The following is a 56,806-nucleotide window of genomic DNA, read 5'->3' as shown; positions in this document are numbered from 1 at the left end:
GCGGGGAGAATCCCGGATTACGCTGCGCTCCATCCGGGCTACGGGCGCGACCGATCAATCCGGCCGCACCATTTCGAACATGTTTTCCGGCTTGATCTCGAAATAGTCGCCGCGGCGGCCGGCGCGGACGATCGGGCGGGCGGCGGCGGTCTGGTAGACGCCGTCCTTGATCATGGCCCTGTCGATGTGGACAGCGACGACCTCGCCCAGCGTCAGCCAGGCGTCGGCCTCCTTGCCGTCGGCGCCCTTGAGGCGGACGATGTCGGACACCTTGCATTCGAAGGCGACCGGGCTTTCGCCGACGCGTGGCACGTTGACGAGCTTGCCGGGCACGGCGGTGAGGCCGGCGATCTCGAATTCGTCGACCTCAGGGGCAACATGCGCGGCGGTCGCGTTCATGTGTTTGGCGAGGTCCATGGTGGCGAGATTCCAGACGAACTCGCCGGTCTGCTGGATGTTCTCGACCGAGTCCTTCCAGTTGGTGGAGGAGAAGCCGATGATCGGCGGCACGTAGCAGAACGCATTGAAGAAGCTGTAGGGCGCGAGATTGACGTGGCCCTTGGTGTCGCGCGAGGAGATCCAGCCGATCGGCCGCGGCGCGATGATGGCGTTGAAGGGATCATGCTTGAGGCCGTGGCCCTTGGAGGGCTCGTAGAAGTACAGGTCTTTGTCGGTCACGCGCTGTATCTCCGTTGTCCGTCATTCCGGGGCGGTCCCCCGCGCAAGCGCGGCCCGGAGGACCGAATCCGGAATCTCGAGATTCTCAGGTGCGCAATTGCGCACCATAGTTCGCCCCTTCGAGGCGCCCCGGAATGACAGAGAAGCAGCTTATAGGAAGAAATCCGCCCGTCCGTCAGTGGCGCGGCGACAGACCCGCGATGACGAAATCGATCATCTGGTCGATGGTCGGGCCCGGCTTGGTGGCGCACTGGGCGATCATCTGGGGGTGGAAGAAGCGTATCATCGCGGTGCAGGCGCACAGCGAGGCCAGCTGAAGGTCCGGCGCCTCGAACTCGCCGGAGGCAACGCCTTGCGCGATCATCTGGCCGATCACCCCGGCAATGCACTCCATATGGGCGACGCAGACGTCCCAGTCCTCCTCCATCGCGATCGCGACCATCTCGTGCAGCTTGTTGTCGCCGACATAGCGCTCGGTGTTCATGCGATGGATGGTGGTGAGCAGCTCCCGGAAACGCTCCTTGACCGGGCCGGGCCTGGCTACGATCCGCTGCGCCTCGAGCTCGACCTCGCCCATCAGGCCCTGCGCCACCGCCTGATGGATCGCCTTCTTCGATTCGAAGAAGCGATAGACGTTGGCGGGGCTCATCCTGAGCTCCTTGGCGATGTCCCCGACCGTGGTCTTCTGGTAGCCGATCAGGCGGAACAGCCGCTCGGCCACCTCGAGAATACGATCCCGGGTGTCGCCTTCGATATGTTCCGCAATCAGTGTCATTTGTCAGGACTCGTCAATCAGCACTTCATCTCACTTATTCAGCCGCTTCAGCAAGCGGAATTGCGTGCGGGTCATTGCTCCCATGCTGCGGCGCGGCAGGCTGCTCGGGGGTACCCGCCTCGTCCAGGCTCTTCCTGAACCACAGCGCGTAGAGGCCCGGCAGGTACAGCAGCGTCAGGAAGGTCGCGACGAACAGACCGCCCATGATCGTGATCGCCATCGGGCCCCAGAAGGCCGAGCGCGACAGCGGGATCATGGCGAGGATGGCGGCGAGCGCCGTCAGCACCACCGGACGGGCGCGGCGGACGGTTGCCTCCACGATCGCCTCGCGCCGGGTCAGGCCATGGGAGACGTCGGTCTCGATCTGGTCGACCAGGATGACCGTGTTGCGCATGATCATGCCGGCGAGCGCGATCAGGCCGAGCAGCGCCACGAAGCCGAACGGCGCATTGGCGACGTTGAGCCCGAAGGAGGCGCCGACGATACCGAGCGGCGCGGTCAGGAACACCAGGATCAGGCGTGAGAAGCTCTGCAGCTGGATCATCAGCAGCGTCAGCATCACCATGACCATCAGCGGGAAGAGGACGAAGATCGAGGCATTACCCTTGGCGGATTCCTCGAACGCGCCGCCCGCCTCGATCCGGTAGGCCGGCTCGAGGTGGTCCTTGATCGCCTTCAGCTTCGGCGTGATCTGGCCCGTGACGTCGGGCGCCTGCACGCCGTCGACGACGTCGGAACGTACGGTGATCGCCATGTCGCGGTTGCGCCGCCACATGATCGGCTCCTCATGGGCATATTCGATCTTGGCGATCTGCTGCAGCGGCACGGCAACGCCATTGCGGGAGGTGATGGTGAGATCACCGACGCCGCCGAGGTCGAGGCGCTCGGACGGGATCGCACGGGCGACCACGCCGACCTTCTCGATGCCGTCGCGCACGGTCGTGACCTGCGAGCCCGAGATCAGCATCGCGAGCGCCTGGGACACGTCCTGCGGGGTCAGGCCCATGGCGCGGGCGCGGTCCTGATCGACGACGAGCTTGAGGTAGGGCGACTGCTCGTTCCAGTCGAGCTGGACATCCTTGACGCTCTTGTTCTGCCGCATGACGTCGCGAACCTGGTAGGCGATTTCGCGCACCTTGTTGGCGTCGGGGCCGATCACGCGGAACTGCACCGGGAAACCGACGGGCGGGCCGAAGTTGAAGCGGTCGACGCGGACACGCGCCTCGGACAGCATGCCGTCCGCAACCGCGTTCTCGATCTTGGCCTTGACGCGCTCGCGCCCCTCGACGCCCTTGGCGACGATGACGATCTCGGCAAAGGCCTCGTTCGGCAGCTGCGGATTGAGGCCGAGCCAGAAGCGGGGCGAGCCCTGGCCGACATAGGACGTATAGGTCTCGATATCCTTGTCGTCCTTGAGCAGCGTCTCGGCCTTCTTCACCGCCTTTTCGGTGACGTTGAACGCGGTGCCCTCAGGCAGGCGCAGCTGGAAGAACAGCTCGGGCCGCTCCGACAGCGGGAAGAACTGCTGCTGGACATGGCCGAACCCGACGACCGACGCGATGAAGACGCCGACGGTCGCGACCACCACGGTGATGCGGTGATTGACGCACCATTGCACGATGGCGCGCAGACCCCGATACATGCGGGTCTCATAAACCGCGTGCGGATCGTGGTTGTGATGCGCCTTCATCTCCGGCAGCAGCTTGACGCCGATATAGGGCGTGAAGATCACCGCCACGAACCAGGAGGCGACCAGCGCGATCGCCACGATCCAGAAGATGCTGCCGGCATATTCGCCGACGGCGGAATTGGCAAAGCCGATGGGGAGGAAGCCAGCGGCCGTGACCAGCGTTCCCGTGAGCATCGGAAACGCGGTAGATTCCCAGGCAAAAGACGCCGCGCGCATGCGGTCCCAGCCCTGCTCCATCTTCACCACCATCATCTCGACCGCGATGATGGCGTCGTCGACGAGCAGGCCGAGCGCGATGATCAGCGCACCCAGCGTGATGCGGTGGAGGTCGAGCGACATCATGTTCATGACGACGAAGACGATGCCGAGCACCAACGGCACCGACAGCGCGACCACGATGCCGGTGCGCCAGCCGAGCGCCAGGAATGACACGAACAGCACGATGACGAGGGCTTCCATGAAGGAGTGCACGAACTCGCCGACGGCGTGCTCGACCACCTTGGGCTGGTCGGCAATCAGCTTGACGTCGACGCCCTGCGGCACCGCCTTCATGAACTCGGCCGTCGCCTTCTCGACCTCCTTGCCGAGCTCGAGGATGTTGGCACCCTTGGCGGTGACGACACCGATGCCGATCGCAGCCTTGCCTTCCTGGCGGACGACGAAGCTGGGCGGATCGACATAACCATGGGTGACGGTGGCGATGTCACCGAGGCGGAACACGCGGCCGTTGCTCTCGACCGGCGTCTCGGCGACGGCCTTGGCGCCGTCGAGCGCACCGGTGACGCGCAGCGGCACGCGTTGCGAGGAGGTTTCGACCGTGCCGGCCGGCGTCACGTTGTTCTGCTTGGCGAGCGAATCGAACAGCGCCTGCGGGGTGATGCCGAGGGTGGCGAGCTTGGCGTGGGAGAACTCGACGAAGATGCGCTCATCCTGGTTGCCGTAGACGTCGACCTTGGTCACGCCGGGCACCTTCAGGAGGCGCTGGCGGAATCCTTCCGAGACCTTCTTGAGCTGGGCATAGTCGGCGCCGTCGCCGGTCATCATGTAGAGGATGGAATCGACGTCGGAGAACTCGTCATTGACGACGGGACCGAGGATCCCGGAGGGCAGCTGGCCCTGCACGTCGACCAGCTTCTTGCGCAGAAGATAGAACAGGTAAGGCACGTCCTTCGGCGGCGTGGAGTCGCGGAAGGTGACCTGGAGCGCGGTGAAACCGGGCTTGGAGTAGGTCTGCACCTTCTCGAAATAGGGCAGTTCCTGGATCTTCTTCTCGATGGGATCGGCGACCTGGGCCTGCATCTCCTGCGCGGTCGCGCCCGGCCAGAGCACGGAGACGTTGACCACCTTCACCGTGAAGAACGGATCCTCGGCGCGGCCGAGCTTCTCATAGGAGAAGAAGCCGGCGACACCGAGCACGAGCATCAGGAAGAGAACCAGCGTCGGATGGCTGACGGCCCAGGCCGAAAGGTTGAAGCGCTTCATCGCTCTCTCCGAAAAGACGATCCAATTGCCAAAAAAAGACAGCCACTCTGTTCAGGCCGTCGTCGCGAGGCAGCGAAGCAATCCAGGGGGCTGGGCAGATTCTGGATCGCTTCGCCGCTTCAGCCTCTGCTTAGGGACAAAGGCCGAAACTCACCTCACACGACGTAACTCGACTTCTCTTTGTCATTCCGGGGCGCCTCAGGGCGAACCCGGAATGACGGATCAAAACGACAATGACGAGACGACCCGCACCCTCTGGCCCGGATCGAGCTTCTGCACGCCGAGAGCGACGATCTTGGCGCCCTCTTCCACACCGCTGGTGATGACGACGTCGTTGCTCTCGTAGGACTTCACCGCCACCGGCTTCAGCGTGAGCGCACCGTTGTCGTCGACGACGTAGAAGGAGGGCTTGCCGCCTTCGTTGAACAAGGCCGACAGCGGCAGCCGCGCGACGCGCTCGGTGGCGGCGTCCGACAGCGTCAGCGTCGCGGTCATGCCGAGCGCGACCTTGTCGTCGGCCTCCGGCAGCGAGAACTTTGCAAGATAAGTGCGCGTGGCCGGATCGGCCGTCGGCGCGATCTCGCGCAGCTTGGCCGTATACTTCTTGTCCGGCTCCGACCAAAGAGTGACGCTGGCGACGCCCGACTTGGCGCGTCCGACCAGCGTCTCAGGGATCGCGACGACCGCTTCCTTTTCGGCAAAGCGGGCGACACGGATCGAAGCCTGGCCCGCGGAGACCACCTGGCCGGGCTCGATCAGCGTTGCGGTGACGACGCCTCGGGCGTCGGCAACGAGCGTCGCGTAGGAAAGGGAATTCTTGGTCAGCTCAACCGAGCGGACCGCACGATCGAGGCGCGCGCGGGCCTCATCGGCGGATGCCCGGCTCGAATCCAGCTGCGCGTCGGTGGTCCAGCCCTTGGCCTTCAGATCCTTGGCGCGCTGCTCGGCAGCGGCGGCCTGGGCCAGCACGCCGGTCGCGGCGGTCTGCTCGGCGACGGATTGCTCGGCCTGGAGCTTCAGGTCGATCTCATCGAGCGTGGCAAGGGGCTGGCCGATTTCGACGGTCTGGCCGACTTCCACGAGCCGCTTGGCGACCTTGCCGGCAACGCGGAAGCCCAGATCGCTCTCGATCCGGGGCCTGATGGTGCCGACGAAGCTGCGCTCGGGGGTTTCGGCATCATAATGTGCGGTTGCGACCAGAACCGGCCGCGGCGGCTCGGCTTTCTCGGCGACGGTGTCATTGCACCCGGCAAGGCTAGCCGCCATCAGGGCCAACGACACACCTGCCAACAGCCTGGAATAGCTCGACAAAACCGACCGGACGAACATCGAAGGATACTCCCTGCATCTCGAATGAGAGGAATGTCGACTAATCACTGATAAAAGTCAATAATCGTCAGTCATCAGGAATGCGTGATCGTTAAGGGATGGTGAGGGTCGAGAGGGGTTGTCAGGAAGGTGAAATTTTAGGGCGGGCTGAGGCTCACAGCCCGGGTCCGGCGCCTCAGGCTGAACACCGTAGGGTGGCGCTAGCGCCGTGCCCACGACCTGTTTGGGCCGGAGAGAGGTGGTGGGCACGCTTCCGCTTTGCCCACCCCACGGAACCGTTTGCTCGGCTCTATTCTTTGTGCTCGGCAAACTCGTGCTTGCTGTCATGGCCCCCGACGAACACCAGGATGCCGGCGATCAGGGGCAGCACAGCGAGCACCAGCAGGCCGGTCGAGGTCTGGCCCGTGGCTTCCTTGACCCAGCCGATCAAATAGGGCCCGCCGAAGCCGGCGAGGTTGCCGATCGAGTTGATCAGGGCGATGGCGCCGGCGACCGCGGTGCCGGAGAGCCAGGCGGTTGGCAGGGTCCAGAACACACCGAAGCAGCAGAACACGCCAATCGCGGCGACCGTCAGCACCACCATCGTCATGGTGGGATCGGTGAGGTAGCTGGAGACGGCGAGCGCGACGGCAGTGAGCAGCAACGGCGCGCCGACATGCTTCACGCGTTCGCGCGTCGCATCGGAGTGCCGCGCCCACAGGATCATGGCGATGGTGCCGAACAGATACGGGATCGCGGTGACGAAGCCGGTCTGCGCGTTGGTCAGCCCGAACGCCTTGACGATCTGCGGCAGCCAGAACTGCATGCCGTAGAGCGCGCCGACGAAGCCGAAATAGATCAGGCTGAGCGCGATCACCTTCGGCGATGACAGCGCCTCTCCGAGCGAGAAGTGCTTCACCGCCTGCTTGGCCGCGATTTCCGAATCGAGCTTCGCCTTCAGCCACGCCTTCTGCTCGGCCGACAGCCAATCCGCCTTCTCCGGCTTGTCGGTGAGATAGAACCAGGTGACGATGCCGAGTAGCACGGAAGGGATACCCTCGATGATGAAGAGCCACTGCCAGCCCTTCAGGCCCATCGCACCGTCGAGCCCGAGCAACAGGCCAGAGATCGGCGCACCGATCACGGTCGAGACCGGCACGGCAATGGCAAAGGCCGCCAGGAAGCGGGCGCGATACTCGGCCGGATACCAGTAGGTGAGATAGAGGATGATGCCGGGGAAGAAGCCGGCCTCGGCGACGCCGAGCAGGAAGCGCAGGACGTAGAAGCTCGTGACGCCGCTGACGAGCGCCATCAGGGCCGAGATGATGCCCCAGGTCACCATGATGCGGGCGATCCAGCGGCTGGCGCCGAACTTCTCCAGCGCCAGATTGCTCGGCACCTCGAAGATGAAGTAGCCGAAAAAGAAGATGCCGGCGCCCCAGGAGAAGATCAGCGGCGTGAACTTCAGCTCGGCGTTCATGGTCAGCGCGGCGAAGCCGAGATTGACGCGGTCGAGATAGGAGAAGAAGTAGGCCAGCACCAGGAACGGGATCAGGCGCCAGGAGATGGCGCGGATCGTCGAGGTCTCGATTTCCGACTTGTTAAAGTTCTTGGCGCCACCGGCGGAACCGGCATAGGTCGTGGTCTGGCTCATGGCTTCCCCCAGGGTTGTTGCTTTTATGGGCTGGTTGCGGTTTTCAGCATCGCGGCCAAAGAGTCAATGGAGCGAGCAATGCACGGGACGCAGCCGGATAAACCTGTTGCGCTGTTACGGACATCGCTGATCCGCGCCGCCCTCGCGCTCGCGGTGATCATCTGCGGGCTGTCGCTGCGCTGGTACGGCTTTCCGCTCGGCCTGCCCGCCTTCGTCGTGAAATACAGCGGCTCGCTGTTGTGGGCGACGATGGTGTTTCTGCTGGTCGGGGTTCTGCTGCCGCGGCTCACCCGGACGCAGATTGCGGCCATCGCGGCGATGATCGCGGTCGTCGTGGAATTTTCCCGACTGGTGCATACGCCATGGCTCGATGCGTTCCGGCTGACGACGGCCGGCGCACTGCTGCTCGGGCGCATCTTCTCGCTGTGGAATCTGGTGGCGTATGCGGTTGGGATTGCGTTCGGCGTCTGGATCGATCGGCCGGTTCAGCTGCGTAGGGTGGGTTAGCCGAAGGCGTAACCCACCACTGTTTGTATCCGCGGAAACCGAAGTGGTGGATTGCGCTTCGCTAATCCACCCTACGAGACCGACAACATGGTGGCCAGCTTCACTCCGCCAATTGAAACCGCTCGAAGCGATCGAGCTCCTCTTCGATCTTTTGCTTGAGCTCCTTGCGCCCCGCCGTCTTCTTGCCCTGCCCGACCCAGGTCCATTTCTGCATCAGCAGCTTCTTCGCCTGCCGGTCGGTCTTCAGATCGAGCGCGGCGACGATCTCGTCGCCGACCAGCACCGGCAGCGCAAAATAGCCGAGCTTGCGTTTGGCCTTCGGCACATAGGCCTCGAACAGGTGGTTGTAGCCGAAGATGAGACTGGTGCGCTTGCGCTGGATGACCAGAGGATCGAACGGCGAGAGGATGTGGACGAGATCAGGCGAGACCGCCTCGCCGTTCACCTCGAGCGCGGCCGGCGCGGCCCAATGCTCCTGCTTGCCGGCGCCGTCGATCGCAACAGGCACGAGCTCGCCGCGGCGGACACGCGAGGCGATAAGGACGGCCACCGCCTTCTTGCGCGGCGCGTCGAGGTGGCAGATCGAATCCAGACTCACTACGCCCTGCGACCGCAGCGCGCGATCGAGCAGATAGGTCGTTATGTCTTTCGACGACGCCGGCCTCGGCAGTGTGTCCCAGCCGAAGTGCCGCGTCATCAGCTCATAGGTCTTGAGCATGCCCTGCCGCTCGCTGATGGTCACGGCGCCGGTATAGAAGGCGAGCTGCAACGCCCGCTTCGAAGGCTTGCGGCTCTGCCACAGATGCTCCTTCTCGGTGAGCACGTCATCCTCGATGTCGCGGATCGTCAGCGGCCCGGCGCGCACCAGCCGCATCACCTTGCGCGTGTCGGCAGGCTTCACCGAGGCGAACCATTTGTGCCCTTCGCGGCGGTGCTCGCGCATCGCCGGCAGGAAGAAGCGGAAGTCGCCGGCGGGTACGTAGGAGAGCGCGTGCGTCCAATACTCGAACACGCTTCTGTCGACGCTCTGGGCGTGGCGCAAATCGGCGCGCCGGTAGGACGGGATGCGGCTGAACAGGATGTGGTGATGGCAGCGCTCAATCACGTTGATGGTGTCGATCTGCACATAGCCGAGATGAGCGACCGCGTCCGCGACGGCCTGAGCTCCGTCGCCGAACGGGGCGCGCTCGTCCAGCCGCTGGGCATGCAGCCAGATCTGCCGGGCCTGTGTCGTGGTGAGGTGGAGCGGTTTGGGCGCGCGTGACATTGCGGGGAGGAATGTAGCGGGATTCGCGCCAAGAAAAAGAAGAAGAAAAAGAAGACCTCGAGGCAGCAGTCAAAAAAACCGCGCTGCCATCTGCTGACAGCGCGGCCGGATGCGGGGCGCCTCCCGCCTACTTCATCGTCATCGCCTTCTGCGACTTCATGTAGTGCATGCAGGCGCTCTTCATCTTGCCGTTGCTCATGTCCGTGTTGGCCATGGCCATTTCCTTGTTCGCCGCCATCTTGGCCGGCGTGTCGGGCGTACCGCCCATCATGGCTGCTGACTTCATCATGTTGTCCTTGGTGCACGCCATCATCGCGGCGGACGCGGGGGACAGCGAAAGGGTGAACGCGACAAAGGCTGCAGACGTGAGCAAGATCTTCATGGAAAAGTCTCCTCCGTAAAACAAAACCGGCGTCATGCCGGCCTTCGCAATTACGTATTCTCTCGCGCTGACGTTTCGCGGAGAAGACAATTTTCTTGCTGCGATGCGAAGGCGGAGGGCCTAGCGGCCATCCTTCGGGGTCTTGGGCCGGTCCCCGAGGCTTCCGGTAGCGACATCCGGCTCGCACAGGGCCTTGCCGCGCCCCTCCGCCTGGCAGCGATAGACGCTGCCGGTGAGGCGGTCGACCAGCCACACGTTCTCGTCGGTCGGCGCTCCAAGTCCGACATAGCGGGAAGTCAGCCCCGTGATCAGCGTCGACAGCAGGATAGCCACCGCGATCATGGCCGCACCGATATAGATGGGCATCGAGCTCAGGGACACTGTCCGATCCGGCGGGCCGCTGCGATTGAAGTAGTCACGCTGATAGTCACTTGGCCTCGGCACGGGACGGAACTCGGCTCCTTCATTCGGCAATTGGCGGGGACAACGTCCTGCTAGGCGCGCATCTTGCCGATTTGTTGTTCACGGCCGGGCTGCGCGGCGACGGCTTTGCGACGATCGGTGTGCAGAGGTTTCCGCCGCCGAGTCTGCCGTCCCTCGCCAGCGCCGGAACCCTTGGTCAGCCACATCCGCGGCAAGGAGGGGAATGAGCCTGCTCGCAAGGTGATTTCAATCACACCGGGGATTGCCGCTGCTTGAACCCACGCCGCGGAGCGTGCGACGACTGCTATTGGTCCGATTGGCCCTGTCCCCGGGGCCATCGCGAATCGCGCCGGTCCGATGCCCGAAACGCCCGGGAATGCGCCAGGATGGGGCCGGAACCGGCTGTGGCCACCGTGACCAAGATCACATCGGGACCTTTGAACCTGCCCTATGCTCGCAGCATCAAATCGCTATCAGGCGTAACAGCGAGGATACGACAATGACCCGTTTTGATAAGCTCTTTGGACTGAAGGCGATAACTCTCTCCGCCGCGCTGTCGATGACGGCGGGCCTGGCTGTGGCCGGTGACAACAATGTCTCCACGGGCCAGATCCTGGATGCCCTGAAGCCGAAGCCGGCGACCCGTGGCCTGTCCGCCGGTCCGCAGGCCGATCCGGCGGCGCAGGCCAAGGAATCGACATTCCTGAACACCGTGCGCAACCGCTCGACCCGTTCGCTCTCGACGGGTGAGCGCGAGCAGATTGCCGAACTCGCCGCGACCAAGCCGAAGATCGATCTGGAAATCCAGTTCGACTACAACTCGGCCGACATCGCCAAGACCTCGATGACCTCGGTGCAGGCGCTCGGCAAGGCGCTGTCCGATCCGGCGCTGAAGGGCTCGACCTTCGTGGTCGCCGGCCACACGGATGCGACCGGCGGCGAAGAGTACAATCAAGGTCTCTCCGAACGGCGCGCCGACACCATCAAGAAGTACCTGGTGCAGAATTACGGCCTCAACGGCACCGATCTGGTCACCGTCGGCTACGGCGAGACCAAGCTGAAGGACACAGCCAACGGGGCCGACCCGGTCAACCGCCGCGTCCAGGTCGTGAACATGGACACCAAGACCGCGTCGAAGTGATCTCGATTTGATCGCTACCGAAGACACGCCGCCTGCCGCCCCGGCAGGCGGCGATATCATATCCAGCTCTGGAACAGCATCAGCCGGCCAAAGCTCCGCATCGACGTGCCGATGAAGGCCGCAGAGACCGGCAGCATGACCGCAAAGCCGATCGCGGCGACACCGACATAGGCCCACAGCAGCCAGCGCGGCAGGCCGTCCCGGCGCAGCACATAGACCAGCGCGAGCGACGCCGCGGTGGCGGCCGGCAGATAGTAGTAGATGAACCCGAGCGTGCGCGGCAGCAATGCCCAGGCGAGCCAGGGACCGAAATAGAACGTCGCGATCAGGAATGCATCCCACCGGCGCAGCACGATGAAATCGCGCAGCACGAGCGCGAGTGCGAGCAAGGCCGGCCACAACACCAGGGGATTGCCGAGGAAGACGATTGCGGAGACGTTGTCCTCCCCCGTCTTGTCGAACAGGAACCACACCGGGCGCGCGAGCAGCGGCCAGGATGGCCACGCGCTCATATAGGTGTGTCCGGCGATCGCGGTGGTGGTGTTGTCGGCAAAGATCCGGCGCTGCGCCTCGATCAGATCCGGCAACGACACGCCGTAGAGCGGAACGAAAGCCGCAAGATACGTCATCGCCGGGAGGATGGCGAAGCAGAGCGCGACATGATGCAGCCTGAGGTCGGGCCAGAGGTCCGGCCGGTACCAGTCGTCCGGCTTCGCGTCGGCGAACAGCGTGCGCCAGCCCTGCATCAGGCGGATCACCGCAACGATGACGATGCAGACGCCGAGTGGAAACAGGCCACTCCATTTGCAGGAAGCGGCCAGGCCGAACAAACTGCCGGCAAGCGCGAACAGCGCCTGCGGCCGCTCTCGTCGAAAACCATGCATGAAGGCGGCGGTCGCGAGCAGACCGAAGCCGAGCGCAAAGATGTCGAGCATGGCGATGCGCGCCTGCACGTAGAGCATCTGGTTCAGGGCGGTGATCAGCGCCGCGGCGATCGCGGGCCCTTGCGCGGAGAACAGCGCGAGGCCGCACAGATAGATTGCGACGATCGCCAATGCGCCGAACAATGTCGCAGGATAACGCCAGCCGAGCGCGTTGTCGCCGAAGGTCGCGATCGAGGCCGCGATCAGCTCCTTGCCGAGCGGTGGATGCATCGGATTGAGCATCGGCTGCGACATCGCCGGTGCCAGCATCTGCCGCGCCGCCGGCACGTAGTGCACCTCGTCGAAGACGAACTTCTCCGGCGTCGTCAGTCCGATCAGCAGCGCGAGATGGGCAGCTAGGAAAATAGCGACAGCAACCACTGCGCTTCGCGACAATCTCGGAACTGCGGACCGTTCGAGCGGCTGCTGTGGGGATGTTTTGCGTGGCAAATTTGCGTCACCGCGGACAAAAATAAGGATCGCGGTTTTCATTGAACGCATTCCGCCGCGGCTGTCACTAAGCATAACGCACGTCCGCGCCGCTTGTGATAATTTCGCCACATCAGAAGCGCGCGCGATCCGGTACGATCAGGGGCACATCGATCGGTTGTGAAATGAATTTGCGTTTCTGGCTTTTCTTCACCCTGTTGTCGGCCGCACTGTGCGCGGCGCCTGCTGCGCTGGCGCAGACGCGCGTCGGCGAAGCCGTCGTGATCCAGAACGAAGTGGTGCGCGTGGCCGCGGCCACCACGCCGATCAGTGTCGGCGACAGCATGCTGCGCGACGAGACCGTGCGCACCGGCGCCGACAGCGCCGCGCGCTTCGTCATGGCCGACAGCACCAATTTGTCGCTGGGCCCCAGCGCCACGCTCAAGCTCGACCGCACCGTCTTCAACGACGAGCACAGCTATCGCGATGTCGCGATCCGCATGACCACGGGCGCATTCCGTTTCGTCACCGGACATTCCGAGAAGACCGCCTACAAGATCACGACGCCGCTTGCGACCATCGGCGTGCGCGGCACCACGCTCGACATCCTCTCGCAGCGGGGACGCTCCGTCGTCGTGCTTCAGGACGGCGCGGCCAGCGTCTGCACGACGAATTCGAAATGCGTGCAGCTCACCCAGCCGGGCGACACCGCAATCATCACATCGACCGGCGGCAAGGTCTCGATCACCAAGACCAACACGCCGCCCTGGACCTTCGCCGCCAACTGCGCCGCAAGTGCCGGGCTGTGCGCAGTGAACCAATATGCCGGCGCCTCGCCGACCATCACGCCGGCCGTCCAGGACGACGGCATGCTGTGCGGGCGCTGACGATGGCGAAATTCAACTTTCGGCTCTTCGCCCTCACCGGCCTGCTGACCGCGGCCGCTGCGCTGGCATTTGTCGCGCTCGACATTCGTCCCGCCGCAGCTCAAGCGACCTGCGAAATCGGATGCGGCGAGCCGACGCCCTACCCGACCTATTCACCGTCTCCGACGCCGACATATTCTCCGTCGCCCTCACCCTCCCCTTCGCCGAGCCCCTATCCTTCCCCATCGCCGAGTCCATATCCGTCACCGAGCCCGACACCGACCGGGGCCGATTCCAGCGGCAATTCGACCGGCGGCCTCGCGGGCCAGCGCTTCAACCAGATGATCACCAACCGGGTGCTCGGCACGGTCCTGCTCGGCGTCAACGAGCAGGTCAATTGCAGCGACTGCATCAGCGCGTTCGGCTCGGCCGGCTCGTTCTCGGCCGGCATCCACGGCCGCAAGGAGCTCACCAACAATCTGTCGCTGCTCGCCGGCATCGCCTACACGCACTACAACGAGGGCGGCTACAAGATCACGAGCGCGCCGATCGGCGCCTTCGCGCTGCGCTACGACTTCACCGACTGGGGATCGTCACGTCCGTTCTTCGACGTCGGAACGATCCTGACGCCGTGGGAGAAGGCGCGCTACACCCGCAGCTACAACACCAGCCTCGGCCCGGTGAGCGTGACGAGCTCGACCAACGCCTCGAACTACGCGGTCTACGGCCGCGCCGGCTGGATGAGCCGCGTGTCGCCGCGCGACGAGGTCGCAGCTTCGATCGAGGTCTGGCAGCTCTGGCAGCGCGTGTCCGGCTATAGCGACAATGCGGTGGCCTTCAACCCGTTCGACGCCACCATCGCGACCGGCACCGACCGTACCAGCCTGGTCAAGATCGGCGGCCAGTGGACGCATCTGTTCGGCAACAACGTCGAGACCAACATCAATGGCGGCTGGGTGCAGTCGTTTGCGAGCCACAGCGGCATCGTCGCCACCGTGACCGGCGACGGCGTGGTGGTGCCGACCATGGGCAACCAGGGCTGGTTCGAATATGGCGGCCGGCTCGGTTTCCGCGTGCAGAAGGGCTGGGTCGTGGATCTTTTCGCCAACGGCACGCTGGGTCCGCAGCCGGTCGGCAACACCATCCACGGCGGCGTGGGGCTACGGATAAATTACTGAGGCAGCTCTTCGGTGGGCAAAGCGAAGCGTGCCCACCACTCTCTCAACTGGAGACGGATCGTGGGCACGACGCAAGAGCGCCTTTGCCCACCCTACGGCACCTGTGTCGTCGTCACGCCGCCGACTTGCCCTCGAACGCGCGGCGCAGCTCGGCGACATCCAGCTTCACCATCTTCATCATCGCCTGCATCGCGCGCGCGGCCGCTGCCCTGTCCGGGCTCGACAGGAATTCGAACATCACCTTCGGCACGACCTGCCAGGCCACGCCCCAGCGATCCCGGAGCCAGCCGCACTGCTCCTCTTTGCCGCCATGGGCGAGGAACGCATTCCAGACGCTGTCGACCTGGGCCTGGTCATCACAATGGATCATCAGCGAAATGGCGTGGGTATATTCCATCTTCATCCCGCCGTTGAGCGCGACCAGCGGCTGACCGGCGACCGTGAACTCGACGACGAGCACGGAGCCTTCCTTGCCGGAGGGGCCGTCCGAAACATTGCGCTGAACGTGCGTGATCGCCGAATTCGGCACGAGCGAGACATAGAACTTCGCGGCTTCCTCGGCATCGCCGTTGAACCACATGCAGGGTACGACCTTGGACATCGTGAATGTTCCTCGTTGGCTTAGCGTTCGACGGGCTGCGATCAGGCATTCGCCATGGCGGGCTGCGGAGGGACAGCCGCCATGTCCAGCCAGTTCACACCCCACATGTGACCATCCGGATCCTCGAAGCTGCGGCCGTACATGAAGCTGTATTCGTCCTTCGGGCTGGGATCGGCCACCCCGCCTGCCGCCTCTGCCTTGCCGACAATCGCGTCGACCTCGTTGCGGGTGTCGGCGGACAGGCAGAACAGCGCCTGGTTCGAGGTCCTGGCATCTGCGATCGGCTTTGGCGTGAACTGGCGGAATTTGTCGTGGGTCGCCAGCATCACGTAGATGGCCTCGGAAAAGACCATGCAGCTCGCCGTGTCGTCGCTGAATTGCGGGTTCCGGGTCGCGCCGACCGCCTCATAGAAGGCGGTCGCACGTTTGAGGTCGGTCACGGGAAGATTGAGGAAGATCATCCTGGGCATCGGAAGCTCCTTGGGCGGGTTCTGCCCAAGGACGGATCGCCAGGGGGCCACCCGACACAGCTTCCGAATATTTTTTAACCCCCGGAGACGATCGCGCCTCCCATCGCGGGGCGGTCTTACTTCTTCTCGTTCGGATCCCGGTGGATGGGGTCGACCCACAGCACGGTCTCGGGCTTCTCGACCGGCTCGATGTCGAGGTTGATCGCCACCGCCTCGCCGTCGCTGCGCACCAGCACGCATTCCAGCACCTCGTCCGGGCTGGCGTTGATCTCCTGATGCGGCACGTAAGGCGGGACGAAAATGAAATCGCCGGGGCCCGCCTCCGCGGTGAATTGCAGGCTCTCGCCCCAGCGCATCCGCGCCTTGCCCTTCACCACGTAGATGACGCTTTCGAGGTGGCCGTGGTGGTGTGCACCAGTCTTGGCATCCGGCTTGATGCTGACGGTGCCCGCCCACAATTTCTGGGCGCCGACGCGCGCGAAATTGATCGCGGCCGCGCGGTCCATGCCCGCCGTCGACGGCACGTTGGTATCGAGCTGGTTGCCGGGAATGACGCGCACGCCGTCATGTTTCCAGCGATCGTCGTGATCGTGGTCATGGTGGGAATGCGAATGGTCATGGCCGGTCATGGGACTTGCTTTCTGTTGGTTCCGTGCGCGGCAACCTAACCCGAAGCCGCACTCGCGAGCCATGCCAAAATCGGAACCCTCGTAGCTGCGGGACGTTGCCTTTGCGAGCAAAATGGAAGGAGAGTTTCATGGGTAGCACGACCGACAAGATCAAGGGTAACGCCAACGAGGCGATCGGCAAGGCCAAGCAGGGCATCGGTGAAGCCACCGGTTCCGAACGCATGAAGGGCGAAGGCGTGGTCCAGGAAGTGAAGGGCAAGGGCCAGCAGGCCATGGGCGATGCCAAGGACGCCGCAAAGGACGCGATCGATCGCGCAGCGGCAGGGGCAAAGCGCGCGACGGAATAGCGCACGCAGGACTGAACGCGAAAAGACCGGCCTTTTGGCCGGTCCTTTTGTTCGTATCGATTATCTCCGACATGGCCGGGCTTGACCCGGCCATCCAAGTCTTAGCAGCACGAAGAAAGAACGTGGATGCCCGCGACAAGCGCGGGCATGACGACGTGGAGACGTCAGTTATTTCACCGCAAGCAATTCCACGTCGAACATCAGCGTCGCATTCGGCGGGATCACGCCGCCGGCGCCGCGGGCGCCGTAGCCGAGCTGCGGCGGGATGATCAGCGTGCGCTTGCCGCCGACCTTCATCGAGGCGACGCCCTCGTCCCAACCGGCGATGACACGGCCCTTGCCGATCGGGAATTCGAACGGCTCCTTGCGATCGACCGAGCTATCGAATTTTTTGCCCTTCTGACCGTTCTCGTAGAGCCAGCCGGTATAGTGCATCACGCAGATCTGGCCGGGCTGCGGCGAGGCACCGGTGCCGACGGTGGAATCGATGATCTGCAAGCCTGAAGCTGTGGTCATGGTCTTTCCTGCGGTCTGGGCCGAGGCCGTGGTGGAAACGAAATGCGACACGCCTGCGATCACCGTGATCGCGAGTGCCGACATCAGGGTGAGGAGCGCGCGCTGGAAACGCTGCATAAGGCACCTTCCGTTTGAGGCGGAAGGTGTCTAGCGCAACGCGGGTGCGGTTTCCACCCCTCACACCTCGATATTTTCCAGCCGAACCGGGAGCGTGCGGATGCGCTGACCGGTGGCATGGTGGATCGCGTTGCAGATCGCGGCATTGGTGCCGACATTGGCGAGCTCGCCGAGGCCCTTCACGCCGACGGGATTGATGCGGTCATCCTGCTCGGAGAGCAAAATGACCTCTACGCCGGCGACGTCCGCATTCACGGGCACGAGGTAGTCGGCAAGATTGTCGTTGACGTAGCGCGCATTGCGCTCGTCGATTTCGGTGGCCTCCAGCAATGCCGACGACATGCCCCAGATCAGTCCGCCCATCAGCTGGCTGCGCGCCGTGCGCGGATTCATGATCCTGCCCGCCGCAAACGCACCGACGAGGCGAGGACAGCGGATTTCGTGGGTGAAGCGATTGACACGGACCTCGACGAACTCGGCGCCGAATGCGTAGGCGATCTGGTCTTTCATGGCGTGACCACCAACGAGCCGCACCTGCCCGTTGTGCATGGCGCGGAAGGAATCCAGCGGCGCGCCTTCCGGCTTCCACTCGCCATATTCCTCGACGACGCCGACACCGAGCGCATCAAAGGCCTTCTCGATATCGAGCGGACGATCGCCCTTCGCCGCTTGCGTGGCCGGTGTCTGGCCGAGACCCACGGTCTCCTTGGCCCGGTCGGTCAGGCTTTGAGCCGGCATCGCGGCCTTGAATAGGCGCTGGCGAATCTGGTCGCACACCATCATCACCGCCGAGCAGGTGCTCGCGGTCGAGTTCGAGCCGCCGGCAACCGGCGCCGGTGGCAGATCGCTGTCACCCATGAAGACGGCGACTTTCTCGAGGGGCACGCCGAGGCGCTCGGCCGCGGTCTGGGCGATGACCGTATAGGCACCGGTGCCGATCTCGTGGCCGGCGATCTCGACCCGGGTCCGGCCGTCGCGCTGTAGGCGCACGCGCGCGGCCGACGGCCCCATCTGCGTCGGATAGCAGGTCGCGGCACAGCCATAGCCGATCAGCCAGTCGCCGTCCGACATCGATTTCGGCTGCGGCGAGCGCTGCGCCCAGCCGAAGGCCTTGGCGGCCTCGTCGAAGCACGCCATCAGCGAGCGCGAGGTGTAGGGCTTGCCACCGATCGGCTCGTTGGTGGTGTCGTTGATGCGCCGAAGCTCGACCGGATCCATGTTCAGCTTGACCGCGAGCTCGTCCATCGCGCTCTCCAGCGCAAACAGATACGGCACCTCCGGCGGCGAGCGCATGAAGCCCGGCGTGTTGCGGTCGGCACGCACGATCGACACCAGGCTGTCGACGTTCGGGCAGGCATAGAGCCGCGTCGTCGTCTTGGTGCCGCCGACGCAATAGGCGTCGGCGCGCGAGGAGACCTCGGCGCCCTCATGCCTCAAAGCCAGCAGCTTGCCGTCCCGGTTTGCGCCAAGCTTGATCTCCTGGCGCGTCTCGGCACGGTGGGTCGTAATGGTGAAACCCTGATCGCGGGTCGGGACCAGCTTGATCGGGCGGCCCAGGCGTTTGGCGATGCCGGCGATGATGGCGGTCCGCGGCGTCATCGAGCCGCGCGAACCAAAGCCGCCGCCGACATAGGGATTGACCACGCGTACCTTGTCGGCGTCGATACCGAGCTGCTCGGCGACGCCATTCTTCAAGCCATAGACGAATTGGCTGCCTTCGTAGATCACGAGATTGTCGCCCATCCAGACGCAGCTCGTCGAAAACAGCTCCATCGGATTGTGGTGCTGCGTCGGCGTGTCATAGGCGGCGGTGAGCTTGACCTCGGCCGCATCGAACGCCTTGGCGAAATCGCCGACCGCAGGATCTTCCTTGAACTGCGCGTTCTGGCCCTTAGCGGCGGCCGTGGTCGTTCCCGGCGAGTCGAAGCTCGCGCTGGGCGCGGTGGCGGTGTAGCTGACCTTGACACGATTGGCGGCCTCGCGCGCGGCCTCGTAACTCTCCGCAACAACGACAGCGATGATCTCGCCGTCATGCGCGATCTCGGCCGACTTCAGCGGCTGGATCGTGGTCCCGGCATAGCCGCCATTGCTGAACAGCTTCGACTCCTTCAGCTTCGGGGCGTTCTCGTGCGTGACGATCTCGATTACGCCGCGGACGCCCTTGGCTTCATCGAGATCGAAACGGTTGATGCGGCCCTTGGCAATCGCACTGGTGACCAGGAATGCGTAGGCCGGATTGTCCAGCGGCATGTCGGAGGCGTAGGTCGCCCGCCCCGTGACCTTTGCAGCCGCATCATAGCGCGGCACGGGCTGGCCCATATTCGCCTTGGGCGAGGGAGCTGCAGCGGTCATGATCAGATCTCCATCGTTACGGCCTGCTGGAGCGCGCGCGCCACCACGCGCTTGCCGAGCGCGATCTTGAAGCTGTTGTGCCGGCGGCCGCGGGCGTCTGCAAAAGCGGCATCAGCGACGCGCTGCGCCAGAGCTTCGTCGAACTTTTGTCCCTTCAGCAGCGCCTCCGCCTCGCGCGCCCGCCAAGGCATGGTGGCGACGCCGCCGAGCCCGACGCGCGCATCCCGGATCGTGCCGTCCTGCACGTCGAGCGCGATCGCAGCCGAGGACAGTGCGAACTCGTAGGATTGCCGGTCGCGCGCCTTGAGATACACCGAGCGCGGCCAGCGTCCCTGGATCGAGAAGGCCGAAATCAGCTCGCCGGGCTGAAGCGTGGTCTCGATGTCGGGGGAGTTCCCCGGCGCCTTGTGCAACTCCGCGAACGGCATCGTGCGCGTGCCCGCCTTGCCGGTGATTTCGACCACCGCATCGAGGGCGATCAACGCCTGCGCGAAATCGCCGGGATAGGTCGCAATGCACTGATCGGACGTGCCGAGCACGGCATGCATGCGGTTGACGCCGTCCATGGCGGCGCAGCCTGAGCCGGGATTGCGCTTGTTGCAATTCTCGTAGGAGACGTCGCGGAAATAACTGCAGCGCGTCCGCTGCATCACGTTGCCGCCGAGCGTCGCCATGTTGCGCAGCTGGGCGCTGGCTGCGAGCTTCAGGGAATTCGCGATCACCGGATAATTGCGCTGGATCTCGCCATGGGCGGCCACATCGGACATCTTTGCGAGCGCGCCGAGGCGTAATCCGTCATCCCTAGGCTCGATTGCCGACCAGGCCTGCGCCAGCGGATTGATATCGACGATCGCGGCGGGCCGCATCACGTCGAGCTTCATCAGATCGATCAGCGTGGTGCCGCCGGCAAGCGGCTGGGCTGTCGCCTGCGTCAACGGATTATTGGCTGTTGCCGCGGCGGCGCTCAGCGCCTGCACGGCCATGTCAGGGTCTGTTGCCCGCTGAAACGAAAAAGGTCGCATGCGCCTAGCCTTTCATGATCTCGGGCGCGGCCTGCTTCACGGCCGCGACGATGTTGGGATAGGCCGCGCAACGGCAGATGTTGCCGCTCATATATTCGCGGATGTCGGCCTCGCTCCCGGCATGTCCCTCCTTGACGCAGGCCACGGCGGACATGATCTGGCCGGGCGTGCAATAGCCGCACTGGAACGCATCGTTGTCGACAAAGGCCTGCTGCATCGGGTGCAGGCGATCGTCGGTCGCCAGCCCCTCGATCGTCGTGATCTCCTGCCCTTCCGCCGCGAGCGCGAGCGTCAGGCATGACACCACCCGCCGATCGTCGATCAGCACCGTGCAGGCGCCGCACTGGCCGTGGTCGCAGCCTTTCTTGCTGCCGGTGAGCTTGAGGTGATCGCGCAGCGCATCGAGCACCGTGGTGCGCGCGTCGATGCGCAGGCGCTTGTCCTTCCCGTTGACGCGCAGCGTGACGTCGACGGGAAGTGAGGGGTCCTGTGCAGCTGGGGCTTTGGCTTCCTCTGTGGCCGCGCGCGCTGTGATCGGGACGAGCGCACTGCCAGCCGCGCCGACCATGAAGGCGCGCCGATCGAATGTTGATTGTTTGGAACCTGATGTGTCGGACATCGACGCCTCCGCCGCTTATCTGCAAAGCAGCGCACGCCTGCACCGCTCATCGCCCCTTAACCGGAAGCAATGAACTCTGTTCCGAACGAGAAAGGGCGACGCAGCAAATGCCGCGTCGCCCTTCGTCAACTTTTCCTGATCTTGCGCGCGGAACCCCGCGCGGCTTGCGCGCGGAACCCCGCGCGGCTTCACTCAATAGCCGAGCGCGCAGCCGTCCTTGCGCGGATCGGAGCCGCCGGTGAGCGTGCCCTTGTCCCAGTCGATCCAGATCGCCTGCGCGCCGCCGAGCGGGCCGACCACGCTGGTGGTCTTGTGGCCGAGCTTCTTCAGGCCCTCGACGATCGCAGCCGGCACGCTGTCCTCGAGCTGATACTGGCCCTCGTAGTGCAGGCCGCGCGGCATGTCGATCGCCTCCTGCACGTCGCAGCCATAGTCGAGGATATTGGTCACGACGTGGGTCTGGCCGACCGGCTGGTACTGCCCGCCCATCACTGCGAACGGCATCACCGAGCGGCCGCCCTTGGTGAGCAGGCTCGGCATGATCGTGTGCAGCGGCCGCTTGCCGCCGGCGATGCAATTGGGATGGCCCGGCTGGATGCGGAAGCCGCCGGCGCGGTTCTGGAACAGGACGCCGGTCTTGTTCGAGACGATCGCCGAGCCGAAGGAATGCGCGATCGAATTGATGAACGAGCAGACGTTGCGGTCCTTGTCGACGACGGTGATGTAGATCGTCGACGGATTCATCGGCGGTGCGACGTTCGGCAGGTCCAGCATGCCGTCCATGCGGATCTTGGCGATGTGCTCGTCGCAGAATTCCTTGGCGAGGATCTTGGCGACCTCGACCTGCATGTGGTCGGGATCGGCGACGTGGAGCTCGCGGTGCATGTAGGCGATACGCGCGGCTTCGGCTTCGAGATGGAAGCGCTCGATGCTGAGCGGCGCGTATTTCGTCAGGTCGAACCGCGACAGGATGTTCAGCATCAGCAGCATGGTGAGGCCGGGTCCGTTCGGCGGGCACTGCCAGACGTCGTAGCCCTTGTACATGGTGCCGATCGGCGTCGTCGTCTCGGTGGTGTGCGCGGCGAAATCGTCGAGCGTGTGCAGGCCGCCGATGCCCCTGAGGGTCTCGACCATGTCTTCGGCGATCGGGCCCTTGTAGAAGGCGTCGCGGCCGTCCTTGGCGATCGCGCGCAGCGTCTTGCCGAGCTCGGCCTGGCGGATGACGTCGCCGGCCACCGGCGGCTTATCCCCCGGCAACAGGTAACGCACGGTGTTGGTGCCGCCCTTCAGCTTCTCGAACTGGTTCTTCCAGTCGAAGGCGATGCGGGGGGCGACGACGTAGCCTTCCTCGGCCGCCTTGATCGCGGGCTGGAGCAGCCGATCGAAGCCAAACTTGCCATGGTCGCGCAAGACGGTCGCGAACGCATCGATCACGCCGGGGATCGAGACCGCATGCGCCGAGGTCAGCGGCACCGAGTTGATCTTGCGCTCCAGGTACCAGTCGGCGTTCGCCGCCTTCGGGGCACGGCCGGAGCCGTTATAGGCGATGATCTTGCCCTCGCCGCGCGGCTGGATCAGCGCAAAGCAGTCGCCGCCGATGCCGGTCGATTGCGGCTCGATCACGCCAAGCAGGGCCGAACCCGCAACCGCCGCGTCCACCGCAGTGCCCCCTTCGCGCAATACCTCGATCGCGGCGAGCGAGGCCAGCGGATGCGAGGTCGCCACCATCGCGTTGGTGGCGTGGACCGTGGACCTGCCTGGGAAATGAAAGTTTCTCATCGAATTCTTGCTCTCTTGGGCCCGTGGCGCGGATGGCGCGCCATCTCGGAAAAACCGGGGTTACATGACACATTCCGGCCCGCTGGGGCAATGCTGGCATACCAGGGAAATGGCTGCCATCCGCTGAGCGAATAGACCTTTCGAGGCCGGCGGCCATGCGGGTTTTCCGGGCGGCAGCCGCCTGCTAAACGAGCCGCCATGTCTGATCCGCATTCGACTATCAAGGTCGCCGCCTTCTACCAATTCGCGGCCCTCCCCGATTACCGCGAGCTGCGCGAGCCGCTGCGCGCGTTCTGCGCCGGCCTTAAGCTGAAGGGCAGCGTGCTGCTGGCGCAGGAGGGCATCAACGGCACGCTCGCCGGTGCGCCGGAGGCAATCGATGCCCTTGCCTACGAGCTCGCTCACGGCGACATGTTCGGCGGCAGGCTGAACAATCTCGAACTGAAATTCTCGGCCGCCGAAGCGATGCCGTTCGGGCGGCTCAAGGTGCGGCTGAAGAAGGAGATTGTCACGCTTGGCGATACGGCTGCCGATCCGACCCGCCAGGTCGGCACCTATGTCGATGCGAGCGAATGGAACGCGCTGATCTCCGCGCCCGACATGCTGCTGCTCGACACCCGCAACGCCTTCGAGGTGGCGATGGGAACGTTCGAGGGCGCCGTCGATCCCGGCATCAGGAGCTTTGGCCAGTTCAAGGATTTCGCCGCCGTCGAGCTTGATCCGGCAAAGCACCGCAGGATCGCGATGTTCTGCACCGGCGGCATCCGCTGCGAGAAGGCGAGTGCGCATCTGCTCGCGCGTGGCTTTGCCGAGGTCTATCACCTCAAAGGCGGCATCCTCAAATATCTGGAAGAGGTGCCGGAGGCGCAGAGCCGCTGGCGTGGGGAGTGCTTCGTGTTCGATGAGCGCGTCGCGCTCGGCCATGGTTTGCAAGAATCCGGCTTGCAAGAATCCGGTTTGCGCGAACGGGACAAGGGACACGGCCGTGACGAATGAGATCAAGGCGCTCGCCGAGCGCATCGACACGCTGGAAACGCGCCTCGCCTACCAGGACGACACGATCGAGACGTTGAACCAGACCATCACAGCGCAGTGGAAGCAGATCGATCTGCTGACGCGGAAGATCGCAGAGCTCGGCGAGCGGCTGCAGGAAGCCGAGGCCAATGCGCCGGGGCCGACCAACGAGCCTCCGCCGCATTATTGAGCCGTCTTACTGGCCGGACGCCTTGGGCAGCAGGTTCATGAGCTCGCCGGACATCACCAGGCGGTCGCGGCCTGCATCCTTGGCGGCGTAGAGCGCCCGGTCGGCAGCCTCAACCAGCGAGGCCACGCCCGCCGTGCGCTCCAGCGCCGGCCGACAGGTCGCACCGCCGACCGAGGCGGTGACGCATCCGGATTCCAGATTGGTGGCATGAACGAGGCCGGCCTCGTGGATCGCACTGCGGATCCGTTCGCCGAAAAGGGCGCAGCCGACGGCATCGGTGTTGGGCAGCAGCATGGCGAACTCCTCGCCGCCATAGCGCGCCGCCAGATCGCCGGCGCGTTGGGTCTCGGCCGCGATGATCTTTGCGACCAGACGCAGGCAGGCATCGCCCGCCGGATGGCCGTATTCGTCGTTATAGGCCTTGAAGTGATCCACATCGATCATCAGCAAAGCAAGGCTGGAGCGGTCGCGATAGGCGCGCGCCCATTCCTCTTTCAGCCGCTCGTCGAAGCGGCGGCGATTGGCAAGGCCGGTGAGGCTGTCCTCGATCGCGAGCGTCTCGAGCCTGGTTTCCAGCTTCTTGTGCTCGGTGATGTCGCGGGAGATCGCGACCACGCCGTCGACGCGGCCATTGTCCTTGCGCGTCACCCGCATGGTCGATTCCAGCCAGACTTCACCGTTCTGCCGGTGCGAGTTGCGGTAGGTGAGACGCGCCTCCTCCCGCTCGCCACGCTTCATGGCGTCGACGATCGCCTGGACCTCCGGCAGATCCTCCGGATTGATGCCCGCCAGCGCCGGCGTGCCGATCAATTGATTGGCGCGCCAGCCGACGACGCGCGCGGACGAGGGCGAGACATAGCGCAGCCGCTCGTCGAGCCCGATGCGGGTCACCATGTCGCTGGAGCCTTCGGCGAGCAGGCGGAAATGCGCCTCTTTCTCGACCAGGGCCGCGGCCATGCGCTGGCCCCGCTGCAACTGTCGCACCAGCACGGCGCCGATGATCGCAATCAGCATCACCAGCGCGACGACGTAGAGCATGCGGGAGATTGCCGCGGCGCGCCAGGGCGCGAGCAACTCGTCCTTGTCGACTGTGGCGAGCAAAAGGAGCGGGAAACGGCTGCTGCGCTTGAAGAAGCTGACGCGCTCGGCGCCGTCCAGGGGGGACTTGAAATAGTAGGCCCCACTCGGCCGTTGCAGGCTGGCGTCGCGGAATAACGGCTTGTCGGAAACGCTGCGTCCGACGAATGTCTCGTTGCTGGGGTTGCGCGCGATGATCAGGCCATCGCCATGCGTGAGCGACACCGAGCTGTTGCGGCCGATCTCGAACTGCTCGTAAAAATGCGAAAGATATTTTGAACTGATGGTCGCGAGCACCACCCCGCCGAAGCTGCCGTCGGGCTTGTTGAAGCGGCGCGACAGGGTGACGACCCATTCGCCGTCCAGGAGGCTCTTTACGGGACGGCCGACATGGGGCTCTCGTTTCGGGGAGAGCTGATGATAGCGGAAAAACGCATCGTCGCTGAGCGTTGAGCCGATCGTGCCGGGCGAGGTCAGCCAGTTGCCCTGGTCGTCGATGATGGCGAGGCTGTGAACGCGCTCGATGGCCTTCTTGCGTACTTCCAGCAGGGTGCGCAGTTTGGCGATCGTGGCGGGTGCAGTGCCGTCCATCTCGAGCCGGCTGACGACGCCGACGACGCCGGAATCCAGCAGATCGAGGCTGTCCTCGGCATGCTGGGTCAGCGAGCGGGCAACGTTCGCCATCTCGGTCTCGGCGCCCCTGAGCACCGCATCGCGCGCAGCCCATTCGCGCCAGCCGCTGACGCCGAGGATGGTCGCGCAGGTCAGCACGACGAACGCCGCCGCGCGCAGCGGCAGACGGCTCCATCCGGCTCTTTGGGTCGAAAGGCTCATGCGGCAGAATTCTCCGATCGTCGGAAACTCTGCCGCTTCTATTATTGAACTCTGAAATCACTACTGGAATACGCAGCCATCTCCCCGGTTTCCAGTAGTCCTACGGACGTCGCGATCAGCACATCGCTAACAAGGTATTAGCAAGCCGATCGGAATCCCGGCGTCGCCTTCCGCTAGCTGAAGATTGCCTTCACCTTGTCCCAGAGCGAGGGGCTGTCGGCTTCCGCATCAGCCTTCGTGGGTGTCGGCTGGGCGGCGCTTACGGGATCAGACGCTGGGAACGTGTCCTTTAGCCCGGCGTCGAGCTTGGATTGCCGATCAGCGGCGAGCGCCTCGTGCGGATCGACGGCGTGCTTGTCGTGCGGGGCGGGATTGAATCTCTCAGCCATGATCTCCTCCATCGGCTGGATCAACGCGGCCCTCTTGCGCTGGTTCCCCTGTTCCGCTGAGGGCCGGAGCGGTGTATCAGAGGCCATAACCTTGCTCAGGACCATTCGTGCCCCAATCTGCGACGAAACCTTTCATCGACGTGCTCTCCGGCCAGCGCCAGAGCATCCCGCCCATGTGGATGATGCGGCAGGCCGGCCGCTATCTGCCGGAATATCGCGAGGTCCGCGCCAAGGCCGGCGGCTTCCTCGACCTGTGCTTCAACCCGGAGCTTGCGGCCGAGGTGACGCTGCAACCGATCCGCAGGTTCGGCTTCGATGCGGCGATCATCTTCTCCGACATCCTGGTGATCCCCCATGCGCTCGGGCGCTCGGTGCGGTTCGAGGTCGGCGAGGGCCCGCGGCTGGATCCGCTGGATGATCCGGCGAAGGTCGCAACGCTCGCCGCGCGCGCCGACTTCGGCAAGCTCGAGCCGGTATTCGAGGCGCTCAAGCTCGTCCGCGGCGCGCTCGATCCAAAGATCGCGCTGATCGGCTTCTGCGGCGCGCCGTGGACGGTGGCGACCTACATGGTCGCGGGCCAGGGCACGCCGGATCAGGCGCCGGCGCGGATGATGGCCTACCGGCACCCGGAGGCGTTCGCTGAAATCATCGACGTGCTGGTCGAGAACTCGATTCAATATCTGCTGTTGCAGCTCGCCGCCGGCGCCAATGCCTTGCAGATCTTCGACACCTGGGCGGGCGTGCTTCCGCCGGCCGAGTTCGCGCGCTGGTCGGTCGAGCCGACCCGGCGCATCGTGGAGGGCGTGCGGGCCAAAGTGCCAGATGCGAAGATCATCGGCTTCCCCCGCGGCGCCGGTGCGCAATTGCCTGGCTATGTCGAAGCGACCGGCGTCAATGCGGTCAGCATCGACTGGACCGCGGAGCCGGGCTTCATTCGCGAACGCGTGCAGAGCAAGGTCGCCGTGCAGGGCAATCTCGATCCGCTGGTGTTGATCACGGGCGGCGCGGCGCTCGACCGCGCGGTCGACAACACGCTGGCCAATTTTGCCCAAGGGCGGCTGATCTTCAATCTCGGCCACGGCATCCAGCCGGAAACGCCGATCGCCCATGTCGAGCAGATGATCAAGCGCGTACGGGGCTAATAACAAAAACGCGAAAACAACCCCATGCACAGTAGGCAAGTCATTGAAAACTCAGGACCGGCCGCGCGTGGCGCAGACGCGCGTTTGACACGTCGGGCAAAACAGGCGCACGCCCGCATGATCCCGTGATCGCGGCCGCCTAGCGCGGCCGGCTGCGCTCGATGATCTCGGCGGCGCCCTTCGTCAGCAGATCCAGACCCACCGCACGGCCGAGCTCGCGCGGCCGGTTGGCGGGGCCTTCGCGCGAAGCCTCGATGATGATGTTGCCGGAAAGATCGAGCACGGATGCGGTGAGCGACATTTGATCGCCCGTGATGGTCGAGAAGCCCGCCACCGGCGAATTGCAGTGGCCGTTCAGCACCCAGAGCACCTCGCGCTCGGCGTCCGCGCTGGCATGCGCGGCGGGATCGTCGATCGATGACAGGACTTTTCGCGTTTGCCAGTCCTGCGCGGCGCATTCGACCGCGACGATGCCCTGCCCCGCCGCGGGCAGCATCTCGGCCGCGGTGAACTCATAGGCGATGCGGCCGGCGAGGCCGACGCGGTCGAGGCCCGAACGCGCCATGATCAGCGCATCGGCCGGCCCCACCGTGCCGCCGTCCGGCAGGCGCTGCTTCTCACCATTGTCGAGCTTTCGCACACGCGTGTCGGCGGCGCCGCGGAAGTGGATCACCTCGACGTCCGGAAACAGCCGCCTTGCATAGGCCGCCCGGCGCACCGCGTTGGTGCCGATCTTGAAACCCTTGCCGTTGGACTGGCGGAGCGCCTGCACTGTGACGCCGTCGCGCAGCACCAGCGCATCACCGGGCGGATCGCGCGACAGCGTGGCGCCGATCACGAGGCCCGGCGTGTCCTCGTTACCGGGCATGTCCTTCAACGAGTGCATCGCCGCATGCAATTCGCCCGAGAGCACGGCGGCCCGGATCTGCGCGACGAAGGCGCCGCCCTTGCCGCCATGGGGCAGCAACTTGCTGGTCTGGTCGGTATCGCCGGTGGTGTCGAACTTGACGATTTCGACGTCGAGACCGGGCACGGCGGCGGTCAGGCGGCGCGCGATCTCTTCCGTCTGTGCCAGCGCCATTGTGCTCTTGCGTGTGCCGATCCGAAATCGAGTAGCCAAGTCCAAACCCTCTCAAGACGCGAAATTACCGCGCATCCTCCAATATCATGTCGGAGGCCTTTTCGGCGATCATGATGATCGGCGCGTTGGTGTTCCCCGATACGAGGTCCGGCATGACCGAGCCGTCGACGATGCGAAGGCCTTCGAGCCCCCTCACCTTCAGCCGCTGGTCGACCACCGCGAGCGCATCATTGCCCATACGACAGGTCGAGGTCGGATGGTAGATGGTGCTGCCGCGCTCGCGGCAATAATCCAGCAGCTCGGCATCCGTGGATACCTTCGCCCCGGGATCGTACTCATTGACCACGAACGGCTTCAGCGCCGGCGCATTCAAGATCTTGCGCAGGATCTTCAGACCTTCGACGTTGGTGGTGCGGTCGGTCTCGGTCGACATGTAGTTGATGCGGATTTCCGGCGGCACCGTCGGATCGGCGCTCCGGATGCGCAGGGAGCCGCGGCTCTCAGGACGGAGCTGGCACACAGAGGCGGTGAAGCCGGAGAAATCATGCAGCTTCTCGCCCATCTTGTCGGTCGAGAACGGCAGGAAGTGCACCTGGATGTCGGGCGAGGCCAGCCGCGGGCTAGTCTTGAAGAACGCGCCCGCGGTGCCCGCCGCAATCGTCAGCCACCCCTTGCGGAACAGCGCATATCGCGCGCCGGCCATGGTGCGGCGGAGCGGATGATTGACGGTGTCGTTCAGCGTGATCTTCTGCGAGCAGCGCATCACGATACGGACCTGCATGTGATCCTGGAGGTCGTGACCGACGCCCGGCGCATCCAGCACGACATCGATGCCATGCTTGCGCAGGAGGTCGCCGGGGCCGACGCCGGAAAGCTGCAGCAGCTGCGGCGAGTTGTAGGCGCCACTCGACAGCACGATCTCCCTGCGCGCGCGGGCGCGTCGGATTTGCGCGCCTTGCCGATATTCGACGCCGACGGCGCGGCGGCCCTCGAACAGCACGCGCTGGCCGAGCGCGGAGGTTTCGACCTTGAGATTGCCGCGGGTCCTTGCCGGGCCGAGATAAGCCACCGAGGTCGAGGCGCGACGGCCGTTGCGCGTCGTGGTCTGGAACAGGCCGACGCCTTCCTGCGTAGCGCCGTTGAAATCAGGGTTGTAGGGCAGTCCGGTCTCGACCGCGGCGTCGATGAAGGCCTTTGACAGCGGATCGGTCACGACCATGTTGGACACCGGCAGCGGGCCGCCGCTGCCGTGATATTGGTCGGCCCCGCGCGACTGGTTCTCGGCCTTCTTGAAGTAGGGTAGCACGTCGTCGTAGCCCCAGCCGGTGTTGCCGAGCTGGCGCCAGCGGTCGTAGTCCTCGTGCTGGCCGCGGACATAGAGCAGCCCGTTGATCGAGCTCGATCCGCCCAGGGTCTTGCCGCGCGGCTGAAACACCTGGCGTCCCTTCAGCTCGGGCTCCGGCTCGGTCTGGTACATCCAGTTGACGCTCTTCTCCTTGAACAATTTGCCGTAACCGAGCGGCACGTGAATCCAGATGTTGGAATCCTTCGGGCCGGCTTCGAGCAGCAGGACGCTGTGCTTGCCGTTTGCGGAGAGCCTGTTGGCGAGCACACAGCCGGCCGAGCCGGCGCCGACGATGATGTAATCAAATTCGGGATCGGACGGCGCGAGGGAGGAGTTTATGGTCATGTCTTGTCAGTCTTCTTGTTGGTTGGGGCGTTTCCGTCTGCGTGGCTTAGCACAATCATTCCCGCAGGCGCAGCGCCTCGACCAGCGACTTGAACGCACGGGCATATTCCGCGCCCGCCCTTGCGATGTCAGCGCGTCCGGCGCAGGCGACCGCGGCCTCCGTCACCGCGCCGAGCAGCAGCCGCGCCAGCGGCTCGACCGGCTGCTTTGCGATGAGGCCAGCCTCCATCGCCACCGAAAGCGCACGCGGCAGCTTGCCGCCGAAATGCTGCGCGTCGATCTCGCGCCAGCGCTCCCAGCCGAGCACGGCCGGGGCGTCGCGCAGGATGATCTGGCCGGTCGAGCCCTTGGCGGTCGCCGCGAAGTAATGCTGCGTGCCGGCGACCATCGCTGCGAGCACGTCCTTTTCGGCGCGCGCCGTTCCGTCGATCTCGACGACGAGGTCGCGCGAGACCTGGTCGAACACGGCTTCGAACACCGCCTCCTTGGTCTTGAAGTGATGATAGACCGCGCCCTTGGCGACGTGGGCTGCTTCCGCGATCTCGTCCATGGTGGTGGCGGCAAAGCCTTGCGTTCCGAACAGGCGGCGCGCCGCCGTCAGGATCGCCTCCGATGTCGCCGCCCGCCGCTCCGCCTGCTTTGCCATGGGTCTCGTCTAATCGAATTCGGCAGAAGCGGCCACTTGACTTTTCGACTACCGGTCGGTATTTACCGACTATCAGTCGGTTTTAATCGCGAGGTTTGCCATGCCGAGCCGTGACGTCGTCGAAGCTTTTGCGCAGCGGTTGGAGGCCGGGGATTTCATCGGCGCGATCGAGCAGTTCTGCACGCCCGACGCCGCGACCTATGAGAACAACGGCGCCCCGACGGTCGGCCGCGACAAGCTGGTCGCCAAGGAGCGTGCCGTGCTGGCGGCCTCGAAAGAGGTCAGAGCCGTCCGCATTGGGCCGAGCCTGATCGACGGCGACCATGTCGCGACGCGCTGGACGTTCAGCTTCACCAACGCAGAGGGTGTCTCACGAACGCTGGACGAGATCGCGTGGCAAACCTGGCGCGGCGACAAGCTGATCGAGGAGCGGTTCTATTACGATCCCAAGCAGCTGGGGCGGTGACGACGTCGCTCCAGCACAGGTGTCATCGCCCGGCTTGACCGGGCGACCCAGTATTCCAGAGACGGTTGTGATTCCTCGATAGACCGCGGCGTACTGGATGCCCCGGTCAAGCCGAGGCATGACGGCGAGCTAGTGGAGAGCGCCCTGCTCTCGTTACAGCCGTCCGAAGTCCGCATTTGTATCGATTTGTTATCGATATCACGTCACGAACACGCAGAAGTGGTCGCGGGGAACGCCGCAGTCAGGGATAATTCATAGTTCGTCAAAGGTTTGCGGCGAATTCTCCCTGAGGAGCCGACCAACGGCCCATGCTGCTAGGCTCTGAGATGCGGACTCAAACGACCAGCTATGTCGCGCGGCTGTTCGCGGGCGATTTATCGGCCTTTGGCGGTCCCGCAACCGACGAAGCCGTGGCCGGCCATATCCGCGCCGAACAGATGTCGCTGGTGCTCGGCTATTCGGTCGGCATCATGCTCGCCAATGCCTGCAATGCCATCGTGCTCGCCATCGCGCTTTGGCAGTCGCCGGACAGGATATCTGCCCTGATCTGGGCCGCCGCCGTCGCCAGCGCCGCGATCGCATTCGGCCTGCAATCGCGCGCGGCGCGCCGCATCACCAAGCCGCAATTCGTCTCGCGCCGCGCCATGCACCGGCTGGTGCGCAACGCCTTCGTCCTCGGTGCCGCCTGGGGCATCGTCCCGGTCGCCTTCTTCGACAATGCTTCGACCGGCGGCCAGCTCGTCATCACCTGCCTGTGCTCGGGGATGCTGGCCGGCGGCGCGCTCGCCTTCGCCACCATCCCGATCGCAGCGATCGCCTTCACCGCCCCGGTCTTCGTCGGGATCGCGATCTGCCTCGGCAGGAACGGCGATCTGGCCTTTCTGCTGATCGCCTTCCTCGTCGTGGTCTATGGCAGCGTGCTGATCCGCGGCGTGTTCGTCAATTCCTTCTCGTTCGCGCGGCGCGTGATGCGGCAGATCGAGGCGGAGCGCACGGTGCGGCTGGACCCTCTGACCCACCTGCCCAACCGCGTCGCCTTCAACGAGACGCTCGAGGCCGCGCTCAAGCGACTGGCATTGTCCGGCGAGGAGTTTGCGGTGCTCCTGCTCGATCTCGATCGCTTCAAGGAGGTCAACGACAAGTTCGGCCATCCCGCCGGCGACGAATTCCTGGTCCAGGTGGCAAGCCGCCTGCGACGCTGCACGCGCGCCACCGAGCATGTCGCACGCATCGGCGGCGACGAGTTCGCGCTGGTGATGGCCAATCTGGCGCGTCCCGAGGATGCACTCGAAATCGCCGAACGCTTCGTCGCGGCCTTCACTGAACCGTTCCGCATCGAAGGCCGCCAGATCGTAGGCGCGACCAGCGTCGGCATCGTGCTGGCGCCGCGCGACGGCACCACGCCGCTCGACGTCATGAAGAATGCCGATGCCGCGCTCTACCGTGCCAAGAAGGCGGGCCCCGGCACGATCCGCTTCTTCGAGGCCAGCGACGACAGGGTGTCTCGCGATCGCAAGGCGCTGCAATCCGACCTCGAGGGCGCGATCGCGAGAAACGAGCTGTTCCTCGTGTTCCAGCCGTTCCTCGATCTCGACGAAAGCCGGATCACCGGTTTCGAGGCACTGCTTCGCTGGCAACATCCTGAGCGCGGACTGGTGCCGCCGAGCGAATTCATTCCGATTGCGGAAGAGACCGGGCTGATCCACGAGATCGGCGAATGGGTCGTCCGCCGCGCCTGCGCCACGGTGGCCGAGTGGCCGGACGACATCAGGGTCGCCGTGAACTTCTCGGCCGCGCAGTTTCACAACGCCGGCATCCTCCAGATCGTCGTGCAGGCGCTGGCGGAGGCGAAGATCGCGCCGCACCGGCTCGAGATCGAGATCACGGAATCGATGCTGCTGTCGAAATACGGCTCGGCCGAGCCGGTTCTGAACGCGCTGCTGCAGCTCGGCGTCACGGTGGCGCTCGACGATTTCGGGACGGGCTTCTCCTCCCTCACCTATTTGCGCAAGCTGCCGTTCAGCCGCATCAAGATCGACCAGTCCTTCATCCGCGACATGCTGGTGCAGCCGGACTGTGCCGCCATCGTCAAATCGGTGATCTCGCTCGCGCGCGACCTGCGCATCGCCGTCGTCGCCGAAGGCGTCGAGACCGCCGACCAGCTCGACTATCTCAGGCAGATCGGTTGCGACGAGGTGCAGGGCTATCTGATCAGCCGGCCGGTGTCGGTGGATGGCGTGCTGGCGCTGCTGGATACGAAGAAGCTTCGGGCGACGTTTGCGGCGTAGGTCACTTGCCGCTGACGCTTCGTAGCCCGGATGGAGCGGAGCGCAATCCGGGACGAGTGCGGGCCGGAGCAAGACCGCCCCGGATTTCGCTCCGCTCCATCCGGGCTACAATCCTTCAGAGCCTGCCGGGTCTCGAGAGGCTGCCTCAGATCGCATCCGCCCGCAGCAACGTATCCACCGTGATCGTGCCCCGTGCCCGCGAGACGCAGGCGCAGATCTTCTGGTTGCTTTGCTTCTGATGATCGCTGAAGAAGACGTCGCGATGGTCGATCTCGCCGTCGACCTCGACCACGTCGATGGCGCAGAGGCCGCATTCACCGCGCTTGCAGTCGTACATCACGTCGTGACCGCTGGCATTGAGCACATCCAGCATCGAGCGCTCGCGCGGGATTTCGAGCTCGACGTCGGAGCCCTTCAGCCGCACGCGAAACGTCTCGGTGGGCAGCGTGCCGCTGGAGCCGAAGGTCTCGTAGCGGAGATCGGGCAGCGGATGGCCCGCGCCGATCCAGGCGTGGCGCGCGGCATCCAGCATCCGCATCGGGCCGCAGAACAGCGACAGCGCGCCTTGCGGCAAGGACGCGAACACTGCATCGAGGTCGAGCCGTCTGCCTTCGTCGCTGGCATGAACGACCAGGCGATCTCCGAGCATGGCGGAGAGATCGTCGAGATAGGCGGCTTCGCCGCGCGAGCGCACCGCATAATGCAGCGTGACATCCGCGCCGCGCCGCGCCAGCGCCTGCGCGGCACCGAGGATCGGCGTGATGCCGATGCCGCCGGCGATCAGGCAATAATGTTCGCGCGCCCAGTCGACCGCGAGCAGCGAAGCGGGTTGGGTGATGTCGAGCCGCGCGCCCGGCGCGAGCTGCCACATGTAGCGCGAGCCGCCGCGGGAATCATCGGCACGGCGCACCGCGATCTTGAAGCCAGCCGAGGTGGCTTCGCCGACCAGCGAATAGGACCGCGTCTCCGGCAGACCGTCGATGGTCACGCTGATATTGATGTGGCTGCCGACCGGATAGGCGGCGGCGTCGAACTGATCCGGCCGGATCAGGAATTCGCGGATGCCGGGGGCGAGATCGCGCGTCGAAACGAGCGTTGCCGGAATCCAGGTTTCGATGAAGCGCATGGGACTGCCCTCAATCGGTTGCGGTCTTGATCAGCGCGAGCGCTGGCAAAAGGTCGAGATGGGTGCGGTTGCGCAGCGCGAGGCGCAGATTGCGCACCGCCAGCCGCGCGTGCTCGCGCATGATGGCTTCGGCGCGGGCACCCTCGCGATTCTCGATCGCGTCGATCACGACACGGTGGTGCTCCTGGCCGATGATCAGGATCTGCTGCGCCTCGGGCAGCGCCGATTGCGCCATCACGAAGCCGCTCGGGGATGCGAACGGCAGCGCCGAGGCGCGGTCGATCTGGCGGATCAAGGGTGGGCTCCGCGACAATTCCGTGAGCAGGGCGTGGAAGCGCGCGTTCAGCGTGACATAGGACGAGAAGGCTTCGATCGAGATCGGCACCTGCCGCAGCAATTCGTCGATCGCGGCAAGGCACTCCTTGAGCGGCTCGAGCTCGCGCGCGGAAACACCGCGCTCGGCGGCGAAGCGCGCGGCGAGACCTTCCAGCGTGCCGCGTAGCTCGATGGAATCGGAGATGTCGCGCTCCGAAAACGCCTTCACCATGAAGCCGCCGGACGGGATCGCTTCCAGCAGGCCCTCCTCCTCCAGCCGCACCAGCGCCATGCGCACCGGGGTGCGCGAGGCGCCGGTGGTCTCCACCGCCTGGAGCTCGGAGATGCGCTCGCCCGGGCGTAAGGAGCCGGACAGGATCTGGTCGCGTAGCGCGAGCTGCGCCTTCACGGTCTGCGAGACGGAGCGGTCGACCTCACGTTCGGCCATGTCCTACTCCGCCGCCTGAAGGTGCTGCGGCCCGTTTTCCTTCGCCACCATCCTGTCGATCAGCTTGCGCGTCCACATCGCGCCGGCGTCGATGTTGAGGTTGTAGAAGATACGATCGGGGTTCTCGTCCATCGCGCGCTGCTGCGCTTCCAGGATCAATTCGTCCTCGTGGAAGATGCCGGAAACGCCCTCGCGGATCTCGGAGGTGATGCGCTGCTCACCGAGCTGATAGTTGCGCACGAAGGCCCAGAAATAATGGCAGGTCTTTTCCGTCTCCGGCGTGATGGTGTTGAGCACGAAGCCGTTGACGCCCTGCGAGCGGTCCCCTTCCGGCGCGCCGGTGCCGGTGGGCGCCACGCCAACGTCGATCGCGATGGTGCATGGCGCCTCAAAGCGGATGATTTGCCAGCGGTCGACGGGGCCGGTCTTGCCGAGCTGCTTGGCCCAGAACGGCGGCGGCTCGATGTTCCGCATCCAGCGCGTCACCGTGACAGTCTTCTCGCCATGAGTGACGTCGAACGGCGCCTCCGCCACCGCCTCGTTGCCGATGGAGGAGCCGTGCACAAAGGTCTCGTGGGTGAGGTCCATGAGATTGTCGAGCACGAGGCGGTAGTCGCATTTGACATGGATGGTCTTGCCATCGCCGGCCCAGGCCGGATCGTGATTCCAGTGCATGTCGGGGACGAGCGCGGGATCGGCCAGCGCGGGATCGCCCATCCAGAGCCAGATGTAGCGGTGACGCTCGACCACGGGATAAGAGCGCACACAGGCCGACGGGTTGATGGTCTCCTGCGAGGGCATGAAGGTGCAACGCCCCTGCGCATTGTATTTCAGGCCGTGGTAGCCGCAGACGACGGTGTCGCCTTCGAGCCGGCCCTTGGACAGCGGCACCAGACGGTGCCAGCAGGCATCCTCAAGCGCGGCGACCGAGCCGTCGGCCTTGCGGTACATCACGACATGCTTGCCGCAGATCGTCCGCGGCAGCAGCGCAGCCTTCACGTCCGCGTCCCAGGCCGCGGCGTACCAGGCGTTCATGGGGAAGGGCTTTGTCATTGATCTCACTCCCACGGCTTTATGAATACGTTATGTATACAATAGCGGATGCACAGAATGGTTCAAGTGGCAATTTTGCCGTATTAAAATACCTTTATGTGTTTTGATGTATACAACCAAGGTGGTGGGTCATTCCCCGCGAAAGCGGGGAATCCTGTACTCCGCAGCGGGCATGAGGCTCACACAACTGGAGCCGCGGCGTACTGGATCACCCGCTTTCGCGGTGATGACAGCGGTGGATGCGGCAAGCGGTCCCCTTCGGAGCGGCAGGTGTCCCTGCGGGCAGCAGCGAGAGCCGTAAGCGTTCGGACCCTTAAGCCCCGAACACCTTGGCCAACCCCGCCTTGGCCTCTTCCTGAATCCGCGTCAGGTGCTCGGTGCTGCGGAAACTCTCGGCGTAGATCTTGTAGACATCCTCGGTCCCGGACGGGCGCGCGGCGAACCAGCCATAGTCGGTCTCGACCTTGATGCCGCCGAACGGCTGGCCGTTGCCGGGCGCCTTGCTCAGCGTTGAGAGGACGGGGTCGCCGGCGAGGTCCTTCAGGCCGAGCTGCTCGGGCGTGACGGACTTCAGGATGTTCTTTTGCGGCCCGGTCGCGGCGACGTCGATGCGGGCGTAATGCGGCACGCCGAACTCGGCGGTGAGATCACCAAAGAGCTGGCTGGGATCGCGGCCGGTCTTGGCCATGATCTCCGCTGCCAGCAGGCCAAGGATGACGCCGTCCTTGTCGGTGGTCCAAACCCCGCTGTCGCGGCGCAGGAACGAGGCGCCCGCACTCTCCTCGCCGCCGAAGCCGAAGCCGCCGCTGAGGAGACCGTCGACGAACCATTTGAAGCCGACCGGCGTCTCGACCAGCTTGCGCCCGAGCTTCTTGGCGACGCGATCGATGATCGAGCTCGACACCACGGTCTTGCCGATCGCAGCATCCCTGCCCCAGTTCGGACGATGCGCGAACAGATAGGAGATCGCGGTCGCCAGATAATGATTCGGATTCATCAGGCCGCCGGAGCGCGTGACGATGCCGTGGCGATCGGCATCGGTGTCGTTGGCAAAGGCGACGTCGAAGCGGTCGCGCATCGCGATCAGGCTCGCCATCGCGTAGGGCGAGGAGCAGTCCATGCGGATCTTGCCGTCCCAGTCCACCGTCATGAAACGGAACGTTGGGTCGATCGCCTCGTTCACCACGGTGGCCTTCAGGCCGTAGCGCTCGATGATCGGATGCCAGTAGTGCACGGCGGCGCCGCCGAGCGGATCGATGCCGATCTTGATGCCGGCGGATTTGACGAGGTCGAGATCGACGACATTGCCGAGATCGGCGACGTAGGGCGTAACGAAATCGGTGGCATGGACGTTCGAAGACTTCAGCGCCTTGGCATAGTCGATGCGCTTCACGCCCTTGAGGCCGTCGGCGAGATAGGCGTTGGCACGCTTCTCGACCACGCCCGTGACATCGGTGTCGGCCGGGCCGCCATGCGGCGGATTGTATTTGTAGCCGCCATCCTCCGGCGGATTGTGCGAGGGCGTGATGACGACGCCGTCGGCGAGTCCCGATGTGCGACCCTTGTTGTAGGTGAGGATCGCGTGCGAGATCACCGGCGTCGGCGTGTAGCCGCCGTCCTTGTCGATCATGATGTCCACACCGTTCGCGGCGAACACCTCGACGGCGCTGACCAGTGCCGGCTCGGCCAGCGCGTGGGTGTCGATGCCGATGAACAGCGGTCCGGTCAGCCCCTTTTCCCGCCTGTAGTCGCAGATCGCCTGCGTGGTCGCGAGGATATGGCCTTCGTTGAAAGTGTTCTTGAACGAGGTGCCGCGATGGCCGGAGGTGCCGAATGCCACGCGCTGCGCGGGATCCGCGACGTCGGGCTTGCCGGCGAAATAGGTCGTCACCAGCCGCGGAATATTGGTGAGCGCGTCCGGCGAAGCCTGCTTGCCCGCCCCGGGATGAACATCTGCCACTGAAATATCCTCGTCCTTGTCAAATTGAGGCCCTGCCGCACCATAGCATTGGGCTTGCACACGCCAACTCAAAAGCCATCGGCCGACGCCGGCAACAAATGGCCGCATTTGGGTCCATGAATGGGGACATGACCATTCTCGCAACGGCCCTGCTGCTCGCCAGTTCCTTGGTGCTATCGTCTCCCGGATCCGTCGAGCAAACTGGCGTCGAACGCAACCCGATGCTGCGCAACGCAGCTGTGGATCATGACCTCGCCAAGGTGAGGCGCCGGTTCGAGCGGGAGCTCCGTAGCGACACCACGGACACCTCTGGCGCATCCACCGGGCGCTAGCGCCGCTCGTCGTGCACGTCGGCACCGCAATGCAAATTGCGGGATCATGCTATGGTCGAGGCCTTCCGGCTGTTCGAATCGCCTCATGGCTGTCCTGCGCAAGCTGCTCCCTCTGCTGATCGCCTCGCTGATCCCGGCGGGCGGGCCGTCGTCTGCGGTGGCTGCGGAGTTCTACACCGAGGATCTCCGCATCCCCATGGCAGAGGCCGGGCCGCAGGGGCTGGAGGCCTTCCTGGTGCGCCCGGCCGGGACGAAGCGCTATCCGCTGGCGCTGCTCAGCCACGGCTCGCCGCGCAGCTTCGACGACCGCGCGACGATGGCCGCACACAAATATTACGGCATCGCGCTGGAATATGCCCGGCGCGGCTTTGCCGCGCTGATCGTGATGCGGCGCGGCTACGGCACCTCGCCCGGCGGTCGCGTCGATAGCGTCGGCGGTTGCGCGAAGGCCGCTTACCTGCCCGCGGCCGCGGTCGCGGTTGCCGACTTGCGCGCCGCGATCGATGCGATGGCGGGCCGGACCGACGTCACAACAACAGGCATGATCGCGGCCGGTCATTCCGCCGGCGGGCTCGCCACCGTCGCACTGACCGCGCAGGCGCCGGCCGGTCTCGTCGCCGCGATCAACTTCGCCGGCGGCCGCGGCTCGCGCGACGACGACGACGTCTGCAATCCCGATGGGCTGGCGCAGGCCTTCGCCACCTTCGGCAAGACCTCGCGGGTGCCGATGCTGTGGGTCTATGCGACCAACGATTCGTATTTCGGCCCCGACCTCGCGCGCCGCCTCCATGACGGATTTCGCACCAGTGGCGGCAATGCAAAATTCATCGCGGCGCCGCCATTCGGTGACGACGGCCATTACCTCTATGCGGTGGCGAGCCGTGCGCAATGGACGCCCTATGTCGACGCCTTCCTGCGCGAGCGCGCCCTCGTCAGCCGCGACATCCTGAGCCCGCCCGACCCGCTGCCGCCGCCGCGCCAGCTCAACGAGGCCGCGCGGGCCGAGTTCGCGCGCTATCTCGCCAGCATGTTGCCGCACAAGGCCTTCGCGGTGTCGCCGAACGGCGGCTACGGCTGGCGCGCGGGACGCGTTACGGCCGACGAGGCCCAGCGCGACTCGCTGGCGGCCTGCATGAAATGGTCGCCCACCTGCACGCTCTATGCGATCGACGACCGGCTGGCTGAACCTGCGCAAGCGACGTCCACCGATCAGAGCGCCCGCGCGCGCTAGCCGCCGCAGCGGAGGCCGGTTTGTTAACTCCGGAGCTCTATGACGGACCGATGCTGTGGGATCGGGCATGCTTCAATCTCGGCGCGACGTGGAGACACGTGGCGGTCGTCCTGCTGTTGTCGGCCCCGATTTGCGCACAGGCTGGAGACGGCGATCTGGACGGGCCGCACGCGACGTCGGCGATCTCCACCGGCAGGACGGAGCTCGGCGCCGGCGAAACGCCCTCATCCCGGGCCATGATCCGGAAGATCATCGAGCGAGAAACCGCAAACACCAATTTACCGGCCGATATCGCCGAAGCGGTCGTCTTCGTCGAAAGCGGCTACAATTCGGCCGTCGTCGGCAGCGTCGGCGAGATCGGCCTGATGCAGGTGCGGCCCGAGACGGCCGCGATGCTGGGCTTCCGGGGCAGCGAGGCGGAACTCGCCGAACCCGACATCAACATCCATTATGGGGTGCTTTATCTCAGCCAAGCGTGGCGGTTGGCTGGCGGGGACATGTGCCGCGCGCTCATGAAGTATCGGGCAGGCCATGGCGAAGAAGATATGACCGCGCGGTCGCAGGTCTATTGCAACCGGGCCCGCAACCGTCTTGCCGCCATGAATTCGAAGGCTCTTGAGACCGAGGTTGCGGCCGCTCCGGATCCGGCGCCCCGGCCCACTTACGCAGCACCTGCGGCAGCTCCGGCAAAACCGGCGAGCCGCCCGAAGATGGCGGCGCAACCCAAAGCCGTCTATGCCCGCTATCGCCAAGGCACCGCAGCCGCCAGCCGCGCCTATTGGGCCGCCCACGAGGCCCGGGTCGGCCAGATCAAGGCTCGCATCGCAGCGCGATGGAAGCGCGTCGCATCGCGCTGACGACAAGTGCCTATAGCCGCTCGCTGAGCGCGAGCTTGTAGCCGACGCCGGTGACGGTCGCGATCACGGGCGTGCCGCTGCCGACGAGCTTGCGGCGCAGCCGCGCCACCAGCGCATCGACCGTGCGGATGTCGACCTCGGCCTGGCGGTTGCTGACGACCTCGATCAGATAGTCGCGGCTGAGCGGCCGTCCGTCGGCACCGACCAGCGCCGCGAGCAGATCGAATTCGGCGCGCGTCAGCGCCACCGGCTTGCCGTCGCTGCCGAGCAATTCGCGCCGGGTGAGGTCGATGATCCAGTCGCCGAAGGCGATCGAATTGTGGTTGCGCGCCGCCTTGCGATCGAGCGAGCGCCGCCGCAGCACGCTGCGGGCGCGCGCGAGCAGATCGCGCAGATTGATCGGCTTGGTGACATAGTGGTCGCCGGCGATCTCGAGGCCGAGGATGCGATCGACGTCGGTGTCGCGGCGCGTCACGAAGATGATGCCCGCGTTGCTGGTCGCCTGGATCTCCTTGGCGAGCTCGAAGCCGTCGCCATCAGGCAGTTGCACGTCGAGGAAGATGAGATCGGTTCGGGCGCGCAACGCCTGGCGGCACTCAGCGCAGGAGCTGGCGCCGACCACGTCGAAATTGTTCTCGCTGAAATAGCCGACCAGCATGGTCCGCGTCACCGGATCGTCCTCGACAACGATCAGCCGCTCGCGGCCGGCGGGACGCAACTCCTTAAGTGCGGGATCAACCACGGTCTTGGGTGTCCTGTGTGCCTGGGACCCGACCTGGAAATTCAAGTCACCGCGCAATGCGCTGCCATGTGAACGGACATTCACGACTTGTTCGAGCCCCCGAAATTGCCTGCCGGAATATTAGGCGCGTTGCGACGCGCAAACAATATTGCTCATGGTCTCTAGGGATTAAGTATGAATTGGCCCACAATTCTCATTCCGCGCATCATAGCGCAGGGCGGCCCCGCAGGGGCCTTGCGCCGCCGATCCCTCACATTCGCCTTCGGACTCAACCGCCGGTTAACGTAAAAATGGCCTTCGGCTTCGGAAGGCGCACCTGCGCCTCTATTGTCCCGCCCGCACAATGTGGAACACGGAGCAGGCGTGATGCAGGGGCAGGCCCGGTTGGCTGCCGGTCGAACCGAGCAAGGCACGGCGCCGTTCGGCCGTTCGCACACGCTCGATGTCCTGCGCGGCCTCGCCATCGCCGGCGTGATGGCCATCCACGTCTCGCAGTCGTTTCCGTCGAATATCCACGCCGTCGACTACGCTTTCATGTGCGGCTGGACCGGCGTCAACGTGTTCTACTTCGTCAGCGCCATGACGATGTGCCTGATGTGGACGCAGCGTGTCGAAACCAGTCCGACGCGGAAGTTCTATATTCGCCGCTTCCTGCGCATCGCGCCACTGTTCTGGCTCGCGATCCCGGTCTACCTCGTCATCAACGGCGCCGGCCCGAGCGCCAACGCGCCCAACGGCATCGGGCCCGTTCAAGTGATCCTCACCGCGACGTTCCTGCACGGCTTCTGGCCGGACAGCGTCAACAGCGTCGTGCCCGGCGACTGGTCGATCGCGGCCGAGATGACCTTCTATCTCGTCTTCCCGCTTCTGATCAGCGCGTTCGGGTCGCGCCGCCATCTCTATCTCGCACTGGCAATCGTGCTGCATCTCGTCAATGTCTGCCTGTTCAAGCCGTGGGCTTTCGCGCTGTTCTCCGCCTATTACGGTCCCGGTCACGAAGCGTTCGTCTGGACCACGCTGCACATCAGCATCCTGAACCAGCTTCCGGTCTTCCTGGTCGGATGTGCGCTGTTCTTCGCGCTGCGCGACGGGTTTGCCCGGTCGGACGCAGCGATCTACGCGGTCTTCATCGCGCTGTCCTTCGTCGCCAACCGCATCACCGGCTCGCACGAATTCAACTATCTCATGATCAACCTCGTGCTCGGCGCGCTGGTTGCCGGCTGCATCAAGCTTGCGATCCGCTTCCAGCCGCTCGAGGCGCTCGGCCGCAATTCCTATTCGATGTACCTGTCGCACTTCGCGGTGATCTACGGCCTGCATCAGATCTGGCCGCTCGCCGATGGACTGGCCTCGCTGCTCATCGCCTATGCCGTGACGGCTGCGCTCAGCTATCTCGTCGCGCGCGCGACCTGGCATCTGGTCGAGCAGCGCGCGCAGGATCTCGCGCACCGTCTGACGTCGGCGGGATCGGACCGATCAATCCTCCCGCCGACCATCGCCGCCACTGCGGCCGGCACGCGCTGAAGCCCCTGCTCCGTCCCTGCCGCCCCGATGCGGCTTGCTTCATTGCCGCCTTAAACTCTACTGTGGAGACTCTTCACGCTGGAGTAGGCACCATGGAGGTCATACTGCTCGGCACCGGCGGCCCACGGCCGGACCCGCGCCGCATGGCGACGACCACCCTGATCAGGCTCGGCGACGAGAATATCCTGTTCGACGCAGGCCGCGGCGTTGTGGTGCAGCTCAGCAAGGCCGGCGTTCCGCTCGGCGCGATCAACACGGTTTTTCTCACGCATCATCACTTCGACCACATCGGCGACCTCTACGATGTGATGCTGAATTCATGGATGTACGGACGCAAGGACGAACTGCGCGTCTATGGACCGCCGGATACCGAGCGGCTCGTCGACACGCTGGTCACGCAGGTCTACGACAAGGACATCACCTGGCGCGATAAGGGCGAGCCGGCCTTCGGCGACTGGAAACCCGTCGTCGCGACGGACATCATCCCCGGGCCCGTTCTCGACACCGGGCGCTGGAAGATCAGCGCCGAGCTGGTCTCGCATGGCGACGGCCTCGACTTGCCGCCGGCCTTTCTCGCGCGATGGATGTGTCTCGGCTACCGCTTCGAGGCGGAGGGCAAGGTCATTGCAATTTCGGGCGACACGGTCCCCTGCCCCGGGCTCGAGCGGCTGGCTGAGGGAGCCGATTTGCTAGTCCAGTGCTGTTTTCTCGCAACGCCGGAGATCGACAACGAGCACCTCCGCCGCCTTGCGAAATTCACGATCGCCTGCGGCGACACCGTCGGCAAGGTTGCGGCCAAGGCCGGCGTCAAGAAGCTCGCGCTGACCCATCACCGGCCGCGCGCCGACGATGCCATGCTGAACGCGCTGCTTGCGGATGTCCGGCAGGATTATGCGGGGCCGGTCGTGCTCGGCGAGGATCTCACACGCATCGAGGTCTGATAGCCAACGACGCCCGGCGACTCAGGACGATCCGACCTCGATCCGGAACGACAAGCGCTCTTCCGCACCCGGCGCGATCTGCATCAGGCCCGGCTTGTCCGTGAACTCGCCGTCAAAGCCGGCGGGACTGGCATAGCCGCGCCAGGGCTCGATACAGAGGAACGGCGCGCCCGACGGTTTCGACCAGACGCCTAGCTCGCGAAAGCCGCGCCAAGACATCTTCAGCCAGGGGCCGGAGGACGCAGCATAGCGGACCGCGTTGCTCTCGATCCGGTCGAAGATGATGGCGTCATCGACGAACAGGGATTCGGACAAGGTCAGCTGCGTACCCTTGACGGGACCAGGCTCCGCGGCCGCGCGCAGCAGCCCGCCATCAAGACGGCGGACGGGAGACGATTCCACCTTCCCAAAGGTCAGCGCGTAGTCCTCTTTCGCGCTTTCGGGCTGGAGGGGCCAATTGAAGGCGGGATGGCCGCCGATCGAAGCCGGCAATGCCTCCTTGCCGGTGTTGGCGATCGTAAGTGTCAGATCGAGGCCGGCGGCGTCGAGCGCATACGCGGCCGTCAGACGGAACGCGAACGGATAGAGCGCGCGGGTCGTCTCGCTGTCTTCGAGCACCAGCGTGCAGCGGCTTTCGCCGCGCTCCGTCCATGCAAAGCGGCTGTCGCGCGCAAAGCCATGCTGGGTCATCCGGTATGTCTTGCCCCGATGCCGCAATTCGTCCCCGGCGAGGCGCCCCACGATCGGAAACAGCAGCGGCGCATGGCGCGGCCATTCCGGCCCGGCCTGCCAGACGAACTCGGTGACATTGTCCTTCAACGAGCACAGCTCGGCGCCCTGCGCCTTGATGGTCGCGGTCAGCCCTCCGCTGCGGAGGGAGTGGGTATCGTCACTCATGGCGGACATCTACACCGCGACCTCACATGCAGCAAGGCAGCGCCAGCCATGCAGGCGGGGCGTCTCCGCTGTGCAGGGCTGCGTCATATTTCTGTACCTAACGGTTGCTCCTTTGCGGTTCGTCCCCCGCCTGCTTGTTGCAGGGTCGGCCCGGACTCCGATCAACCATTGTGGTAGCCAATTGAAATTCTTCATCAACGGCCGCTTTCTGTCGCAAAAGCTCACCGGCGTTCAGCGTTATGCCGCCGAGATCGTCAAGGCGATCGACGTGCTTTTGGCGTCGGAGCAAACTCCCGCCTCGCTACGGAACGCAGACTGGCAGTTGCTGACGCCCGTGGATGCAAGCGAGCAGCTCCAGCTGGAGCGAATCAAGATTCGCGCCGTCGGCCGCTTGCGCGGGCACGCCTGGGACCAAATCGACCTGGCGCGCGCCGCTGCGGGAGGCCGCTTGATCAGTCTCGCCAATTCCGGCCCCGTGTTCCATCGCGACCACATTGTGGTGATCCACGACGCACAAGTCTTTCGCAGGCCCGACTTCTTCAACTGGCGCTATCTGACAGTTCACCGAACCATGGGCCGGCTGCTCGCCCGGCACGCAAGCATCGCAACCGTGTCGGCCTTTTCGCGCAAAGAGCTTGCCGAGGTGCTGAATCTGTCAGCAACGGCGATCCCGGTTTTCCCCAATAGCGCCGAACACTTCGCCAGGACAAAGCCTGATCCCGACATCATTGCCCGGCTCGGCATTCGGCCGCAAAAGTTCTTTCTCTATGTGGGCTCAAGAACCAAGAACAAGAATCTTTCGGTCGCGATCCGTGCCATCCAGCTGCTCGACCGGACTGACGTTCCCCTGGTCATCGTCGGCGGCGACAACAGCAAGGTCTTTCAAGACAATTCGGGCGAGGGCGCTGCCGGCCTGCTGCTCGCCGGGCGTCTGACGGACAGCGAGATCGCAGCGCTCTACGCGTATGCATCGGCATTTGTGTTTCCCTCGCTGTACGAGGGCTTCGGCGTGCCGCCGCTCGAAGCGATGATCTTCGGTTGCCCGGTCATCGCCTCGACGGCCGATGCGGTCGTGGAGACGTGTGCCGACGCCGCTGCGTATTTTGACGCCAATGATGCCGTATCGTTGAAGCAGCTGATGCTCGAAAGATTGGCAATCGGCGCCATCTCCGATCAGGAGCGCCGACGGCAGCAGGAACGCGTTGCGTTCTTTTCGTGGCAGAAGTCGGCGAAGTCGCTGCTCGATCATCTCACACCATCGGCAAACGTTGCCAGCGCTGCTTGAAGTTCGATGCACTTCGCTTATCGCGCGCATCGGTTTCCGCACAAACAATTTGCAACTGGCTGCAACTCGCGCACGTGCATATGGTTCCACGAATTGTTTTTCGTTCTTCCTATGACAATCATGCGCGCAAAGAGCTTGGCGCAACATCACCACATCGCTGCCCCAATATCGCTACGTATTCGAGGAACTGTCTCTCGCACTAGCGAACTCAGAACAGGGATACAGGATGTCCGGCTCTCCAACGCCGCACTACGGAAGGCAAACGATGAAAGTGCTGCACATCGCCGAGACGATCCGGGGCGGGATTGCCAGCTACCTGAACGAGTTGCACCCACAGCAACAGGCGAGCTTCGGCGCCGGGAACGTGCACTACGTCGTGCCGTCGGATCATCGTCGCGATCTTCCGGCGATCGATGACAACCAGATTACGACGTTCGAACGGTCCGGCCGCGGCATCGCCGGGCTATTCCAGATGTTGCGCGCAAGCATGCAAGCGCTGGATGCCTTTCGTCCTGATGTCGTCCACCTGCATTCCTCGTTTGCAGGCCTCGTGCTGCGCCCGGCGCTGGCCGCCCGCTCCGACGGCCCGCGCGTCGTCTATTGCCCGCACGGCTGGGCGTTTTCACGCGAGACCGGCCGCCTCAGTCACCTCGTGACGAAGGCGGCGGAGAACCTCCTTGCGCGCACGTCGGACCGAATCATCTGCATCTCCGGCGACGAGTTCAACGAAGCCATCCGCGCCGGGATTCCCGCCGAGCGCCTCACCCTCGTCCATAACGGCATCTCGAGGAGCCGCACGCCGCAGCCTGTCGCGGCCGACTGGACGTCCAAGAAGGTCAAGGTCCTGTTCATCGGACGGCTGGACCGCCAGAAGGGCTTTGATCTCCTGATCGAAGCGGCTCGCTCGCTCGAGGATGTGCTGGAGATCCGCATGATCGGCGCCTCCGTCGTCAATAAGTACGAAGGCCCGAGCGTCCCGTCCAACGTGTCGCTGCTGGGCTGGCTCGATCGCCCGACCATCGAGACCCAGCTCGAGGCTGCCGACCTCGTCGTGATCCCGTCACGATGGGAAGCCTTCGGCCTCGTTGCCCTGGAAGCGATGCGCGCGGCCAAACCCATCCTGGCGTTCCGTAGCGGAGCATTGCCCGAGATCGTCGTCGATGGCGTGACGGGCGTGCTTTGCGAGCCCGTCGCGGTCCAGCCGCTCGTCGACGGCTTCCGGCGCGCACTCGATCTCGACCTCAAGGTGCTGGGTCAGCGCGGTTATGACCGGTTCAAGCAGTTTTATGACGTTCAGAAGACGCATGGGCAATTGCAGCAGGTCTATGCCGAGCTGCTCCATGACGACCGGACACCGATCGACGCAAAGGCGGGGCTGCAGTCGGACCTCTCCAAGAATTTCTGATGGCTGGGCGGCTCGACGTTCACACTTGCCCTCGCAGATGCAGGAGATCGCGATGGCGATGTCATTGACCGGACTGGGTGTCACCGCGAACGCAGCACGCGCGAGCATGAACTAGCCGATGATATTCTCACGCACCTTGGTTCGCGACAGCTTCCGCCTCGCGGGCCTCATCGCATCGATTTTTCTGCCGGTCTCTGTCTGCGCACAGCAGGCGCAGCCGCTCGATGCCCGATTCCTGCTCGGCGTCGGCACCCATCAGGGGCTGGGTGGCCCGGTGAGCGCGCGCGGATACGTTCCTTCGGAAAACGTCGCGCAGATCAAGCAGCTCGGCCTCAACGCCTTCCGCGATGATTTTCCTTGGTCCGATTTCGAGGTGGGGGGACGCCGGATGGGCTTCACGCCCAGGCTCGGCCGGCTCGAAGCGCAAGTCAAATCCGGCGTCGCGCGCCCCCTCCTGATCCTCGCCTTCGGCCATCATCTGGTTCCGAATTCCACACCGCCGACAACCGATGAAGCGCGGCAGCGGTTCGCCGATTATGCTGCGACGGCGGCGCAATCGGTCGTGGCACAGCATCCGGTCTTCGAACTCTGGAACGAATGGAATCTGGCGGCGAAGAAGGATCCGGCGTTCTCGCCGGAGAACTATCTGGCGCTCGCGCAAGTCGCGCGGCCGGCGGTGAAGCGCGTGGCACCGCATGCGCCTTTCCTGGTCGGAGCTCTCGGCGACGATCCGGGCTGGACATGGACGGAGAAGATGCTGCGGACCGGCATTCTTCAGCATGCGGACGGTGCTTCGATCCATCTCTACAATTTCTGCATGGGCCCGAGCAAACGCACGTCGGCCGAGATCATCGACCGGCTCACGGCGTTTCACCGTATGGTCGGCCAGGCCAGCGGAAATCCTGACTTCCCGATCTATGTCACCGAGACGGGCTGGACCACGGCCACCAACAAATGCGGCGTCAGCGAGCAGGCCCAGGCCGACAATACCGCGCAGCTCATCCTGTGGGCGTCGACCGCGACGCGCTGGCTCAAGGGCATGTGGCTCTACGAGCTCAAGGACAGTGGAAAGAACCCGTCGGAGCTGGAGGATAATTTCGGACTCTATCGTTTCGATAATTCGCCAAAGCCGGTTGCCTGCGCGGCCCAGGGGGCCTGGGCCTTCATTCGCCCCAGCCTGAGTGCCGAGCGCCGCGAGCTCGCCAGCGGCGTCGTGTCGATCAATGCATCGACCGCTTCCGGCGGCAGAGTTGCGGTCTGGTCTGAGGCCCCGGACCGACGTTACGAGATCCGGCTCAAGGGCGATCAACAGGGCGCAAGCTTTGCGATGCCGTGCGACCAGGCGGCAAGGCCTGCGGCCGGGGTCTGGATCCCCGTTTCGAGCACACCGGTTCTGATTGCAGCCAATGACAGTGCCGTTCCCGCCCTGGAGATAAGGCCGGCGCGGTAGACGCGATTTTGCAGACATGAGGTTGACGCGATGAAAGTTCTTTTGACGTCCACGCTTTATCCGACGCCTCAGGCCCCAAAGATCGTCGGCGGCGCGGAGATTTTCGCCCGGCGTTTCGCCGAAGGCCTGGTGCAGCGCGGTGACGAGGTGGAAGTGATCCGGGCCGCATCCACGCCTCATCAGGCTCCGGAAACCTGCGACGGCATCAACGTCTATTCCGCGCCGGTGCGAAACGTGTATCTGCCCTTCACGGAGCAGAAGAACGTCGCGCTGCGTAGCATCTGGCACGCGGTCGACGACTGGCAGATGCAGGCCCCCCTGATTGCGGAACGCATCCGGGCCTTCAAGCCGGACGTGCTGCACTCCAACAATTTGTCTGGTCTCACCACCGCGGTCTGGCGCGTTGCCGCCCAGCTCGGGGTCCCCGTGCTCCATACGCTTCACGACTATTATCTGACCTGCCCGCGCTGCTCCCGTTTCGAGAACGGACGGTCCTGCGAGCACACTTGCACGAGCTGCGGAATTCTGAGCTTTCATCGCAAGCGCGCCACGCATTGGCTCAGCGCCGTGGTCGGCGTGAGCGAGCGCGTTCTGTCCATTCATACCGACATGGGCATGTTCTCGGAGACGCCGATCCGCACCGTGATCCGCAACGCCTCGACCGAGCCGCCGCACGAGCCCTATCCCCGCCCCATCTGCACCACGGAAGTGACGTTCGGGTTCATCGGCCGTCTCACGGAGGAAAAGGGCATCGAGAACCTGATGCGCGCCCTGGCCCTGCTGCCCCGCGATCGCATCCGCATGATGATCGCCGGCCGGGTCAGCGACGAGGAACAGAGACGCCTCAGGACGCTCGCGCCGGATGCGCGAATAGAGTTCATGGGCTTCGTGGCGCCGGACGATTTCTACAAGCAGGTCGACGTGGTGGTCGCGCCCTCCATCTGGCACGACCCCGGTCCGCTGGTCGTCGCAGATGCCAAGGCGGCGGGCAGGCCGCTGCTGGGAACGCGCTTCGGCGGCATGCCCGAGGTCATCCAGCACGGGGTGACCGGCTGGCTGACCGAAGCCGATCCACAATCCCTGGCCAGGAGCATGCTCGCGGTCGCAGCCGATCCGCACAAGATCGACGAGATCAGCCGGCGGCTGATCGCCGATACCAACAAGTGGATATTCTCCGACGTGCTGTCGTCATACAAGAACCTGTATGAACAATTGCGCGAGCAGCGGATGTCGCACGTGCGCGCAGCAACGGCCGAAGCGCCACACGGACCGTCCGTCGTCGGCAAGGAGCGCCTCATTCCGCGATGACACGCCTCCTCGCGATGGCGGGCTATGTCTATCAGAGCGCCGCGGCGATCATCCTGATCTTCGCGATCAGCCATCTGCTGCCCGCCGCCGACTACACCAACTTTTCCCTTGCGCTGGCCTCGAGCCAATTGCTCTGCGTCCTGATGTTCGAGTGGCTGCAGCTGGCCGGATTGCGGTTTCTGGCGGCAGCCAAAGAGAACGAGGCGGCGCGGCTGAGGTGGTCGCTGTTTGCCGCCGGCCTGTCGAGCGCAGCCGCGCTCGTCGTGGTCGGGAGCTGCGCGTCTCTGGCCAGCGTGCTCCCGACGGGGATCGTCGCGTTGGGCCTCGGCATATCCGTGCTTCAGGGCTTAACGGATCTCTACTTCCTGTCGGTCCGCCTGTCCGACCGGCTGGGCATCGCATCCTTTCTGCTCGCGCTGCGTGCCACCGCCCTTCTGATCGGAGCGGCCGCGGGGGCAATGATCTGGGGAACGGCCGAAGCGGCGCTGCTCGGTATCGCCTCGGGTCACGCCCTCGGCCTGCTCGCCGGCCTGGTCGCCTATCGCACCCCGATGGAGCGCGTCTCGCTGCAGGCGATGCTGGCCGACTGGAAGGATTTCTCCCGCTACGGCATGCTCGCGGCGGGCGCGTCCGTCATCCATCTGTCGGTGCCGGTGCTGCTCCGTGTCATCGTCGTCGGCCAGCTGGGCGCGACCGGGGCCGGGGCCGGCTTTTCGATTGCGCTCGACCTCCTGCAGCGTCCCTTCTGGGTCCTCAATGCAGCGATCCACACCGTGAGCTACCCGGAAGTGGTCAACGATTTCGAACACGGAGGCAGCGCAAAATCGGTGCAGTCGGCGCGGCGGATGTTCGAATTCATGATCTGCACGACCCTCGTGCTGCTCGGTGGTCTGATTGGATTCATTCCAGATGCCGCCCGTATCCTGGTGCCGCAGGCGAGCCTGGATGGCTTTCTGGAGACGGCGCCAACGGTTGCCGCCTTCTATTTCCTGCACACCCATCTGCAGGCGACGATCGCGGTCATTCCCCACCTTGAGAAGCTGGCGACCAGGCTCGTCGTCGTCGCGGCCGGCCAGCTCGCCCTCGTCGTGTCCTTCGCCGTGGTCGCGGTATCGACCGGCCTGTCGCCGCGAGCGGCGGTTAGCTATGCTTCGCTCGCCACGCTCGCGACCATACTGGTCGCACTCGGCCCCACGCTGCGGTTTGAGGCGTTGCCGCGCTGGCCCCTGGTCATGCAGGCGGGCGTGGCCGCAATCCTGATCGGATCGCTCGGTTCGATACCGACGGGGCCCGCGGCATGGTTGGCCGGCAAGATCGCGATCGCCGCGATTGCAACGGCGGTCATCGGATGGCGCGGAGACTTTCTGATGCTGGCCCGCCGCGGCTGATTGGCCGCGCTGGCGGTGCGCGAATCAGGTCTGGTTCCGATCCGGAAACCGGGCTGCATGGTCTTCATCAGCAGATTCCGCGGCGAACGCTGCACCATCCCTGAGCAACCACAACCATTACGAGCAAATCGATTGGTTTAACCGCCCATGGAAGCGGCATCTGCGAACTTCCCGTGCAGGAAAGCGCGAGCTGCGCGAAGGAATGAGACGAAGATACTTCGATCGACGGACAGCGAGAAAATGTCTTGCTGCTCCTTGCCGACCTCGCGCGCCGCGAGCGCGCCGACCGCTCGCTCAAAATCTGTCATGTAAAATCCAGTTCGCGCGGCCTGCGCATACATTCAGCAGTGCAAATCGCGAAAATCTTGAAAGCGCCTTCCTCACGCCATGCTGCCCGGGCATCGCATCAATATTCTGCTGCAACACAGAGCAAGTCTGTTCCTGCACAAGGAACCTCGTTTCGCTCACGATTTGTAGCTTCCATTTTTATCTGAAATTCACACTCGACAGAGAAGCTTGAACGCAATCCCTGCGAGCAATTTCGTTCGCGCTGAAACTCGAGTGTGCAATGTCCGATCAAACCATCCTGTCCGCCAGCGGCTTCATCGACTCCATCGGCGTCAACACGCACGCCGGCTTCGGCTGGACCGGCTACAACAATCTCGCGCTCATGGTCGATGACCTCGAGTATCTCGGCGTCACCCATCTCCGCGACGCCATGGGGACCAGCCCGGCCGCGCAACCCGTCGTCGAGGGTCTGGCCGCTGCCGGCTACAAGTTCGACTTCCTGGTGTCGTCCGCGCTGCCCCAGACCGGCACAACCGGGCTGCAGAACTACATCGCCTCGCTTCAGAAGTTCGTGGCGAGCCACCCGGGCAGCATCAGCGCCATCGAAGGGCTCAACGAGGCCAATCACCAGCCCTTCAGCTACAACGGCAGCTCGAGCCTGACCGCCGCAGCTCAGTTCCAGAGCGCGCTCTATCAGGCCGTCAATGCCAACGCCGCGCTCGGCAGCATCCCCGTGTACAATCTGTCACTGGCCTACAACGATCCGCAGGGCTACAGCCAGCTTGGCAACATGTCGGGCTCGGTCGACTACGCCAACGCCCATGCCTATGTCAGCACCAGCCTGACGACCAGCAGTTCGATTGCGGCGACACTGAGCGCAGTGATGACCGCGGCACCGGGAAAGCCGGTCGTCATCACGGAAACCGGCTACACCACGCAGGCCAATACCCAATATCTCGGCGTCAACGAGACGGTGCAGGCCAAATCAATCCTGAACACCCTGGTCGATGCCTACAAGGCCGGCGTCAGCGCGACTTATCTCTACGAGCTGTTCGACCGCGACTCCTCCGCCGGCAATACCAATCCCGAGGCCAATTTCGGACTGTTCAATTCCGACGGGACGCCGAAGCTCGCCGCCACCGCCATTCACAACCTGACGACCATTCTGGCGGACGACGGCAAGGGCAGCCAGCAGCCGACTGATCCGTTGAACTACACCCTGAGCAACATGCCAGCCACAGGCAACAGCATGGTGCTCGGCAAGAGCAACGGCGCCTACGAGCTCGTCGTGTGGGCGGAGCCGAAGCTCTGGAAGGACGCCAACGACACCGAGATTTCCAATCCGACCGAGACCGTCACGGTGAACCTCGGCGGCGTGCATCATTCGGTGAAGGTGTACGACACGCTGACGGGGACCACGGCGATCGCCAGCTACACCGACGTCAGCACGATCACCATCCCGGTCAGCGATCACCCGCTGATCATCGAGATCGACGCGCCTCCGACGACCACGACTCCGCCGGATACAAGGACCAGTGTCAGCGGCACGGCCGCCGAGATCGTGCCGCAACTGTCCGACCTCAGCGACTCCACGGCCCTGCAGACCATCACGCTGACCGATTCGCACGTCCTGCCGGTCGCCTCGAAGGCGACCATGGACTACATGATCGCCCATTACGGCAGCGCCCTCTCCAAGATCCAGGGCGGCTACTCGTTCTCGGTGACGAACTCGGCTGCGACCTGGAGCAGCACGAAGACCTATAATTCCAGCGGAACGCTTGTGTCGAAGTCGGACACCGGCCTGAATGCGAGCGGACAGCCGACCTCGACCACCGTCGCCTACACCGATGGGTCCAAGGACCTGATCAGCTACACCGGCGGCGTGAAGACGAAATTCGTTCATGTCGACACCGACGCAACCAGGACCACCGACACCTACAACACGGCCGGAACCCTTCTGAGCGAAGTCGTCCAGAAGTCCGACGGCTATTACTCCACCACGCTCTACACGAGCGGCGTGAAGACGGCCGCCTACGTCAAGAATGCCGACGGCTCGCAGGACAATTACACCTACGGCATCACGGGCAAGAGCTTCACCACCCAGGTTCAGCATCTCGATGCATCCGGAAAGGTCACCTCGGTGACCCGCAGCCATGCCGACGGCTCGCTGGACTCGACGCAGGTCTACAACGCCGACGGCAGCAGCGTGATCACCACCTATAGCGCCAGCGGCGTCAAGCTGGTCGAGACCGCCTATCATGCCGACCACAGCAAGGACGTCTGGACCTACAACATCACGGGCCAGAACTACACGACCGAGCACGACGTCTACAATTCGACCGGTTTTCTCACCAGCCTGACGCGGCTGCACACCGACGGCAGCCTCGCCTTCAAGCTTACTCAGACGACCGACGGCACCAAGACGACCGATTGGTACAATGCGGCCGGCAGCCTCACCAGCGAGGTGATCCAGAAGGCCGACGGCTTCTCCTCGACCACGCTTTACAACAACGGCGTCAAGACCAACGCCTATGTCAAGAATGCCGACGGCAGCCAGGACAATTATGCCTATGGCATCACCGGCCAGAGCTACACCACGCTGATCCAGCACGTCGATCCGTCCGGCAAGGTCACCGCCGTGACCCGCAAGCATGCCGACGGCACGCTCGACTATACCCAGGTGATCAACGGCGACGGCAGCAGCGTCGTCACCAATTATGATGCCGCAGGAACGCGGACCAAGGAAACCGACCATCACGCCGACGGCAGCAAGGACGTTTTCCTCTTCAACATCACCGGCCAGACCTACACGACCGAACACGACATCTACGATGCGACCGGCTTCCTCACCACGCTGATTCGCAAGCACGCCGACGGCAGCATGGCGTTCAAGCTGGTGCAGAGCGCCGATGGGGCCAAGACCACGGACTGGTACGACGCCAACGGCGTGCTCACCAGCGAGGTCGTCCAGAAGCCGAGTGGTTACAGCTCGACCACGGTGTACACCAATGGCGTCAAGACCGCGGCTTACATCACCAACGCGGACATGAGTCACGACAACTACAGCTACAACATCACCGGGCAGAGCTATACCACGCAGTATCAGCACCTCGATCCATCGGGCCAGACCACCGAGGTAACCCGCTGGCATGCCGACAACTCGCTCGACTATACCCAAATCGTCAACAGCGACGGCAGCAGCGTGGTCACCAACTACGATGCATCAGGCGTCAAGAAGACGGAAACCGACTACCACGCCGACGGGTCGAAGGACGTCTTCCAGTTCAACGTGGTCGGCCAGAACTACACGAACGAGCACGACAGTTACGATTCGACCGGCTTCCTCACCGATATCGTTCGCACCCACGCGGACAACAGCCTGGCCTTCACGCTGGAGCAGAGCGCCGACGGCACCAAGACCTCCGACTGGTACGACGCCAACGGCGTCATCACCAGCGAGGTGACGACCAAGAGCGATGGTTACAGCTCCACGACCGTCTATGCCGGCGGCGTGAAGAGCGCTGCCTACATCAAGAACGCCGATGGCACGTCCGACAACTGGAACTACAACATCACCGGGCAGTCCTACACGACCCAGCATCAGCACCTCGATGCCTCGGGCAAGATGGTCGAGCTCACCCGGACCCACGCCGACGGCACTCTGGACTATACTCAGATCATCCATGACGACGGCAGCAAGCTGACCGACATATACAACAGCTCCGGGACCAAGACCCAGGAGATCGCCAACAACGTCGACGGCTCGAAGGACGTCTTCCTGTTCAACTTCAACGGACAGACCGGTACGACGCAGCACGAGAACTACAACTCGGCCAGCGCGCTGCAATTCTTCGATCAGAGTAAGGCCGACGGCACCCACAATGTCACGGCCGTCGCCGGCGGCGTGACGATCCAGGGCGGGGACGGCAATGACGTGTTTTCGGCCGCGCCAAACTCGACCACGGTCGCTTACGATCATGGCCAGGACCAGATCCTCAACTTCCAGGCCGGGGACGGCACAACTCACGACGTGGTCCAGATCTCGAAGCTCCTGGCCGCTGACTACAGTCATCTGCAGATGACGCAGTCCGGCACAAACGCGCTGATCACGTTCTCGGCCAATGATTCGATCCTGCTGAAGAACGTGTATGTCAGCAGCCTGACGAGCCACGATTTCGTGTTCGTCTGAGCACGTCAAATTCCTGCCAAGACCCTTTGGGGGCCGGGATCATGTCCCGGCCCCTTTACGTTTGTTGGGCGCGCGTGCCTCATCGATGAGCAAAA

50 protein-coding genes are annotated in these 56,806 nt (G+C 64.4%); 21 read left to right on the top strand and 29 right to left on the bottom strand.

Annotated features, from left to right (window positions below; translation table 11 throughout):
• Positions 1-54 precede the first annotated feature (54 nt).
• From RAD04_RS11665 to RAD04_RS11645, 5 genes are all read right to left on the bottom strand, one after another.
• Positions 55-678, bottom strand: a complete 624-nt coding sequence (locus tag RAD04_RS11665) for a flavin reductase family protein (protein WP_028141751.1) — start codon at positions 676-678, stop codon at positions 55-57.
• 175 nt (positions 679-853) lie between these two features.
• On the bottom strand, positions 854-1,453 hold the full coding sequence (locus RAD04_RS11660; protein ID WP_461623908.1) for a TetR/AcrR family transcriptional regulator: 600 nt from the start codon (positions 1,451-1,453) through the stop codon (positions 854-856).
• A 34-nt stretch (positions 1,454-1,487) separates the two neighbouring features.
• Positions 1,488-4,625, bottom strand: a complete 3,138-nt coding sequence (locus tag RAD04_RS11655; protein WP_091956127.1) for an efflux RND transporter permease subunit — start codon at positions 4,623-4,625, stop codon at positions 1,488-1,490.
• A gap of 222 nt (positions 4,626-4,847) precedes the next feature.
• Positions 4,848-5,954, bottom strand: a complete 1,107-nt coding sequence (locus tag RAD04_RS11650; protein WP_461623907.1) for an efflux RND transporter periplasmic adaptor subunit — start codon at positions 5,952-5,954, stop codon at positions 4,848-4,850.
• A gap of 289 nt (positions 5,955-6,243) precedes the next feature.
• Positions 6,244-7,587 (bottom strand): MFS transporter, encoded by a 1,344-nt coding sequence (locus RAD04_RS11645; RefSeq protein WP_461623906.1) that lies wholly within the window; start codon positions 7,585-7,587, stop codon positions 6,244-6,246.
• Positions 7,588-7,665: 78 nt separating this feature from the next.
• On the opposite strand from RAD04_RS11645, the gene RAD04_RS11640 reads away from it, so the two are divergent.
• Positions 7,666-8,094: a ribosomal maturation YjgA family protein gene (locus RAD04_RS11640; protein WP_461623905.1), complete on the top strand. Its 429-nt coding sequence runs from the start codon at positions 7,666-7,668 to the stop codon at positions 8,092-8,094.
• A 100-nt stretch (positions 8,095-8,194) separates the two neighbouring features.
• Here the strand turns inward: RAD04_RS11640 and RAD04_RS11635 are convergent, their stop codons facing one another.
• From RAD04_RS11635 to RAD04_RS11625, 3 genes are all read right to left on the bottom strand, one after another.
• Positions 8,195-9,361: a winged helix-turn-helix domain-containing protein gene (locus tag RAD04_RS11635; protein ID WP_461623904.1), complete on the bottom strand. Its 1,167-nt coding sequence runs from the start codon at positions 9,359-9,361 to the stop codon at positions 8,195-8,197.
• Positions 9,362-9,488: 127 nt separating this feature from the next.
• Complete coding sequence (locus tag RAD04_RS11630; RefSeq protein ID WP_028141758.1) at positions 9,489-9,743, bottom strand: hypothetical protein; 255 nt, start codon at positions 9,741-9,743, stop codon at positions 9,489-9,491.
• 120 nt (positions 9,744-9,863) lie between these two features.
• Positions 9,864-10,109, bottom strand: a complete 246-nt coding sequence (locus RAD04_RS11625; RefSeq protein WP_461623903.1) for a hypothetical protein — start codon at positions 10,107-10,109, stop codon at positions 9,864-9,866.
• A gap of 556 nt (positions 10,110-10,665) precedes the next feature.
• On the opposite strand from RAD04_RS11625, the gene RAD04_RS11620 reads away from it, so the two are divergent.
• On the top strand, positions 10,666-11,307 hold the full coding sequence (locus tag RAD04_RS11620) for an OmpA family protein (RefSeq protein WP_461623902.1): 642 nt from the start codon (positions 10,666-10,668) through the stop codon (positions 11,305-11,307).
• 56 nt (positions 11,308-11,363) lie between these two features.
• On the opposite strand, the gene RAD04_RS11615 is transcribed toward RAD04_RS11620, so the two are convergent.
• Positions 11,364-12,722 (bottom strand): phospholipid carrier-dependent glycosyltransferase, encoded by a 1,359-nt coding sequence (locus tag RAD04_RS11615; RefSeq protein ID WP_461623901.1) that lies wholly within the window; start codon positions 12,720-12,722, stop codon positions 11,364-11,366.
• A 122-nt stretch (positions 12,723-12,844) separates the two neighbouring features.
• Here RAD04_RS11615 and RAD04_RS11610 point away from each other — a divergent pair, with 122 nt between their 5' ends.
• Together RAD04_RS11610 and RAD04_RS11605 are read left to right on the top strand one after the other, a co-directional pair.
• Positions 12,845-13,546, top strand: a complete 702-nt coding sequence (locus tag RAD04_RS11610; protein ID WP_461623900.1) for a FecR family protein — start codon at positions 12,845-12,847, stop codon at positions 13,544-13,546.
• Positions 13,547-13,548: 2 nt separating this feature from the next.
• On the top strand, positions 13,549-14,703 hold the full coding sequence (locus RAD04_RS11605) for a hypothetical protein (RefSeq protein WP_461623899.1): 1,155 nt from the start codon (positions 13,549-13,551) through the stop codon (positions 14,701-14,703).
• A gap of 112 nt (positions 14,704-14,815) precedes the next feature.
• Here the strand turns inward: RAD04_RS11605 and RAD04_RS11600 are convergent, their stop codons facing one another.
• From RAD04_RS11600 to RAD04_RS11590, 3 genes are all read right to left on the bottom strand, one after another.
• The gene (locus tag RAD04_RS11600; RefSeq protein ID WP_461623898.1) at positions 14,816-15,304 is read right to left on the bottom strand and encodes a VOC family protein; all 489 of its coding nucleotides are present in this window, start codon (positions 15,302-15,304) and stop codon (positions 14,816-14,818) included.
• Between the two features lie 41 nt (positions 15,305-15,345).
• Positions 15,346-15,774 (bottom strand): VOC family protein, encoded by a 429-nt coding sequence (locus tag RAD04_RS11595; RefSeq protein ID WP_091956138.1) that lies wholly within the window; start codon positions 15,772-15,774, stop codon positions 15,346-15,348.
• A 116-nt stretch (positions 15,775-15,890) separates the two neighbouring features.
• Positions 15,891-16,403, bottom strand: a complete 513-nt coding sequence (locus tag RAD04_RS11590; RefSeq protein ID WP_007606929.1) for a cupin domain-containing protein — start codon at positions 16,401-16,403, stop codon at positions 15,891-15,893.
• A gap of 128 nt (positions 16,404-16,531) precedes the next feature.
• Here RAD04_RS11590 and RAD04_RS11585 point away from each other — a divergent pair, with 128 nt between their 5' ends.
• On the top strand, positions 16,532-16,750 hold the full coding sequence (locus tag RAD04_RS11585) for a CsbD family protein (protein ID WP_026202894.1): 219 nt from the start codon (positions 16,532-16,534) through the stop codon (positions 16,748-16,750).
• A 168-nt stretch (positions 16,751-16,918) separates the two neighbouring features.
• On the opposite strand, the gene RAD04_RS11580 is transcribed toward RAD04_RS11585, so the two are convergent.
• From RAD04_RS11580 to ggt, 5 genes are all read right to left on the bottom strand, one after another.
• Positions 16,919-17,383 carry an FKBP-type peptidyl-prolyl cis-trans isomerase gene (locus tag RAD04_RS11580; RefSeq protein WP_018323238.1) on the bottom strand — a complete coding sequence of 155 codons (465 nt, stop codon included), beginning with the start codon at positions 17,381-17,383 and terminating at the stop codon, positions 16,919-16,921.
• 60 nt (positions 17,384-17,443) lie between these two features.
• On the bottom strand, positions 17,444-19,735 hold the full coding sequence (locus tag RAD04_RS11575) for a xanthine dehydrogenase family protein molybdopterin-binding subunit (RefSeq protein ID WP_461623897.1): 2,292 nt from the start codon (positions 19,733-19,735) through the stop codon (positions 17,444-17,446).
• A 2-nt stretch (positions 19,736-19,737) separates the two neighbouring features.
• Positions 19,738-20,757 carry an FAD binding domain-containing protein gene (locus tag RAD04_RS11570; RefSeq protein WP_461623896.1) on the bottom strand — a complete coding sequence of 340 codons (1,020 nt, stop codon included), beginning with the start codon at positions 20,755-20,757 and terminating at the stop codon, positions 19,738-19,740.
• 4 nt (positions 20,758-20,761) lie between these two features.
• The gene (locus RAD04_RS11565) at positions 20,762-21,376 is read right to left on the bottom strand and encodes a (2Fe-2S)-binding protein (protein ID WP_461623895.1); all 615 of its coding nucleotides are present in this window, start codon (positions 21,374-21,376) and stop codon (positions 20,762-20,764) included.
• 192 nt (positions 21,377-21,568) lie between these two features.
• Positions 21,569-23,155, bottom strand: a complete 1,587-nt coding sequence (gene ggt / locus RAD04_RS11560) for a gamma-glutamyltransferase (protein ID WP_461623894.1) — start codon at positions 23,153-23,155, stop codon at positions 21,569-21,571.
• Positions 23,156-23,353: 198 nt separating this feature from the next.
• Here ggt and trhO point away from each other — a divergent pair, with 198 nt between their 5' ends.
• Positions 23,354-24,151 carry an oxygen-dependent tRNA uridine(34) hydroxylase TrhO gene (gene trhO / locus RAD04_RS11555; RefSeq protein ID WP_461623893.1) on the top strand — a complete coding sequence of 266 codons (798 nt, stop codon included), beginning with the start codon at positions 23,354-23,356 and terminating at the stop codon, positions 24,149-24,151.
• Positions 24,141-24,359 (top strand): SlyX family protein, encoded by a 219-nt coding sequence (locus RAD04_RS11550; RefSeq protein ID WP_461623892.1) that lies wholly within the window; start codon positions 24,141-24,143, stop codon positions 24,357-24,359. The genes trhO and RAD04_RS11550 overlap by 11 nt, the downstream gene beginning before the upstream one ends.
• Before the next feature lie 6 nt (positions 24,360-24,365).
• On the opposite strand, the gene RAD04_RS11545 is transcribed toward RAD04_RS11550, so the two are convergent.
• Both RAD04_RS11545 and RAD04_RS11540 read right to left on the bottom strand, forming a co-directional pair.
• Positions 24,366-26,270, bottom strand: coding sequence for a sensor domain-containing diguanylate cyclase (locus RAD04_RS11545; protein WP_461623891.1), 1,905 nt, complete (start codon positions 26,268-26,270; stop codon positions 24,366-24,368).
• A 173-nt stretch (positions 26,271-26,443) separates the two neighbouring features.
• Entirely contained in the window at positions 26,444-26,659 is a 216-nt protein-coding gene (locus tag RAD04_RS11540) for a hypothetical protein (RefSeq protein ID WP_461623890.1), read from the bottom strand.
• Positions 26,660-26,766: 107 nt separating this feature from the next.
• Between RAD04_RS11540 and hemE the strand changes: the two genes are divergently transcribed.
• Complete coding sequence (hemE, locus tag RAD04_RS11535; RefSeq protein WP_461623889.1) at positions 26,767-27,801, top strand: uroporphyrinogen decarboxylase; 1,035 nt, start codon at positions 26,767-26,769, stop codon at positions 27,799-27,801.
• 139 nt (positions 27,802-27,940) lie between these two features.
• Here hemE and hemC read toward each other — a convergent pair whose 3' ends face one another.
• Genes hemC through RAD04_RS11520 form a run of 3 tightly spaced genes read right to left on the bottom strand, consistent with a single transcriptional unit; the run spans position 27,941 to position 31,218 of the window.
• Complete coding sequence (hemC, locus tag RAD04_RS11530; RefSeq protein WP_461623888.1) at positions 27,941-28,921, bottom strand: hydroxymethylbilane synthase; 981 nt, start codon at positions 28,919-28,921, stop codon at positions 27,941-27,943.
• Between the two features lie 25 nt (positions 28,922-28,946).
• Entirely contained in the window at positions 28,947-30,572 is a 1,626-nt protein-coding gene (locus tag RAD04_RS11525) for a GMC family oxidoreductase (protein ID WP_461623887.1), read from the bottom strand.
• A 55-nt stretch (positions 30,573-30,627) separates the two neighbouring features.
• Positions 30,628-31,218, bottom strand: coding sequence for a TetR/AcrR family transcriptional regulator (locus RAD04_RS11520; protein ID WP_461623886.1), 591 nt, complete (start codon positions 31,216-31,218; stop codon positions 30,628-30,630).
• 100 nt (positions 31,219-31,318) lie between these two features.
• Between RAD04_RS11520 and RAD04_RS11515 the strand changes: the two genes are divergently transcribed.
• Both RAD04_RS11515 and RAD04_RS11510 read left to right on the top strand, forming a co-directional pair.
• Positions 31,319-31,684 (top strand): nuclear transport factor 2 family protein, encoded by a 366-nt coding sequence (locus tag RAD04_RS11515; RefSeq protein WP_461623885.1) that lies wholly within the window; start codon positions 31,319-31,321, stop codon positions 31,682-31,684.
• Between the two features lie 326 nt (positions 31,685-32,010).
• Positions 32,011-33,972 carry a putative bifunctional diguanylate cyclase/phosphodiesterase gene (locus RAD04_RS11510; protein WP_461623884.1) on the top strand — a complete coding sequence of 654 codons (1,962 nt, stop codon included), beginning with the start codon at positions 32,011-32,013 and terminating at the stop codon, positions 33,970-33,972.
• Positions 33,973-34,117: 145 nt separating this feature from the next.
• Here the strand turns inward: RAD04_RS11510 and RAD04_RS11505 are convergent, their stop codons facing one another.
• The 4 genes from RAD04_RS11505 to pgm form a co-directional block, all read right to left on the bottom strand.
• A complete protein-coding gene (locus tag RAD04_RS11505; RefSeq protein ID WP_461623883.1) occupies positions 34,118-35,098 on the bottom strand; it encodes a PDR/VanB family oxidoreductase in 981 nt (326 codons plus the stop codon).
• Positions 35,099-35,108: 10 nt separating this feature from the next.
• Positions 35,109-35,861 carry a GntR family transcriptional regulator gene (locus RAD04_RS11500; protein ID WP_461619623.1) on the bottom strand — a complete coding sequence of 251 codons (753 nt, stop codon included), beginning with the start codon at positions 35,859-35,861 and terminating at the stop codon, positions 35,109-35,111.
• 3 nt (positions 35,862-35,864) lie between these two features.
• Complete coding sequence (locus RAD04_RS11495) at positions 35,865-36,914, bottom strand: aromatic ring-hydroxylating dioxygenase subunit alpha (RefSeq protein ID WP_461623882.1); 1,050 nt, start codon at positions 36,912-36,914, stop codon at positions 35,865-35,867.
• Positions 36,915-37,227: 313 nt separating this feature from the next.
• Positions 37,228-38,874 carry a phosphoglucomutase (alpha-D-glucose-1,6-bisphosphate-dependent) gene (pgm, locus tag RAD04_RS11490; protein WP_461623881.1) on the bottom strand — a complete coding sequence of 549 codons (1,647 nt, stop codon included), beginning with the start codon at positions 38,872-38,874 and terminating at the stop codon, positions 37,228-37,230.
• A 128-nt stretch (positions 38,875-39,002) separates the two neighbouring features.
• Here pgm and RAD04_RS11485 point away from each other — a divergent pair, with 128 nt between their 5' ends.
• From RAD04_RS11485 to RAD04_RS11475, 3 genes are all read left to right on the top strand, one after another.
• Complete coding sequence (locus RAD04_RS11485; RefSeq protein WP_461623880.1) at positions 39,003-39,206, top strand: hypothetical protein; 204 nt, start codon at positions 39,003-39,005, stop codon at positions 39,204-39,206.
• Between the two features lie 85 nt (positions 39,207-39,291).
• Positions 39,292-40,437 (top strand): alpha/beta hydrolase family protein, encoded by a 1,146-nt coding sequence (locus RAD04_RS11480; RefSeq protein ID WP_461623879.1) that lies wholly within the window; start codon positions 39,292-39,294, stop codon positions 40,435-40,437.
• A 50-nt stretch (positions 40,438-40,487) separates the two neighbouring features.
• Positions 40,488-41,294: a transglycosylase SLT domain-containing protein gene (locus tag RAD04_RS11475; RefSeq protein WP_461623878.1), complete on the top strand. Its 807-nt coding sequence runs from the start codon at positions 40,488-40,490 to the stop codon at positions 41,292-41,294.
• Between the two features lie 10 nt (positions 41,295-41,304).
• Here RAD04_RS11475 and RAD04_RS11470 read toward each other — a convergent pair whose 3' ends face one another.
• Entirely contained in the window at positions 41,305-42,120 is an 816-nt protein-coding gene (locus RAD04_RS11470) for a response regulator (protein ID WP_461623877.1), read from the bottom strand.
• Positions 42,121-42,402: 282 nt separating this feature from the next.
• Here RAD04_RS11470 and RAD04_RS11465 point away from each other — a divergent pair, with 282 nt between their 5' ends.
• Both RAD04_RS11465 and RAD04_RS11460 read left to right on the top strand, forming a co-directional pair.
• A complete protein-coding gene (locus RAD04_RS11465; protein ID WP_461623876.1) occupies positions 42,403-43,560 on the top strand; it encodes an acyltransferase family protein in 1,158 nt (385 codons plus the stop codon).
• 92 nt (positions 43,561-43,652) lie between these two features.
• The gene (locus RAD04_RS11460) at positions 43,653-44,501 is read left to right on the top strand and encodes an MBL fold metallo-hydrolase (protein ID WP_461623875.1); all 849 of its coding nucleotides are present in this window, start codon (positions 43,653-43,655) and stop codon (positions 44,499-44,501) included.
• Between the two features lie 21 nt (positions 44,502-44,522).
• Here the strand turns inward: RAD04_RS11460 and RAD04_RS11455 are convergent, their stop codons facing one another.
• A complete protein-coding gene (locus RAD04_RS11455; protein WP_461623874.1) occupies positions 44,523-45,398 on the bottom strand; it encodes an aldose 1-epimerase family protein in 876 nt (291 codons plus the stop codon).
• A gap of 181 nt (positions 45,399-45,579) precedes the next feature.
• Here RAD04_RS11455 and RAD04_RS11450 point away from each other — a divergent pair, with 181 nt between their 5' ends.
• From RAD04_RS11450 to RAD04_RS11430, 5 genes are all read left to right on the top strand, one after another.
• A complete protein-coding gene (locus RAD04_RS11450; protein ID WP_461623873.1) occupies positions 45,580-46,683 on the top strand; it encodes a glycosyltransferase family 4 protein in 1,104 nt (367 codons plus the stop codon).
• Between the two features lie 265 nt (positions 46,684-46,948).
• Positions 46,949-48,088, top strand: a complete 1,140-nt coding sequence (locus RAD04_RS11445; protein ID WP_461623872.1) for a glycosyltransferase — start codon at positions 46,949-46,951, stop codon at positions 48,086-48,088.
• 118 nt (positions 48,089-48,206) lie between these two features.
• Positions 48,207-49,538 carry a hypothetical protein gene (locus RAD04_RS11440; protein WP_461623871.1) on the top strand — a complete coding sequence of 444 codons (1,332 nt, stop codon included), beginning with the start codon at positions 48,207-48,209 and terminating at the stop codon, positions 49,536-49,538.
• 30 nt (positions 49,539-49,568) lie between these two features.
• Positions 49,569-50,846 (top strand): glycosyltransferase family 4 protein, encoded by a 1,278-nt coding sequence (locus tag RAD04_RS11435; RefSeq protein WP_461623870.1) that lies wholly within the window; start codon positions 49,569-49,571, stop codon positions 50,844-50,846.
• Positions 50,843-52,234, top strand: coding sequence for a hypothetical protein (locus tag RAD04_RS11430; RefSeq protein ID WP_461623869.1), 1,392 nt, complete (start codon positions 50,843-50,845; stop codon positions 52,232-52,234). Before RAD04_RS11435 ends, RAD04_RS11430 begins: the two co-directional genes overlap by 4 nt.
• A 137-nt stretch (positions 52,235-52,371) precedes the next feature.
• Here the strand turns inward: RAD04_RS11430 and RAD04_RS11425 are convergent, their stop codons facing one another.
• Complete coding sequence (locus tag RAD04_RS11425; RefSeq protein ID WP_461623868.1) at positions 52,372-52,575, bottom strand: hypothetical protein; 204 nt, start codon at positions 52,573-52,575, stop codon at positions 52,372-52,374.
• A 227-nt stretch (positions 52,576-52,802) separates the two neighbouring features.
• Here RAD04_RS11425 and RAD04_RS11420 point away from each other — a divergent pair, with 227 nt between their 5' ends.
• A complete protein-coding gene (locus RAD04_RS11420) occupies positions 52,803-56,711 on the top strand; it encodes an RHS repeat protein (RefSeq protein WP_461623867.1) in 3,909 nt (1,302 codons plus the stop codon).
• The last annotated feature ends 95 nt before the right edge of the window (positions 56,712-56,806 follow it).

The sequence above is a fragment of the Bradyrhizobium sp. 25ACV genome (assembly GCF_054863005.1).
The sequence above is the reverse complement of the archived record's forward strand: the minus strand, read 5'-3'. Positions and strand labels throughout refer to the sequence as shown.

Excerpts from the sequence above, each read along its gene's own strand:
- RAD04_RS11660 (WP_461623908.1), bottom strand. The coding sequence starts at position 1,453 with ATGACACTGATTGCGGAACATATCGAAGGCGACACCCGGGATCGTATT.
- RAD04_RS11655 (WP_091956127.1), bottom strand. The coding sequence starts at position 4,625 with ATGAAGCGCTTCAACCTTTCGGCCTGGGCCGTCAGCCATCCGACGCTG.
- RAD04_RS11650 (WP_461623907.1), bottom strand. The coding sequence starts at position 5,954 with ATGTTCGTCCGGTCGGTTTTGTCGAGCTATTCCAGGCTGTTGGCAGGT.
- RAD04_RS11645 (WP_461623906.1), bottom strand. The coding sequence starts at position 7,587 with ATGAGCCAGACCACGACCTATGCCGGTTCCGCCGGTGGCGCCAAGAAC.
- RAD04_RS11640 (WP_461623905.1), top strand. The coding sequence starts at position 7,666 with ATGCACGGGACGCAGCCGGATAAACCTGTTGCGCTGTTACGGACATCG.
- RAD04_RS11635 (WP_461623904.1), bottom strand. The coding sequence starts at position 9,361 with ATGTCACGCGCGCCCAAACCGCTCCACCTCACCACGACACAGGCCCGG.
- RAD04_RS11630 (WP_028141758.1), bottom strand. The coding sequence starts at position 9,743 with ATGAAGATCTTGCTCACGTCTGCAGCCTTTGTCGCGTTCACCCTTTCG.
- RAD04_RS11625 (WP_461623903.1), bottom strand. The coding sequence starts at position 10,109 with ATGCCCATCTATATCGGTGCGGCCATGATCGCGGTGGCTATCCTGCTG.
- RAD04_RS11620 (WP_461623902.1), top strand. The coding sequence starts at position 10,666 with ATGACCCGTTTTGATAAGCTCTTTGGACTGAAGGCGATAACTCTCTCC.
- RAD04_RS11615 (WP_461623901.1), bottom strand. The coding sequence starts at position 12,722 with ATGAAAACCGCGATCCTTATTTTTGTCCGCGGTGACGCAAATTTGCCA.
- RAD04_RS11610 (WP_461623900.1), top strand. The coding sequence starts at position 12,845 with ATGAATTTGCGTTTCTGGCTTTTCTTCACCCTGTTGTCGGCCGCACTG.
- RAD04_RS11605 (WP_461623899.1), top strand. The coding sequence starts at position 13,549 with ATGGCGAAATTCAACTTTCGGCTCTTCGCCCTCACCGGCCTGCTGACC.
- RAD04_RS11600 (WP_461623898.1), bottom strand. The coding sequence starts at position 15,304 with ATGTCCAAGGTCGTACCCTGCATGTGGTTCAACGGCGATGCCGAGGAA.
- RAD04_RS11595 (WP_091956138.1), bottom strand. The coding sequence starts at position 15,774 with ATGCCCAGGATGATCTTCCTCAATCTTCCCGTGACCGACCTCAAACGT.
- RAD04_RS11590 (WP_007606929.1), bottom strand. The coding sequence starts at position 16,403 with ATGACCGGCCATGACCATTCGCATTCCCACCATGACCACGATCACGAC.
- RAD04_RS11585 (WP_026202894.1), top strand. The coding sequence starts at position 16,532 with ATGGGTAGCACGACCGACAAGATCAAGGGTAACGCCAACGAGGCGATC.
- RAD04_RS11580 (WP_018323238.1), bottom strand. The coding sequence starts at position 17,383 with ATGCAGCGTTTCCAGCGCGCGCTCCTCACCCTGATGTCGGCACTCGCG.
- RAD04_RS11575 (WP_461623897.1), bottom strand. The coding sequence starts at position 19,735 with ATGACCGCTGCAGCTCCCTCGCCCAAGGCGAATATGGGCCAGCCCGTG.
- RAD04_RS11570 (WP_461623896.1), bottom strand. The coding sequence starts at position 20,757 with ATGCGACCTTTTTCGTTTCAGCGGGCAACAGACCCTGACATGGCCGTG.
- RAD04_RS11565 (WP_461623895.1), bottom strand. The coding sequence starts at position 21,376 with ATGTCCGACACATCAGGTTCCAAACAATCAACATTCGATCGGCGCGCC.
- ggt (WP_461623894.1), bottom strand. The coding sequence starts at position 23,155 with ATGAGAAACTTTCATTTCCCAGGCAGGTCCACGGTCCACGCCACCAAC.
- trhO (WP_461623893.1), top strand. The coding sequence starts at position 23,354 with ATGTCTGATCCGCATTCGACTATCAAGGTCGCCGCCTTCTACCAATTC.
- RAD04_RS11545 (WP_461623891.1), bottom strand. The coding sequence starts at position 26,270 with ATGAGCCTTTCGACCCAAAGAGCCGGATGGAGCCGTCTGCCGCTGCGC.
- RAD04_RS11540 (WP_461623890.1), bottom strand. The coding sequence starts at position 26,659 with ATGGCTGAGAGATTCAATCCCGCCCCGCACGACAAGCACGCCGTCGAT.
- RAD04_RS11525 (WP_461623887.1), bottom strand. The coding sequence starts at position 30,572 with ATGACCATAAACTCCTCCCTCGCGCCGTCCGATCCCGAATTTGATTAC.
- RAD04_RS11520 (WP_461623886.1), bottom strand. The coding sequence starts at position 31,218 with ATGGCAAAGCAGGCGGAGCGGCGGGCGGCGACATCGGAGGCGATCCTG.
- RAD04_RS11515 (WP_461623885.1), top strand. The coding sequence starts at position 31,319 with ATGCCGAGCCGTGACGTCGTCGAAGCTTTTGCGCAGCGGTTGGAGGCC.
- RAD04_RS11510 (WP_461623884.1), top strand. The coding sequence starts at position 32,011 with ATGCGGACTCAAACGACCAGCTATGTCGCGCGGCTGTTCGCGGGCGAT.
- RAD04_RS11505 (WP_461623883.1), bottom strand. The coding sequence starts at position 35,098 with ATGCGCTTCATCGAAACCTGGATTCCGGCAACGCTCGTTTCGACGCGC.
- RAD04_RS11500 (WP_461619623.1), bottom strand. The coding sequence starts at position 35,861 with ATGGCCGAACGTGAGGTCGACCGCTCCGTCTCGCAGACCGTGAAGGCG.
- RAD04_RS11495 (WP_461623882.1), bottom strand. The coding sequence starts at position 36,914 with ATGACAAAGCCCTTCCCCATGAACGCCTGGTACGCCGCGGCCTGGGAC.
- RAD04_RS11485 (WP_461623880.1), top strand. The coding sequence starts at position 39,003 with ATGACCATTCTCGCAACGGCCCTGCTGCTCGCCAGTTCCTTGGTGCTA.
- RAD04_RS11480 (WP_461623879.1), top strand. The coding sequence starts at position 39,292 with ATGGCTGTCCTGCGCAAGCTGCTCCCTCTGCTGATCGCCTCGCTGATC.
- RAD04_RS11475 (WP_461623878.1), top strand. The coding sequence starts at position 40,488 with ATGCTGTGGGATCGGGCATGCTTCAATCTCGGCGCGACGTGGAGACAC.
- RAD04_RS11465 (WP_461623876.1), top strand. The coding sequence starts at position 42,403 with ATGCAGGGGCAGGCCCGGTTGGCTGCCGGTCGAACCGAGCAAGGCACG.
- RAD04_RS11460 (WP_461623875.1), top strand. The coding sequence starts at position 43,653 with ATGGAGGTCATACTGCTCGGCACCGGCGGCCCACGGCCGGACCCGCGC.
- RAD04_RS11455 (WP_461623874.1), bottom strand. The coding sequence starts at position 45,398 with ATGAGTGACGATACCCACTCCCTCCGCAGCGGAGGGCTGACCGCGACC.
- RAD04_RS11445 (WP_461623872.1), top strand. The coding sequence starts at position 46,949 with ATGAAAGTGCTGCACATCGCCGAGACGATCCGGGGCGGGATTGCCAGC.
- RAD04_RS11440 (WP_461623871.1), top strand. The coding sequence starts at position 48,207 with ATGATATTCTCACGCACCTTGGTTCGCGACAGCTTCCGCCTCGCGGGC.
- RAD04_RS11435 (WP_461623870.1), top strand. The coding sequence starts at position 49,569 with ATGAAAGTTCTTTTGACGTCCACGCTTTATCCGACGCCTCAGGCCCCA.
- RAD04_RS11430 (WP_461623869.1), top strand. The coding sequence starts at position 50,843 with ATGACACGCCTCCTCGCGATGGCGGGCTATGTCTATCAGAGCGCCGCG.
- RAD04_RS11425 (WP_461623868.1), bottom strand. The coding sequence starts at position 52,575 with ATGTATGCGCAGGCCGCGCGAACTGGATTTTACATGACAGATTTTGAG.
- RAD04_RS11420 (WP_461623867.1), top strand. The coding sequence starts at position 52,803 with ATGTCCGATCAAACCATCCTGTCCGCCAGCGGCTTCATCGACTCCATC.